Source organism: Paenibacillus sp. Marseille-Q4541 (genome assembly GCF_018310695.1).
GTDB lineage: Bacteria > Bacillota > Bacilli > Paenibacillales > Paenibacillaceae > Paenibacillus.
Genome location: NZ_JAGXCY010000005.1, coordinates 115,343 through 173,013 on the forward strand (window position 1 = coordinate 115,343; position 57,671 = coordinate 173,013).

Consider the following 57,671-nt stretch of genomic DNA (forward strand, 5'->3'; position numbering starts at 1 on the left):
GTTAACGGAATTGGTGAACGGGCTGGGAATACGGCGATTGAAGAGATTGCTATGGCTCTAGAGACAAGACAAGAGTTCTTTGGTGCCAAAACGACTCTCCAGTTATCTGAGATTGCCCGGACCAGCCGACTTGTCAGCAGATTAACAGGCATGGTTGTTCCTGGAAACAAGGCGATTGTTGGAGCTAATGCATTTGCGCATGAGTCAGGTATACATCAAGACGGTATGCTTAAGGAAAAGACGACTTATGAAATTATGACACCTGAAACGATTGGTCTTAAAGAGAGCAAGCTTGTTCTCGGAAAACATTCAGGCCGTCACGCTTTCCGTGAGAGACTAATTGAGCTCGGGTTTGAACTCAATGAGGAAGAAGTAAACCGTGCTTTTGCACAGTTTAAAGACCTTGCGGATAAGAAAAAAGAAGTGTCGGATGAAGATCTGATCGCTTTGTTAGAAGAAAAACTAATCGATACTCCTGAGGTATTCCACCTTGAAGAAATGTTTGTGACTTACGGTGATGCTTCCACTCCTACAGCCAAAATCAGTCTTCGCTTGGAATCAGGTAAGCTTGTGACCTCGGAAGCAGAAGGAAACGGCTCTGTAGATGCCATTTACAATGCGATTGATAAGGCGAGTGGAGAAGAGGTAACTCTTGCAGATTATTCGATCAAGTCCGTTACTCACGGCAAAGATGCACTTGGTGAAGTTCACGTGGTATTAAAGCAGGATAAGGTTACGGTACAAGGGCGGGGAGTTAGCACCGATATTCTTGGAGCTAGTGCTCGTGCTTATGTGGATGCCCTAAATCATCTTGTTGAGAAACGTAAAACATTTACAGAACGCGTGAATGTCAGTCTATAGTTCATAGTTATTTTAATAAAAGAAGCCCCTTTAGGAATCTTTCTCAGCGGAGAGGAGGTTCTTAAAGGGGACTTTTTGTATATCACTTTATATATGACTATTGTTATTTATAACTGCAAAGTTTATTTGTTTACCAAGCGTATGCGTTGGGAGCTTGTCCTCCAGGGCCGGGGAAAATTTCGTCAAGACGCTTCATAACCGATTCACCCAGCTTCACTTCGAGAGCATCCAGCGTGCTTTCAAATTGCTCTAGCGTACGTGGCCCAATGATCGGGGCAGTAACTGCTGGATTTGCAAGAAGCCATGCTAATGCGACATTGTCTTGAGGTTCCCCGAGCTCTCGGCAGAGGTCAGAGAATTGTTCAAGCTGTTCCCGGTGTTGATCGATACGTGCGGTATTCCCACCACTTCTGCTACCTTCTAGTTTCTTAAGGGCATTACGACCAAGCAATCCTCCATCAAGAGGACTCCATGGAATGATACCAAGACCAAGATTTTTCGCTGCAGGAAGTACCTCGAGTTCAGGTAAACGACAATTCAAGCTGTATTTATGTTGTTCAGAGATAAGTCCAAGAAAATGCCGGTTTTTCGCTGCACTTTGGGCCAGCGCAATTTGCCAGGCTGCAAAGTTACTTGAGCCAACATAACCGATTTTCCCTTGGGAAATGCCCACTTCAAATGCACCCCAGAGTTCTTCCCATGAAATAGCAGGATCTACGTGGTGCATTTGATAAAGTTCAATATGATCGGTTTGAAGGCGCTGCAAGGATCCCTCTAGGTGACGACGAATTTTATAGGCGGATAAACCGGATTCATCGTTTGGCCCATCAGTTTGATCGTGCATGGAACCATAAACTTTCGTGGCAAGGACCACTTTTTCGCGGCGACCTCCACCTTGTTGAAACCATTTACCGATAATTTTTTCCGTTAATCCGGAATTTTCGCCCCATCCGTAAATATTTGCTGTATCAAAAAAATTGATGCCTGCATCAAGAGCTGCATCCATAATCCGGAATGCTTCTTTTTCATCTGTTTCAGGTCCGAAATTCATCGTTCCAAGACATAATTTACTTACCTTCAGACCTGATTTCCCTAAGTAATCATATTGCATAATACACTCATCCTCCCTCATGGGAATGCAATTTATTTTTCACTATTATTGTAAACGGTTAAATAAGCTTCAATCAACTTATTTTAGTTATAGTCTAAACCTATTAAAGCAATAGATTCTATATCTTGGTCAAATCTACCTTAGGTATGTTACAAAGATATATAGAAGTTTATGACGAGAAAAAATTGAAAATTTATATTCTACATATGGAAACGGAGCGTGTTGTCATGTCAGAAGTGAAAAAGATAGCGGTCATTTCAGGAGATGGTATTGGGCCTGAGGTTGTGGCAGAAGCTGAGAAAGTGTTGAAACGGACTGAAGAAATATTCGGTTATACTTTTGAAACAAGCCATGCCTTGTTCGGTGGAATTGCCATTGATCAAAAGGGAACACCGCTTCCAGAAGAAACGCTCGAAGTATGTCAGAGTGCAGATGCCGTATTGCTTGGAGCAGTAGGTGGCCCTCAGTGGGACAACAATCCAAAAGAACTTAGACCAGAAACAGGATTGCTTGGGATCCGTAAGGCACTCGGACTTTTTTCTAACCTGCGTCCTGCTGTTGTTTTTGACTGTTTGAAAGATGCTTCTACTCTGAAGCCTGAAGTTCTGGAAGGCACTGATTTGATGGTTGTTAGAGAACTGACTGGTGGGATTTATTTCGGCGAGAAGCTCCGCAGACAAGGGGAGCAAGGAGAAGAAGCAGTTGATACTTGTGTATACAACGTCACTGAAGTAGAGCGTATCGTTAGACAGGCATTTGAAATCGCTCAAAAACGGAAGAAGAGACTTGCTTCCGTTGATAAGGCAAATGTTTTGGAAACATCAAGACTGTGGCGTGAAGTTGTAAATCGTGTAGCGCCAGACTATCCCGATGTGGAAGTAGAACATGTCCTTGTTGATAACTGTGCGATGCAGCTTCTTCGCAGACCAGCAAGCTTTGATGTTATTGTAACAGAGAATATGTTTGGCGATATTCTGAGTGATGAAGCGGCTATGCTGACGGGTTCCATTGGTATGCTAGCATCTGCATCGCTGGGAGAAGGCAGCTTTGGATTGTACGAACCAGTCCATGGTTCGGCGCCAGATATTGCTGGACAGGGAGCAGCGAATCCAATCGCTACGATCTTGTCTGTTGCATTAATGTTCCGAATGACTTTTGGGTATGAGGATGCTGCTGATGCAATCGAAAAAGCGGTAGCAAAAGTACTGGATGATGGTCATCGTACTAGCGATATTGCTGTAGATAAGAGCAAAGCGATCAGTACTTCAGAAATGGGAGATTTAATCGTAAAATATATCGTAAAATAGATAAGTTGAACCGAGTTTCTTCCTTATAATATAGTGATCCATAGAGAGCAGTTTATACCTCTTCACTCAGCATAAGTAACTGAGAAAGAGAATATTCTGCTCTTTATATTTTAATAATTACTTCAACGATATGATTGTTCTTATTGTAATAAAGAAATTATGATAATATCTTGATTTTAAAAGAGTGGAATGATAGGATTTAATAGGCAACTCCTGATTTTGTAATGGAAACAGTGTCGGATGATGATTAAGAGTTGGGTAAAGTTCAACTTTCTGACTACCGCAATAAATGGCTAGTATTTTTCTTTTATCCACTAGATTCCACTTTTTGCCCTACTGAAGTTACAGTAATCAGTGGAGTAAGTGCGGACTCTATCCACAGTCACATAATATAGATCAATGCTCCACGTGACATCTGTGCAATGACTGGAAACCAAGCGATAGCAACTTGTAAATTCAGCATTTTTTACCGATATTAGACAGGCCCTTACAGTATTTTTAATGCTGTGGGGGCTTTTTTCGCCAAATAAGACAGTATTTCTTGAAATTTACAAAAAACGCGTTTAAGTACTCGTAAATACGTGTTATAACGAGTATAGAATCATTTTTTCTTTATAAAGAGGAAAACGAACAGACATAACGAATAGGGTAAAAGAATACGCTATTGAACATAATGTAAACAATGCATCCGGTGCGTGTCTACAAGGAGGGTGAACAAATGAGTTTTTGTTGTGGAGCAAGTATGATTGGAACGAAGGGAACATTAAAACATTACCGTACGCAGGTCCACAATGTTCCCCTGCTCTTTTGTCCGGTATGTCATCGGGTAGAAGTCCATTACAAAGTAGAAAATGAATATGAAATATTGGCAGAGTATGCACATGGTGATGGGGCATCGGAGATTGATTTCCAGGACTATGTGATGGAAGATGAAGACACGATTTATGAGAATTGTGTAAATCGTGAAAACGAGGATCCATTGGAAGTTGTCCAAAGACAAATCGATACTTCTCTTGACTTGCTATCCATTGCCAAAAATATAAATGATGAGAAATGGGAGAGCGAGTTGAAACGCAGACTGGCTGTCATGAGCAAAAAACGGTCAAAGTTGAAACATAATCAAACAGGAAGATAACCCCGTTTGCACAAAAATGTAGCCTCTGCCTAAGGGCGGGGGCTTTTTATTAAAGGAGTTTATAGTTCTTCTAACTTATCGAAAAGGGTTTAGCACACTATTTTCTGTTTATTCGACAGTATCTCTGATTGACTAGGCTTGGCAATCTTGTCTATGATAAAATAGACTTCCTTAAAAGGTGCAATAAACTCCTAGATATACATTCACACCATTGTATAACCCCCACACTTCTGCAATTCCGTATTGTATGATCTCTTTCATATTCTTGTTTACATTATAAACGTTTCGTAAAGAAGGATTGTAAATTCTGGGCTAACGCTTCATCTCATTCCATTTCGTCTTTTGAAAGACCAAAGGTGTCTTTCTGATGGAAGACACTACACTTCACGGTAGACGGTCTCACTGTTCAGTGACAATTGCTAGTCCGATCGGCAAGTTCCATTTACGTGAAAAAGGGGGAACCTGAGTATGATCAGTGAGTTTCAGGACACTTTGATTTCTGCGAATGACGCTTTTCCACTAAGGCATCTTGATAATAGTAACTATGAGAACATTCTGGAACATTTGGACAGTGGAATCATGCTGTTTGATAGCGAAGGTTTTCTTACTTTTATCAATGTACAGATGGCAAAATTGCTGGAGCTGCCAAGGCATCAGTTACTTGGGTGTGATGTCCTTCAGTTAGTTCAACATCCTTACATCAGCCGGTTTAAAAAGAAGAAGATTCTCAGGATATACAGAGAGACCATCTTCCAGCGTAAGCGCTATCATGAGCTTCTCGATGAGTATGGAAAACATTGGCTGATTACGATTACCTATGGAGATCAGATGGATGGGAATTTTCTACTGAGTGTGAAAGACGTTTCGGACTTCAAACAAATTGAACAAACCGCCTACCAAAATGACAAGCTTGCGATGCTTGGACAAATCTCTGCTTCCATTGCTCATGAGATTCGCAACCCGCTCACGGCTATTCGTGGCTTTATTCAATTGCTCCGCCCTCATCTTATCCAACTGGGCAAAGACGAATATGCAAAAATTATTCTGACGGAGATTGACCGAGCGAACGATATTATTTATGAATTTTTAAACTCGTCTAAGCCTTCAGCACCTCAGAAAACAGTAATTCCTGTCCAGTCTTTACTGAAGGAGATCGTTCTCCTGACGGAGAGCGAGGGTCTGATGAAAGGTTGTGAGATCCAGCTGAACAACGATCTGACCCCTCTTTATGTCTCCATTGATGTGAAGCAGATCAAGCAGGTGATGCTAAACATGGTGAAAAATGCGATGGATGCGATTGAGAATGTAGGAGAAGAACATTCAGGAATGATCCAGATCAATACACATCAGGAAGGTAAACAAGTTGTAATCTCAATAAGAGATAACGGTCAAGGGATGGACCATAACACGCTCGTTCGGTTGTTTGATCCATTTTTTACAACCAAAGAAACGGGAACGGGCCTTGGTCTGTCTGTCAGCTATCGAATCATCAAAAATCATGGTGGGACGATAGCAGTGGATAGCAAAGCAGGAGAAGGAACAAAGTTTAGAATTTTACTTCCCTTGGTATAAAATGCAAACCGTTATCTGTTATAGATGAAAATAGATCAGGAGCTCTGCCAGCTTCTGGTCTATTTTTGTTTTTATATAGGTAATGACGGGTATATTATTGGAGTAGTATGGATTAGAACGGTATATACAATATGAAATGAATTCTAGTTTACATAGATTGGAGATGGACAAATTGACTCGCTACTCATTAGAAACCATATGGAAAACAGAAGTACCTGTAGAATCAATCGAAGCACATGCCGTCATATGTTTGGTGTCTGAGGCAGAATGGATCACAGGTCATTTTCCTGAATCATGGAAGCAAGCGATAACTTCGGTCAAGGAAAGAGGGCTTTTTAACGGTTCGGAGAATCAGATGTTTACGATACCTGTAAAGCAGGGGAATTCTGCTGCAACATTAGTATTGGTTGGGACAGGTGAGCATCCAATGAGTGCGGAAGAACTCCGTAATCTAGCTGCTAAGGCTGCCAAAGCCTCAATGCAAGTTAGTGCTGATCAAGTTGTATTTGCTATGCCATCTTCACTCGTTTCTTATTCTGCTACTCAGGATGTAGCAACAGTAGCGCACGCATTAACCGAAGGTTTTATTCTAGGAACTTACCGGAGGAAAAATTATAAGCAGAATCAAAAAGCATATATAGGGCCAGGGAAAGTTATTTTTCATCAAGAAAAAATAACAATTCCTAATTTTCAAAAAGAATGGGAGAAAGGTATGTCGGATGGAAAGGCTTATGCTGAAGGAACAATCTATGCCAGAGATATTACGAATCTTCCTGGAAATATGCTGGTACCTGAAGATCTCGCCCGAGCTGCAGAGGACCTGGCAAATAAACATGGGCTTGAGTATTCCATTATGGATGAAAAAAAATTGGAGAAGAAGGGGATGGGTGGACTCTTTTCTGTAGGTAAAGGCAGTATTCATCCCCCTAGAATGATTGTGATCAAGTATCAGGGGAAGGAGTCCTGGGACGGAGAAATTGTTGGTCTAGTGGGCAAAGGAATTACATTTGATACCGGAGGTATTTCACTAAAGCCACGTGTTGGCATGGAAGAGATGATTAGTGATATGGGCGGTGCAGCGACTGTCCTTGGAGTACTCGAAGCACTTTGTATCACTCGTCCTAAACGTAACGTACTGGTCGTCATTCCAACGGCTGAAAATATGCCTTCGGGAGGTGCCTTCAAGCCAGGGGATGTCATTACAACACTTAGCGGCAGAACCGTTGAAATTCTGAACACAGATGCGGAAGGAAGAGTGGTGCTTGCTGACGGAATGACTTATGCTAAGGAGTTGGGAGCGACCCGCCTTATTGATGTGGCAACATTAACGGGAGCAGTCGTTTCAGCACTCGGTGATGTGGCTACCGGCGCTGTATCTAATGACGAAACTTTCTTGAACAGTTTTATTTCTGCTTCCCGACGAACAGGTGAGAAAGTTTGGCCACTTCCAGCATATCCCGAGTTTCAAGAAATGCTCAGAAGCGACGTTGCTGACTTACGTAACAGTACAGGAAGAAATGCAGCTTCCAGTACGGCTGGATTATTCATTGGAACTTTTGCTGATGGAATGCCTTGGATTCATCTAGATATTGCAGGTACAGCTTTTCTTACCAAAGAACGTGGGGTGAATCCAAAAGGAGCAACCGGTGTAATGGTCCGCACGATCGTAGAGTGGATATTAAGTGATGAACGTGTAGTATAACAGTAGGTCAGACGGGGGTAGCTTTTTTGAAACAATGGTCAAGCGAAATCGAGATAAATAGTTCCATTGAGCATGTATGGTCTTACTTGGATGGTCCTTTGGAACAGATGCAGAAGATTATGCCTCAAGTGGTAGAGCAAAGGCCAATTAAGCTCACAGATGAAGTTGTAGGCAGTGTATATTGTCAAAAGTATAAAGAAGGCAATCGCATCCAAGAATATGATGTTCATGTGTTAGAGTACACCAATCATCAAAATGACAAGAAGTTGAAAATTGGATTCACGTTGGCGAATAGCTTTGAGATCACAGCTTTATATGAGCTGCACCGTGTTGATACTCATAAGACGAGGCTTAAATACACAGCTACCAATAAAGCATTGAAGTGGTATATCAAGCTGTTCATGATATTCGCAACAGATAAGGTCGTGGTACAATTTTTGGAGAATGTAAAAAAAGTTGCGGAATCTGAAGCTAATTGAGAAAAGGCATTCCCTTTAAGGGAGTGCCTTTTTTTTGTACAAAAATGTTCATTCCGTTCTCTATCACTATCTTTAGTCTCTTCTGTGAAGTTATCTCTTAATCGATAGAGCTAATAAGTCAGACATGATATAGTAGATATAAATACTCTATAAGATAATGTAAAGGGATGCTGGAGAATGAAATATAAAATGATTGTGTTAGATTTGGATGATACACTCCTTCAAGATGATGGAACGATCTCCGTACGTAATAAGCAGGCACTGATGGAAGCGCAAGAAGCAGGCGTTAAAGTGGTTCTCGCATCAGGACGGCCAACGTATGCCATGAGGGAACTTGCAGAAGAGCTGGAACTAGTGCGTTTTGGAAGCTATATCCTGTCGTTCAACGGGGCCAAGATTATAAATTGGAAGTCCAAAGAAGAACCTTTCAGCAGCACATTGACACCTCAGATGGCACATACCCTATATGAACTGAGTGTAGAGGAAGGTGTATCTGCGCTCACCTATGTAGGGGATGAGATTGTGACGGCATCAGCGAATGAATATACTATGATTGAATCGAACATTACTGGGATGAAGGTTGTGGAAGTGTCCAGCTTCGTGGAAGCTGTGCAGGTACCTGTCGTTAAGGTGCTCATGGTAGCAGACCCGGATAGACTTATTGAAGTTGAGAAGAAGTTAAAAACGAAAATGGCAGGTCAGCTAAACGTTATGCGCTCGAAGCCCTTTTTTCTGGAGTTTACGGAAGATGGTGTTAATAAAGGAACTAGTTTAAATCATCTGATCCAGCAGCTTGGTATCGAGCAATCTGAAGTCATTGCGATGGGTGATGGATACAATGATGTTGCTATGATCGAATTCGCAGGTCTTGGTGTCGCGATGGGCAATGCACCGGACGAAATAAAACAACTGGCCGACTATGTTACGGATACGAATATGAATGATGGTGTAGCCAAGGTAGTCGAGGAGTTTATTCTAAAAAACCTAGCTCTGACAACGTAACGCTCTTTTCGAAAAAAGGATCCAAGAAACGCCTATCTGGGCGTTTTTTTATTATCGTAAAGAAGCAAGCCTCTTTCTGCATTCATTATGATAGACCGTTCAGGCTATAATGAAATAGATGTAGAACATTCAAATCCATTGTAGAGGATGAAGCATATTTGTCTAAATCAATCGTAGAGAAGCTGAAGCTTCACAAATATAAGCAAGTGGCCATACTGAATCAGCCGGAAGGAACGGACTATTTTGCAGAGCTGACAAGCTATGATACGGTGCTTAAGGAGCCGTCGTATGATCTTATATTCGCTTTTGTACTCGATATGGAGTCATTAAAAGAACTTGTCGACCGTGTCATTACCAGCGAGCACCTGAACCCGAGTGGATACCTCTTTGCGGCCTATCCGAAAAAGGGAAATAAAGTGTACGACACGTTCATTCATCGCGATGATCTGTTATCTGGGATAGGAAGTGATGAGGAAGGGTATGTTGGATCAAGTGATATTAAATTTGCGCGTATGGTCGGACTGGATGATGTCTTTACTGTAGTAGGGTTTAAAGAGGATGCAAAGGGGAAAAACATGACTTCTTCGAAGGCTAGTCAATGTGTAGACGATTATATTGAATTCATTCCAAGCGTGGAGAAAGACTTGGAGGATACGCCAGATCTGTTGGCATTATACCAAACGCTGACCCCGGGGTATCGCAAGGACTGGGCTCGTTATGTGTATAGTGTGAAACAAGAGGCAACCAAAGCCAAACGCCGAGAAGAAATGAAGATGATTCTGAAAGCAGGTTATAAGAGCCGCGAACTTTACCGTAGAGACCAGCCATAAGTAATGAAGTTGTAGTATATACATGGATAGGTACAGCCCTCCTTTAAGCGAGGGGTGTACCTTTTTTATTCCAAATAAATGCATGGTTTCCTGTATTGTGATAAAATACTTTACATTAATGAAAACGTTTCCGAGGGATGAAAACAAAGGAGGTTTTTCTATGGTCGAAGCTGGAATCAATGAGATTGCTCAAATGGCTGAGGAAATGAAAGTCAATATTGCAAAATATATAATTGGAAAAGAGGAAGCGGTGGATCTACTGCTGACAGCCCTTATTGCTTCCGGACATATTTTGTTAGAAGACGTTCCGGGTACAGGTAAAACGATGCTAGCCAAAACAGTAGCTGCTTCTATGGAATGTTCTTTTCGCCGAATTCAGTTTACCCCTGATCTGCTCCCGTCGGATTTGACGGGTATCCATTTTTATAATCAAAAAGAGGGGGAGTTCGAATTTCGCCCTGGTCCACTATTTGCGAATATTGTGCTTGCAGATGAAATTAACAGAGCGACTCCTAGAACGCAGTCCAGTTTGCTTGAGTGTATGGAGGAGCGGCAAATTAGTGTAGATGGACAAACTCACGTTCTATCGAAGCCATTTATCGTTATAGCGACACAGAATCCGGTTGATAATCAGGGTACTTTTCCTTTACCAGAAGCGCAAATGGATCGATTTATGCTCAAAATGAAACTCGGTTATCCGGCCCATTTGGAAGGTGTTGAAATATTAAAACGTACCTTAGAAGGCGGATTCCAAACGTCCGTATCTCCTGTTATCACACAGGATAAAATCATTTCCGCTCAACAAGCGTTTCAATCCGTTCAAGTACAAGAGGATCTTCTCCAGTATATGATTGCCATAGCAGAGGCTACAAGACGTCATCCTGACATTGCGCTTGGTGTTAGCCCGCGGGGAACACAGGCACTGCTGAGAGCCTCACAAGCACGCGCAGCCATCCGGAACAGGGATTATGTGTTGCCTGATGATATCAAGGCGCTTGCTCTGCCTGTTTTATCCCATAGACTTGTGTTTCACCAAAGATCCAGACAACAGGAAGGAAAGGCTGAGGCTTTACTTCAAAGTATAATTGAGCAGATTCCTGTGCCCAGTGAGAACATGAGTTCAGAAAGCAGTATAGGCTAGCTGATGGATCTCTTATGGTTTATCGTTGTCGGGTTTCTGCTTATTTTGCTGGAAGTGGCTATTCTTGGGGTTTCTGTCCTGAAGCGCGTCACGTATACCAGAGAGTTTGAAAAAGAACGGTGTTATGCGGGCGATCAATTGGTCATGACAGAAAAGATTGCTAATGAAAAAAGACTTTCAATTCCTTGGCTTCGTCTGGAGGCGATGATGCCTGCTTCATTTTCATTTCAGACCGGTGAAGAATTGGGAATCAGTAAAGGAAATATTTATCAAAATCATCAAAGTTTATTCACGATGAAGCCCTTTACGAAAATTTCCCGTAGACATTTTGTAATATGCCAGAATCGGGGAATCTTTCAAATGGAGTCGGTTACGATGACCGGCGGAGACCTTTTAAATTTATTTTCTACTAGCCGTAAATTACCGGTAACGATTTCACTCATCGTTTATCCATCCATCCTAGCCGATCATGAGATGCCTTCCAACTTTGAAGTATGGCAGGGAGAACTGGAAGTATCCCGTTGGATCGTGGAAGATCCGTTCTTAATCGTAGGGGTTCGGCCCTATGGTGCGAGTGATCCTATGAATCGTATTCACTGGAGTGCTACAGCTAGAACCGGTGAGCTCCAGGTGTTCAAACAAGGATTTAGTTCAGATCCACAGACCATGATTCTTTATAACATTCAGGAATCGGAAGACATGTGGAGTGTTGTAACAAGACCAGAACTCGCTGAGAAGGGATTATCCTATGCAGCTACAGCTGTCAGTTATGCAGCGGGAAGAGGTCTTAAGACGGGATTTGCGCACAATGCCTATTCTGAAAAATCAGATGCGAATATTCGAATTGATGCCGATTATGGTTCTATTCATGCAGAGTATATATTGCAGGCGATGGCTGAAGTTCAACTGAAGTGTCTCATGCCGATGGAGCAAATGCTTCGAAATGAGGCAGACCGGCAAGAGGCTGAAGAAGTTCAGCTGGATTATCTGTTGATTACCGCCTACGTGTCTTCCGCGATGGAAGTGCAGTTAACAAGACTTAGATCAACCGGGAACCGAGTTACTGTCCTTTTCATAGAGAATGAGGGGGGAGAAAATGAGTAACAAACATCAACCTTTTTCTTTACCTGTTCAAGCGTTATGGCAAGGGATTGCTGAATTAATGTATGCTTATGCACTTATTGTCGTATTCTCTGTTTTTGTTCTTCACCTTCCCCCCTTAATTGTACTGAGTATTTATTTTATCGCGATAAGTGCGGGGATATTGGGAGGGAAGGCTCTTTTCAATAATCGCATTCGGATTGCTTCTTTTGTGTCTACTCTCACGGGAATGCTAATTACGGTTGGTGGCTTTATGTTATGGCCAATGGATGATAGCCTCATCTTAATAATAGCAGGTTCTATTACGGGTGCAGTTGCAGGATATCGCGGATTTTATTTACAAAAGTATATCCAGGATTCAGTCTCGATCTCTGTAAAATACCAGCTGTTTGGACTTCTCACCTTAGTTATCCTTAGCCTAATATCAAGCAATGTACCCCAGCTGACCGAAGCTAGACTGAGTGTTTATATCTGTGGACTGGCTGGATTCATTCTGTTTATTTGGACTCGTCATACGCAAGAAATGCGTAAGGTTTCGCTTGATCCAGTAGGTCATAAACCTCTCGTACGAAGCTTTATAAAGCATAATCAACATCGGATTCTGATCTTTCTTGCTGTGGTTCTAATACTAGGAACGCTTCAGCGTTTGTCCGAATTGGCTAGTTATCTATGGAGTATGTTTACCACTTGGCTAAGCAGACAATTCGGGGGAGAGCCTCCGCAGGAACAGATGCCTGTATCTCCAGACCTCCCACAAGCTCCGCCCTTACTATTTCCGGAGGATGATAAGATTTATAAAGAGACAGCTCCTTTCTGGGAGTGGATAATGAAAGGCATCGCTGTGTTAGCAGTCATGGTTTTCTTAGGTTTTATTCTTTTTAAGGTCTGGAAAATGTTTCAGAAACTACTTCGATATCTTGATGCCCGCAAAGGGAAAATAGCTCCGGCTACACCTCCCAAACCTGCGTACGTTGACATTGAGGAAACCATTGAAGAACGGCCTAAGAAGAATTGGTTTCGTTTCTTTCAAAAAGGTTCCGTGCCTTCCGATCCGCAGCAGCGTATTCGATATTATTATCGGGATTACGTCATGCGAGCAAAAGGCCAAGGATATGAGCTTCCTTCACATCTTACTCCGTTTGAAATTAAGCACGAACTGGAGAAGATAAATGCTGAGGCTGCTATGGCTGCTGCGGCAGAAAAAAACAGCAAAAGACGAAAGGATAGCAAAAGTAATGTTCCTAGCGACCTAATTCCTCTCTACAACGAAGTAAGGTATGGAGAGCGAAAAGTAAGTCCGGAAGCGCTTCTTAAAATAGATAAGGATTGGAAGACGCATCAATAGGTCAACCTTCCCTTTACTTTTCCTTCCACGTTCAAGTATCATGGTAGAAATACACAAGGCTAACTAAAGGAGCTTATGCATGAAGACAATGACGAATACAAGCAAAATTGTAGATTGCACCATTAGGGACGGAGGTCTCGTAAACAACTGGGATTTCAGCGTAGAGTTTGTACAAGGACTTTATGAAGGGCTCAATGAAGCAGGCGTAGAGTACATGGAGATTGGATATAAAAACTCACCCAAGTTACTTAAGGGAGCAGATAAAGCAGGACCTTGGCGTTTCTTGAATGATGATTTCCTACGTAAAGTAATCCCGCAAAAAGGGAATACAAAACTATCTGCTCTCGTTGATATTGGCAGAGTGGATGAAGCAGACATCCTGCCTCGTAGTGAAAGTATGCTTGATCTCATCCGTGTGGCTTGTTATATAAAGGATGTGGATAAAGGTCTAGAACTCGTACAGACATTCCATGATCGTGGTTATGAGACTACCTTGAACATTATGGCCCTCTCTAATGTAATGGAAAATGAGCTTCTGGAAGCTTTCGAAATGATTAATGAAAGTGTTGTTGATGTAGTTTATATTGTAGACTCGTACGGAAGTCTAGATCATAGCGACATCAAATACCTCGTTGAGAAATTTAAAAAGCATCTTCCGAATAAACGTTTAGGTGTACATACCCATAACAATATGCAGCTTGCTTTCTCTAATACCTTGGTTGCTTCTGAACTCGGTGTAGAGCTCCTAGATGCATCCGTATATGGCATGGGACGTGCTGCCGGCAATTGTCCGACAGAACTGCTGATAGCTCACCTGAAAGGTACAAAGTACAAATTGCGTCCTGTACTCAATGTGCTAGAAAACTGGTTAGTTCCTTTGCGCGAAAAAGAAGAATGGGGTTACCTTCTTCCTTATATGGTGACAGGTCATCTTGACGAACATCCGCGTTCTGCAATGGCGCTTCGAGCTTCTGAAGATAAAGACCGGGTTGTAGAATTCTACGACACGCTGACAACTCCTGAAGTTAGCTTCGAAAAATAATAAGCAACAGTTTCTGTGCTAATTATGGACCCGATTAAAAAACGCTCTCCGTTAATCTTACGAGGAGCGTTTTTTTTCGTCTATTATAGATGTTTGTGATTCTTTAGACCTTGTGTTTGCGTTCCTATGTACCTATATTCATAAAAAAAGATACACGTTTTCCTATATAAATGGTATTATAGTCCAGTAAATATGAGAGAATATTGTAGAAACATGTCATATTAAATCAAATATATGGTAGTTCAATGAGTTCTATCATGTGGATAGATGAATTGGGAGGCAATGAAAATGTTATGAACTTAAAAAATGGATATCTCAGATCCATCAAAATTGCGGGTGCGGGTATTCTTATATGTCTGCTGACTCCATGGATACCAAGTTCATTATCATCAAGAGTAAGTCAAGAATTCTTTCATCTATTAAGTCTGTTGATTTCCTTAATTTCTATGATTATTTGTTTTTCTGCTTATAATCAAGGGCGAATGCTCGCAAAAGGAGATCGAAACCGGAACGGACAATACATTTCATTTGTTTTCTTCGCCGGGGGAATGCTCGAACTGCTTCTGTTTCTTCACTACAGTAGAATCACAATTGGCTATGAACTAATGGTCGACTCCACAGATGTGCTACTGGTCATTTTTATGGCTCGTCTGATCTGTGTTCTAGGAATGTTGTTTTTAGGATTTATGCCACCTAAGCCAGAGCAGAAACCGATTCCAAAATGGACGTGTCTGACTTTAGGTGTGTTGTATCTTAGTTTTCTTATGTTTGTTCTTCAGAATAATGGTACTACGGAGTACTTCTTCAGCAGGGTGAATCCTTGGTCCAAAATGATAAATCCTATCCATTATGTTGTTCATAGCTCGCTGCTGTTGTTTTTCTTGCTCGCTTTAGCCGGACTTTTCATATCCAGGAAGAAGAGGACAAAGGCAGTTAACTTTCAGCTGATGCTAGGGGTATACTTTTGTATTATCAGCCAATGTTTTTTACTCCAAGTCCATTTTGTATCCGACGTGTCCTTTGTAATTTCTATGGTCTTTCAGCTGATCGCCTACATTGTTTTTCAAAATGTTTATTTTAACGTTTATATTGTGAGTCCATTGGAACTGCAAAAGGAAACGAGAGAGCAGCTAAATTATTTGGCTCATTATGATGAGACTACGGGGCTTAGAAATCGTAGATCACTGCTGCGTTATGTAAGCGGATGTATCGCGGATGCACAGGCAAAGGATGAACAGCTTGGTGTGCTCGTTATTAACATTAACCGATTTAAGACTATCAACGATTCTCTTGGCTATAGACTTGGAGACCAACTTTTGAAGCAGACGGGAGAACGGTTGCTGCAATATAAAGGATGTAAAAGCGAAGTATTTTCTCTCGGGGGAGACAGATATGCCATTGTTATGACCGATTTTGAAAATATTGAGATATTACATAAACGAATTTATGAGCTTCTGAAGCATGTGAAAGAACCGATGAGCATTAAAGAACGCGAACTTTACATTACTCCTTCGGCCGGTCTTAGTTTATTTCCATATGACGGTGTATTGCCAGATGAGTTACTTCGAAACGCAAATACGGCATTACATTTTGCTAAGGACCAAGGACAAGATTTAAATCGCTATACTTCATCTATGAAAAGTGAAGCGCAAGAGAGTCTGCAGTTGGAGCACGACATTCGAAAAGGACTTGAACGCGAAGAATTCTATCTTGAATATCAGCCGCAAATTGATCTCAGTACAAGTGAAGTAGTCGGAGTAGAGGCTCTTGTTCGGTGGAATCATCCCGAGAGAGGCAGGATCTCTCCCATCGATTTTATACCTATTGCTGAAGAAAGCGGACTGATCGTCCCCTTAGGAGAATGGGTGCTGAAAGAAGCTTGTTTACAAAACCAGGTGTGGCAAAAGCAAGGGTATAAACCGCTGTCTGTCTCTGTAAACTTGTCTATCCAGCAATTTCAGGAGGTGCAACTCGCTGAACGAATTCAGCGGGTCTTAATGGATACTGGACTTGATCCGCGTTATTTAGAACTTGAGATTACTGAAAGTACGATGTTTGATATCACCCAAGGAATGAAAGTACTCGAAAGTATTAAGTTGCTTGGAGTACAGATCAGTATCGATGATTTTGGAACAGGGTACAGCTCACTTCATTATCTAAAAAATTTACCTATAGACCGACTTAAGATTGATCAATCCTTTGTTCGAGAACTGATGGAAGATCGTAATAATAAAGCCATCGTGTCTACGATTACTTCTATGGCTAAGCATCTACAACTAAAAGTGACTGCGGAAGGTGTAGAGAACGAAGACCAACTTCTTTTTTTGCAGGAACAGCACTGTCATGAAGCACAGGGGTATTTTTTTAGTAAGCCTTTGAAATCAACTGATTTTGAGTTGAAGTTTCTAAAAGCTACAGCGTAGCTAAAAAATCAGACAAAATTAATAAACAGCACATGCATTAATCTCTGATATCTGCTATTGCATGTGCTTTGGATTTATAAGAAAATCAAAATTAAAAATAAGGTATTGCATGGTATGTAAAATCGTGATATATTAATTCTTGTCACTAATGAATGGCGTACATTCATTTGACGGGATGTAGCTCAGCTTGGTAGAGCACCTGGTTTGGGACCAGGGGGTCGCATGTTCAAATCGTGTCATCCCGATATTTATACGCGGGTGTAGTTCAATGGTAGAACTTCAGCCTTCCAAGCTGATAGCGTGGGTTCGATTCCCATCACCCGCTTCATAATGAAACCCTTGCCTCTGGCAAGGGTTTTTTATTTTGTTTAGTAGGCCTTGGTCAGTAAATCAATTTATATTGATTATAAATAAAGCTTTAGTATAATGATGGAGGGTTTTCCAAGTCTTTACGTAATAGATAAGAGGGTGGATGAAACATGTTAGGCGAATATGTATCGGCAACCGTCGTCTCAACGGCTACAAATTTTATTATGGAGCAGGAAACTGCGTTCACACGTACATATCGAACGTATATTAAACTCAGGGAAACAGGCCTGCTTGAATTGAAATTTTGGCACAGCAATGGAGTAGACTCGACTTGGGATGGCGGGAAGGTAGCTAGGGGAAGTATGCCAGGTGGCAATTGGAAGATTGAAAGCGCTTATGTGGCGGTCGGTGGAATGAACCGAGATGGCAGCATCATACCGGGCACGGCATCTAAAGTGAGTTTTGACGGAAAAGATAGTAAAGAGGTGGTTCCTGCAGAACAGTTTTGGAGTGATCCAGTGCTCCTGGATCTTCCACCTGGGCAGGAATTGGTGTTTAGTTGGACGATCTCGACTGATGGTGGGAGATCTTTCCCTTACAATACCGAAGGGATACTCGTTTCTGCCTTTGAAGCGGACGGTCATAAGGCGCATGAGGTACAGGCTGACTCGTTTACAGCATCAGAAAATCGTCTGGTAATGCCTGCTTTTATAGGCTACAAAAAACAGGTGAAGGAAAGAGTTGTTTTTGTGGGAGATTCCATTACCCAGGGAGTAAGAACGCTACAAGACGGTTACGAATACTGGGTAGCTCGTATCGCGGATGGGCTTGGTGCCGACTACGGGATATGGAATGTAGGTTCCGGATGGGCCAGAGCTTATGATGCGGCAGCGGACGGTTCGTGGCTTGCAAAATCAAAACAGGGCGATATCGTAGCGGTAGCTCTCGGCGTCAATGATATCGATATCGGAAATCGAAGTGCCCAAGAATTGATCGATGACTTATCGACCATCATAAGAAAGTTGAAGCAAAATTCTGAACAAGACGGGGTTCGGGTTATCTTGTTTACAGTGCCTCCATTCAATTTTATAGAGACGAGAGAAGCGGTCTGGCGAACTGTAAATGAAACGATTCGGACCAGCCCCCCTGAAGGAACAGATTATGTGTTTGATATAGCCGAAGTGCTGTCATGTCCGGTTCCGGAAGAACATCGGATTGATTCGAAGTACATGAGCTCCGAATTTGATCCACATCCAAACGGAGAAGCAGGTAAACAGGTAGCCGATGCTTTTCTGAAGTGGTTTCGAGCACAGTCTCTTTAATCATTTCAATTTATAATTTTTGAGAATTCCGTAATGAGTAAAGAATACATAGTTATTCATCGCTTGGGATAAATTAAAAAAATAATGTCAAGAATAAAAAATAGCTGTTCTTCCTATGGGGAGGGCTGCTTTTTTTTGAAAAATAGTCACTTGCATATTTTGTATCTTGTGAAATCATGTTATACTAAATAACAATTAATGATGAATGAGAGGTAACCATACGTCCCATGAAGTAAGACACTGAATTTCTACAGGGTAACTGCAAACCGACGGTGAAGCAGGCAGCTGCATGCGGCTGACTAACCCAGGATTCGTGTGTCTATTTTCAGTAGTGGGGTTCGTATGGTTATTTGTGCTGTGAAAAAGAAGAAAGAAGACTGTCTGCATCATTTGTGATTACGCAGTTGATCCGTCTTTAGCAGCCACAAACGAGCACCAGCTGTTTTTATATGCCACGTTATCCCTTTGGGGTTGTCAGCCGCAGGTTATTCTACCTGCGGTGTTTTATTTTTGACAAAGAAAGAGGGTATAGAGATGGCGACAACACTTATTCATATGCGAAATATAGCAAAAGAGTGGAATGGGAAACCGTTGTTTGAAAATGTGAATCTTGAAGTTATAGAGCAAGAGCGTGTGGCCTTATTCGGCCTTAACGGCTCAGGCAAAACCACATTGCTCCGCATCCTGACGGGTAGTGAAGGAGCGACAGAAGGCCAAATATCAATCCGGCTCGCGCCAGAGGAAATAGGCTTTCTGCGTCAGAATTTTGAAGTGAAGCCGAATCAAACGGTCAAAGAAGTTGCTTTTCTTGAAGGTGGAGTATGGGGAGAACGTAAGCTAGCGCTTTTGGACATGGAAGAGCAAATGAGAAATGCGGAAGATATGGAATGGCTGGCGCGCTATGGAGAATGTATAGAGCAATTCGAAGATAGTGGAGGTTACGGACGAGAAGCAGAACTTGAGAAAATGATGACAAACCTGCGAATACCGGAACGAGTATGGGATTTACCGTTTGAATCTCTCAGCGGGGGACAAAAAACGAGGCTGCGTCTTGCTGCACTCCTGACGAGACAACCGAAACTACTTATTCTGGATGAGCCGACAAATCATCTGGACCAGCAAAGTTTGATTTGGCTGGAAGAATGGCTGCTATCTTACCAAGGAACGCTAATTTTTGTATCGCATGACCGAACTTTCCTAGATCATGTAGCAACTGCAATATGGGAGCTCACTCCCTCGGGTACCCAGAAATATGTAGGTGGATATGAAGATTATCTAAACCATAAACAGCGGGAACGTAAGGAACAAGAAGTGAAATACCGCAAACAAGAACTAGCTAAAAAAGCGCTGGAAGAATCGATCCGAAAATATCAAGAGTGGTTCAATAAAGCACACAAGGGGGCAGGGGAAGTAACGGAATCTAAGATAGCAGCCAGTTACTACAAGGCGAGAGCGAATAAGAATATTTCCAGATATCATGCCAAGCAGAAGCAGCTGGAGCGACTGGACAATGACCGTGTAGAACGTCCAAAAGACGGCCCCAAAGTGAATATGGAACTAAAGGAAGGCAGTTTTGAAGCAAGGACGTTTGTACAGCTGGAACATGTGGATTTTAGCTACGCTGTAGAAGATACTGTACCCTTGTTGAAGGATATCAATCTATCGGTTCAGCGTGGAAAGAGGCTTACTTTACAAGGGCCCAATGGGGTTGGTAAAACGACATTGTTAAAGCTGATTATTGGAGAGTTATCCCCTCACATAGGAACCGTTACCGTGCATCCGAAGACAAGTATCGGTTATTTTTCGCAAGAGTTAGAAGGACTTTCACCACACATGACGGTGCTGGATAGTTTGTTATCCAATCCTTACATGACACAGACAGAAGCACGAACCGTACTTGGGAATTTCCTTTTCTCAAAAGATGATGTCTACAAGCGGATAGAGGATCTCAGTAAGGGAGAACAATGTAGAGTTGCCTTTATTCGTTTATATTTCAGCGGTGCCAATTTACTTGTACTGGATGAACCGACGAACTATCTCGATATTGAGACCCGGGAAGTCATGGAAGAGGCCCTTTTAAACTATAACGGAGCGATGGTATTTGTGTCCCATGACCGTACTCTTGTTAGGAAGCTGGCAAATCAGGTGCTGGACATGAGTAAAGGAAAAGAGATGAGAATCTACGACGGAACGATGGCAGAATATGAGCAAAGCAGGGCAAGCCAGCCGCTAACTGGCGCTGAACAGGATGATGAGAATGATCGTTTGCAGCTGCTTCATCGTCTTGACGAATTGCTATCCCGGCCAAGCGAACAGAACGGGCAAGAAAAAGACATGAACTCTTATTCTTTGGACACGAAAACCATGGGAGAAATTCGTGAGATTCGAGCTGCTCTTGCTCTTTTGGATCGTAAAAGGGAATCAAAGTATGAATAGCGGTGAAAAGTAACGCCAAATAGGCGGTGAGACTTGCGAGAGCGTAAGGATTTTCGTATAATGATGTAGCAAACATCAGGAATTAAGTGATTTTTGCTTTACTGCAGATGATAAATGCATCGATGGAGAAGAGTAAGCAGTGCTTTTATACAGGGAAGAAGCGCCAGTGATTGAGAGCGTTTCTATAAAATCAGGCTGTCTGAAGTTCGCTCCGGAGCAGTTCCTTGAACGTACGGTAGAGTTCTATAAGACTGTACTTAGACCAGTAGAGGATACCGGTTCACGACCGTTACAAACGTGCTAAAGTGAGATTGATATCGTACAGACTAGCGGGTTTTATCATAAACCCTTGGGCTTATCTTAGTCGTACATGAATCTAACAAGGGTGGTACCACGGTCTTTTCGTCCCTTTTTTGGGGGAGAAAAGGCCTTTTTTATTGGTCAAAATTTGAGAATTGCGAAGGGAGTATCCGCATCATGAAAGAAAGATTGGAAGCACTACAAGGCGAAGCTCTTGCCGAGCTCGCAAGCGTAGTCGATGATAAGGCACTTGGTGAAATACGTGTTAAATACTTGGGTAAAAAAGGAGCACTTACTGAAATTTTGCGCGGTATGGGTGCACTCAGTGCAGAAGAACGTCCGGTCATTGGTCAAGTGGCTAATGAAGTGCGTGGTGCAATTGAGACCGTTATTGAGGAAAAACAGGCAGCTTTCCAGAAGGAAGAGACAGCTAGACGTCTTGCGAAAGAAAAGATCGATATTAGTTTACCAGGACGCCGTATGCCTGAGGGTGGACTTCATCCTTTGACGAAAGTCATTCAAGATTTGGAAGACATCTTCGTTGGACTTGGTTATAAAGTGGCCGAAGGACCCGAAGTGGAAACAGATTATTTTAACTTTGAAGCGCTCAACTTGCCGAAAAACCATCCAGCCCGCGATATGCAGGATTCTTTCTACATTACGGAAGATCTCCTCATGAGAACTCATACTTCTCCGGTTCAGGTTCGTACCATGCAAGCGATGCAAGGGGAATCTCCGGTAAAAGTAATTGTACCCGGTAAAGTATACCGTCGTGACGATGATGACGCGACGCATTCCTTCCAGTTCCATCAAGTAGAGGGTATCGTTGTTGGTAAAAATATTCGTATGAGTGACCTGAAAGGTACACTGCTGCAATTTGTTCGCGAAATGTTTGGTGCTCATACGGAGATTAGACTTCGCCCAAGTTTCTTCCCTTTTACAGAACCGAGTGTAGAAGTTGATGTAACTTGTATCAAGTGCGGCGGTGACGGATGCCGACTGTGTAAGCAAACGGGTTGGATTGAAATTCTAGGAGCTGGAATGGTTCATCCGAAAGTACTTGAGATGGGCGGATACGATCCGGCTGAATACAGTGGTTTTGCATTTGGTATGGGTGTTGAGCGTATAGCAATGCTGAAATATGGCGTAGATGATATCCGTCATTTTTATAACAGTGATATGACTTTCTTGAAGCAATTTGCAAGATTATAGATTACACGAAGTAATGGAAAAAACCTATTTTTATAGAAGGAAGTGAACGTCCGTGAGAGTATCTACAGAGTGGTTGTCTGATTATATATCTCTTGAAAATGTAGCTCCGGAAGATTTAGCAGAGCGTATTACAAGAGCGGGTATTGAAATTGATGTTGTGGAGAACCGCAACCAAGGCGTAAATAAAGTAGTTGTTGGCTACGTAATAAGCAAAGAGAAACATCCGGATGCAGATAAACTAAATATCTGTAAGGTGGATGCGGGTCTTGAAGAAGAACTGCAAATCGTATGTGGAGCCAAAAACGTAGACGCGGGCCAAAAAGTGCCAGTCGCTCTTGTTGGAGCGAAGCTCCCGGGTGGTCTGGATATTAAAAAGGCGAAGCTGCGCGGCGTGTTGTCCCAAGGGATGATTTGCTCCGCGAAAGAGCTTGGCTTAAATGACAAGATGCTTCCAAAAGAACAGCAAGAAGGGATTCTTGTTCTTCCTTCTGAGCTTGAAGCAGGTACGCCGATTGAACAAGTACTGGGTCTTAACGATCATGTACTTGAGCTTGATTTGACACCAAACCGTTCGGATGCATTGTCCATGATTGGTGCAGCTTATGAAGTAAGCGCGATTCTTGGCAGAGAGATTACTTTACCGAAGCCGGAAGAACAACTGAATGAATCGGGTACCCCAGCAGCGGAACATATTTCGGTAACCGTAAATTCGCCGGAATTGTGTACGCACTATGCTGCTCGTTATATTACAGGAGTTCAAATTGCTCCTTCTCCGCAGTGGATGCAAAACCGCCTTATGGCAGCTGGCATTCGTCCAATTAACAATATTGTTGATATTACGAATTACGTGATGCTTGAATACGGCCAACCGCTACATGCATTTGATGCAGATCAGCTTGCAGGGGGTAATATTGTAGTACGTACGGCAGTAGAAGGCGAGAAGATGGTGACACTTGACGGTCAAGAGCGCAAGTTGAAAGAAACGATGCTGCTCATTACCGATGGAGAAAAACCAGCTGCGATCGCAGGAGTTATGGGTGGAGAGAACTCCGAAGTAACGAGTGATACAGTGAACCTTTTGCTCGAATCAGCTAAATTCGACGGAACTACGGTACGTAAAACGTCTCGTGATCTTGGACTTCGTTCCGAATCGAGTCTTCGTTTTGAGAAAAACGTGGATCCGAATGCAGTCATCCCCGCACTTAATCGTGCAGCATCTCTGATGGCTCAGTATGCAGGGGGTACAGTACACCCTGGTATTGTGGAATCTACACCGGCTCAAGTAGAAGAACTTGCAATATCTTTATCAACAGATAAAGTGAATAATTATTTGGGAACAGCTTTATCAACGGAAGAAATCAAAGCGATTTTCGACCGTCTTCATTTTGCATATGAAGTATTGTCAGGAGATGAACTGAAAGTAACGGTTCCTACGCGTCGCGGTGATATTACACGTGATGTAGATCTGATTGAAGAAGTAGCACGTCTATACGGCTATGATCTCATTCCTACTACGGTCATTGAAGGCCCTACAACACCGGGATCATTCACGAAAGCACAAACGATTCGTCGTGCGCTTCGCGGTCTTCTTTCAAACGGAGGATATCATGAAGTTGTTAGTTATTCTTTCGTAAATCCAGTGCGTGGTTCACTATTCTCAGAACTTACGAAAGGAAATCATTCCGTTAAACTGGCTATGCCGATGAGTGAAGAGCAAAGTGTTCTTAGAACGAGTATCTTGCCACAGATGCTAACGGCAGCAGAGTATAATCGGAATCGAAAACAGGATAGCCTGGCACTGTTCGAGATCGGAAATGTTTTTTACACAGAGGAAAAAGAAAGCATGACGAAGCAGCCTCGTGAAATTCCTGCGCTGTCTTTGCTTCTCAGTGGTAATCGTGTAGAAAAGCAGTGGAATACAACGGTACAAAAAGTGGATTTCTTTGACCTTAAAGGCGCGCTTGAGTCCATTTTTGCATACCTTGGTCTTGATAAAAACGTGACTTTCACTGCAAATGAGCCGAAGGATTTCCATCCAGGACGTTCTGCTTCTATGTATTTGAATGTTGAAGGCAAGGATGCAATCTTCCTTGGAACAATGGGTCAAGTTCACCCAGAAATTCAAAATAGTTATGATCTAGCAGATACGTATGTTGCCGAATTATCGCTTGAAGCTATTTATGAATATGCTAGACCGACACTTGTATATCGTGAACTTCCTCGTTTCCCTGCGGTTGAGCGTGATATCGCAGTAGTGGTTGAGGAAAATGTAGAAGCAGGGGCGATGCTTTCCTCCATTCGCGAATCGGCAGGAGACTTGTTGCAATCTGTTCAGGTGTTCGATATCTTTACAGGTGAAAAACTCGGTCTTGGCAAGAAAAGTGTTGCTCTTGCACTGACTTATCGTCATCAAGAACATACGTTGACAGAAGAAGAAATTACAGCCGTTCATAGTAAAGTGGTAGAAGATCTTGCTACCCGTTTTGGAGCTGAACTCCGGAAATAGGGATATGATGGGCTTAGTATTTATGGTTTCCAAGTTTCTCCTTTATTTTCGATAAAATAATTGAAGGAATTGCTCTAAGTCACATCGAATCCTTAAAGATAAAGGTTTCGATGTGACTTTTTGTTTAGGGATCTTTATACTTAAACTGTATAACGAAGCTCTATACCTAATAGGGTTACATCATCAAGAATCAACATACAGACATGAAGGAGGGCACAACTGTGACTACACCTGATCGTACACGCGTCACCGTAGAAATCTACGGGACTTCCTATAAATTGGTCGGCAGCAGTGCCGAATATATGAAACAAGTGGCCAATATGGTCGATGAAAGAATGAACACCATCTCTAAAAATCATTCCAGACTGGATACTCCGAGGCTGGCAGTTCTCACTGCAGTACATATGGCAGAAGAGTCACTCCAAGTTCAGCAAGTAAAGAATGAACTGAAAATGGTGACTGGTGAACGTACTCAGCTCGGATCTGAGCTGAACAAACTTAAAAATACGTATGAAGAGCAAACGGAACGATTACAACAGCTAGAGGCTGCAGTAAAAGATACCGAGAAAGAAAAACAAACGGCTCAGCAGGCACTGGCCCAACTTGAAAATGTACGGAATCAAGAACAGAAGACAATGAAAGCGCAGCTTGAAGATGCGCTTGCGAAGGCATCACTTCGTGAGGAAGAACTGAAACAGGCTAAGCTTAATAATACGGATCTTACTGCTCGTCTAGAGCAGAACGAGAAAAAGTGGCAGCAACAGCTTTCTCAGAAGCAAAAAGAGTATACAGAGGGACTGGAAGCGCGGCGGAAAGAACTGCTTGCTCAGGCAGAACAGAAGCAAAAGAAACTGCAGGATGAAGCAGATGCCAAAATGAAAGATTTGAATGTTCAGCTTAGTCAGCGTTCTGCTGAACTGAATAAAGTAATTCAAGAGCGTAAAGCACTTGAGACCAAATTCCAGGCGGATAAACAAAACTTTGAGAAGCAGCTTCAAACAGAAAAAGAAAACTGGGATAAACGACTCCAGACAGATAAACAAAATTGGGATAAACAACTTCAAGCGAAAGTGCAAGATCTCACTGAACAGCAGAAACGTAAGCAGCTGGAGCTGGAGAGCAACTGGCATCAGTTGAAGAAGGACTTGGAATCGAAGCTGGAATTGAAGGAACAGGAACGTGCAGCGGCAGCAAAGGCACTTCAGGACTATAAACAACAAGCAGCTGAAGAATTACGTACGATGCAGGAATTGGTTGAATCTGAAACTCATGAGGTTCAGGCTGCGGCTAGTGAGCAGATTCGTCAAGCTGAGGAACAGTTGCGAGTGAAGCTTGAGCAGATGAAAGAGCAACAAGTCTCTGATATCGAAGCAGTTAAAGCGGAGGCTCAGGCAGAAGCGGAGAAGAGTATCAATGAAGTCATGGATATGCTCACCGAAGCCGAGGAGAAGCACGCGAAAGCATTAGAATCTATTAAATCTGATTCTGTGGAGCGTACGAAACAATTAGAACAACGACTTCAACAAGCAAATAATGATCTTGAGTCTGAACGCGAAAGATCGGAAGAACAGTTGCAAGAATTGAAGAGAGAAATGGAATCGCAGGTGCAAGAGGCTGAACGCATTGCTTTGGAAGAAGCAGAGAAGGCAGAGACCGAAGCTTATGAGTTATACAGAACCGAGCTGAACGAAACGAAACAAAAATTGATGGATGAACACAATAAGAAAGAGCAAAAGCTGCTTCAAGAGCTCGCTGATTTGCAGGAGAGCCTGGAGATAGAAAGAGCAGAAGCAAGCACACAGCTTGAGGAAGCGATTAACCATCTTTCCGGGGAAGAAGAACAACGCAAACAATTAGCGGCTAAATTAGAGCAGGAACAGTCTCGAGTTCAGGAGCTTGAGTCTCTCGCTACAACAGCGGAAGAAAAAATCTCCAAATATACTCGCCGAATTCAAGAGCTTGAGCAACAGATTTCGGAAATTAAAGAAAGCAGTACCGCGCTGCAGATAAAACTCCGTACAGCAGAACAGGATGGAGTTAAAGCTCAAGAAAGAACAGAAGAGCTTAAAAAGAAAGTACAGGAAGCTGTTGATCGTGAATCAGCAAGTACTGCACAACTTCGTAAATTACAAGAACAACAAGCTGCAAGTCAGCAGGAAATGAACAAAATGAAACAAGCGGGAGCAAGAGCAGAAGAAGAACAGCGTAGATTACAAAAAGTGCTTGAACAAGCTCATGCAGCAACCCGTAAATTGCAAAGTGAAATTGCAGCACTGTCTGAAAGCGAAAAAAGCTGGAGAACGATTGCTGAACAAAGACAGCAAGACATCAGTGAGCTGGAGACGAATGTTCTGGAGGCTGCTGATCAATTGGAAGGAACGGAAGCACGTCTGCGTGACTTGCAGGATCAGTTGAGTGCAGCACAAGGTGAATCACAGAAATCGATAACGATCGCAGATGAGCTAAGGATACAACTATCTACACTTGAGAAGCAGCATACTGAACTGCAAACTAAATACGATGAAGCTGTGCTTGAGGCCCAAAATACTCTTCAAGTCGCTCAGCAGTACGAGCACGAGCAATCCCAAACTCGTAAACAGTTGGATGCTCTTGAAGTAGAGTTGAAAGTAGCGAAAGAAGAAGTGAACAAACGACAGGCCTCACTTGATAAAGCAGAGGAAGAAGCGATTGAATGGCAATTAAGGTTTGAGGAACTTGCAGAAGCTGAATCCAAACTGCGCAAGGAACGTGGACGCTTTGAAGATGAGGAGAAGCAACTTCGGAACCAACTTAAGGGCTGGGAAGTCAAAGAACAAGAGTGGACAAGTCTGCAGGAAGAACTATACCAAGAGAATGAAGAACTTCAACGTCGTTATCAAGAGCTTGTTAATCAGCAAGCTGATTGGGAAGCGAACCGCCAGCATTTAGAGAATGAAGTGAAGAGTTGGCAGCAGCAAATTGCCGCTGGCAATGACAGAGTGCTTGAATTGTCTTACGAGAAAAATGAGGCCATCTCCCGTTATTCGTCTCTAGAAAGTGAAAAACAAGCGCTTGAAACCGAACTTCAAGATGTAATGGAGCGTTATGAAGTAACAGCTCATCAGCTGAGGCTTCTTGAGGTGGAGCGCGAGATGCATCAAGACAAATCAGAGGATTTGGCAGATGACTATCGTAAATTACAAGAAGAGTACGCTAAACTTCAGACAGAATATAATGAATGGATCGAACTTATTGAGCAGGATCAAAGCTAGAATAGATGAATACAACGTGAAAAGACCCTCGTTTCAGGCTACTTATACCGTGAGCGAGGGTCTTTCTTTGCTTCCATTATTCTTCTACAATAATTTTAGAGACCATAGACGAGTGTCCACTTCCACAAAAAACGGAACAAGCGATTTCGAATTCGCCAGCTTCTTCAGGTGTTACGACAGCAGAATTTTTTTTGCTATCCAGTTGCAGATTGAGACCGGGAACGATAATTCCGTGGTTTCCTTCTTCGTTTTCATAAACGACACGTACAGGAACGCCTTTTTTTACATGATATTCTGGTTGATCAAATTCGTAGTTCGTAGCTTTAATAACGATTTCATCACTTGCTGCGACTTCTGGATCGGTAATTGCGCTTCCTGATCCGGATTCAGAGTCTTGACCGCAAGCTGCAAGCACAAGTAGTAGCATCGCGCTCAGTAGCAGAACGATTGTTTTCTTCATGAATGAGGCCCCCTAGATATGAATTTATTGTTAGATGCATGTCTTCTAATGATACCGTAGTTGAACTAGGGATGTACATTCTTCCTAAGTCATATTTTTGAATTTTATAACAAAAAAACAATAAATAAAAGCCTTCCTCATAAGAAGAAGGCTTTTATTGTACTCATTTCATTATTTACGTTTGGTTTTTGCAGCATCGAATGGAGTGGGTACAAAAATATCAATGATCCCAATCACAAGTGCCGCCAAAAGCGCACCGAGAATACTTGCGGATACGTTAGAAACGATGTATTGGGATACCCAAATGACAAGAGCACTAACGAGGAATCCAACAATCCCGCGTCCAAATGGGGATACTCTTTTACCGAAAATACTTTCGACCACCCATCCAAGCAGTGCAATGACCAGTGCTAGCAGAATGGCGCTACCGAAACCGCTCACGGAGAAGCCAGGTACGATCCAACTTACGAGCAGCAATACGACTGCAGCCACGATAAAACGAACAATTGCCCCTAAAATTGACATAAAATATATCCTCCTTAAATTTGATGTATTCCTTGGTATGCTAATCCTATTATGTAGCAATTCAACACAAATTATGTGCGGAATTGATTTCTCAAATGGCGCAATTCCTGCTCTTTCGCTATAATGAATATAGAGCCTGAGAGGAGTTGTCACATTGGATTCGAAAATTTTGCATACGTTAGAATATCGTAAAATTTTAAATACAATATCTCTATACACACAAACAGAGATTGGTAAACATAAAGCAGAAAATCTGATGCCCGTTAGTGATCTGGAAGAAGTGAAATCTTTACTTACGGGAACGGATCAAGCAGTGGCTGTGGATCGTTTGAAAGGGATCCCTTCTTTTACCGGAGTGACTGATATTACTGCTGCGGTGAAAAGAGCTCGGATCGGAGGTACATTAAGTCCTCATGAACTACTTGCGATCTTCAATACGGTTCATACGGCACGTCGACTGAAACGAATTCTGCACAGTATGGAAGATGAGCTAGCAATAGACAAGTTACTGTTCTTGAGTGAACAACTTTCTGAGCAAAAACCACTGGAAGATGCAATTAAGTCCTGTATCGATGATTCCGCAGAAGTGATGGATTCGGCAAGTGCTGCGTTGTCTCAAATTCGACGAGAGCTGCGGTCGGGAGAATCACGGATTAGAGAAAAACTTGATTCCATGATTCGTTCTTCCAGTGTTTCTAAAATGCTGCAAGATCAACTCATTACCATTCGCGGAGATCGATTTGTTATTCCCGTAAAAGCGGAATATCGTGCTCACTTTGGAGGCATTGTTCACGATCAATCTGGTTCAGGAGCTACTTTATTTATAGAACCGGAATCCATTGTAGCGATGAACAACAAACTGCGAGAGACACGTTTACGTGAAGAGCGCGAAATAGAAGTGATTTTGCAAAAATTGACGGCTCTTGTTGGCGAGCAATCCGATTGGTTGATCGAAGATGTCGAATTGCTTGGAACATTGGATTTCATCTTTGCGAAAGCACGTGTTGCCAGAGAGATGAAAGCTACATTGCCAAAGATGAACGATCGAGGATTCATGAAGATCAAAAAAGGACGTCACCCATTGATTCCGCTTGATAAAGTTGTGCCTACTGATCTTGAACTTGGGAACTCTTACAGTTCGATTATTGTAACGGGTCCTAACACAGGTGGTAAAACGGTAACGCTTAAAACAGTTGGATTACTTAGCCTCATGGCGATGTCCGGCTTATTCGTACCGGCGGAAGACGGAAGTCAGCTTTGTGTTTTTGACGCTATTTATGCTGATATTGGCGATGAACAAAGTATTGAGCAAAGTCTTAGTACTTTCTCAAGTCACATGACCAACATCATTCGTATTCTGTCACAAATGACTCCGAAAAGTTTGGTGCTTCTGGATGAGCTGGGAGCAGGAACAGACCCTGCAGAAGGTTCCGCTCTTGCCATCTCCATACTTGAGCATATTCACGCTACAGGTTGTCGTATGATAGCGACTACTCATTACAGTGAACTGAAAGCTTATGCTTATGAACGTAAAGGAATCATCAACGCTAGTATGGAGTTTGATGTAGCCTCACTTAGTCCAACGTATCGTCTTCTAATTGGCGTGCCAGGTCGTAGTAACGCATTTGCTATTGCAGAACGCCTTGGTCTGCAGTCTGATATTTTGAATTATGCACGCGGTGAAGTGAAGGAAGAAGATCAGCGTGTAGAGAATATGATCGCTTCGCTCGAAGATAACCGTCTTAAAGCGGAACAGGAACATGAAAAAGCTCTGAAAATTCGTGCTGAGCTCGAACAACTTCGGAATCAGCATGAACAAGAGATTACGAAGCTCGAAGAACAACGTGAAAAGTGGATGCAAAAGGCAGAACAAGAAGCTAGGGATGTTGTAGCTAAAGCGCGTCAAGAATCCGAAAAGATCATACATGATCTGAGAAAGATGGCACTTGAAGAAGGGGCTTCTGTCAAAGAACATAAACTGATTGCCGCTCGTAAAGGTCTAGAAGAAGCTGAGCCTGCTGAGCGTAAGAAAAAAGTGAAAAAAGCGGCAGGGACGACAAAAACCATTGGTCTCGGTGATGAAGTCAAAGTAACAAGCCTTAATCAGAAAGGGCATGTAGTTGAGTTGTCGGGTAAAGAAGCGCTTGTTCAACTAGGGATTATGAAAATGAAAGTGGCTGTTTCGGATTTGGAACTAATAGAAACAGCACAAAAAGCGTCAGGGCAAATACAGCGTCATGTCACAGCTGTGAAACGAACTCGGGACGATAACGTGAAATCAGAACTTGATTTGCGGGGAGCTAATCTTGAGGAAGCACTGGTTGATGCAGATCGCTTTATTGATGAAGCATTTTTATCAAACCTCGGACAAGTTTATTTGATTCACGGTAAAGGAACAGGTGTACTCCGTACTGGAATTCAAGATTATTTAAGAAAACATAAAAACGTCAAAAGTTATCGTCTTGGAAATTATGGAGAAGGCGGTTCCGGTGTGACCGTTGTTGAATTGAAATAATAAGGTTCTATTGTAACAGGAGGATCTATGAAAAATTTGACCCGGATTTTGTTTGCTGCGGCCATCATTTTTTTTGCAGCTGGAATCGTGTATATGTTGAACGGGTAATGGGCTAAGATGAAATGGGATAGTATGAAAGGATGAATAAAATGGAAACAACAGTATGTCCATGGTGTCAAACAGAAATCGTATGGGATGAGGAACTGGGCCCTGAAGAAGAATGCCCTTATTGTCATAATCCTCTTTCCGCAGTACAGGACCAGGAAGAATCTGAAATCACTGCCGATTTGCCACATCGTGAGAGTGAAGCAGCGGAACAGACCAAAGTGAATTTAGAAGGGTATCGAACTGTGAATCTTACTCTTACAGAAGAAGAAGAACTTTTAAAAGAAGAAACGATAAGTACTGAAGAGGACGAAGAAGATTATAGTAATCTGTGGGAGGATGAAACGGATACGATTCTTCCTACCGCTAGGGTTCTTGATCAATATGAAGACTCTGGCATTGATATGGCTAAGTATTCTTCGGCTGTACAATCCATTCTCGATGTACAAGAAGAGGCTCCAGAATGTCCAAACTGCCGAGAGTTCATGCTTCATACGGGAGTGCAGACGGTTACAAGAGACAGCTTCACCAAAATTCAGTCTTTAATGCCTCCTTTAGAAGCTCCTTTTGGTTTAAATATTTATGTATGTCCATCTTGTTTTCAAACAACACAAAGTTTGGCATCCGAAGATAGATTACGTATGGTAAAACGATTGAGTCAAAGTAAATAATTGGAATTATTTTCATATGAGAACACATGCAGCTTCACTGCATGTGTTCTTTTTTTGTTTTTCCAATTTTGCGTAATTAGTAAAGAGAGACAAGTTTTAAGCCAAGAGGGGACATATTAGTTTTGACTACTTATGGTAGTCCGACATCCTAATAGTAAGAAGCACGTAAGGAGGAAACGACGTGAAAAAAGCTTTACTGGACCAACAATCCAGGCTGCTTCTCTTCGTGAACGGTTTGTTTGTGCTTGCGAGTGCCCTATCTGGTACATTTATCAATGTGTTTTTGTGGAAAAGCCGTCAGGACTTCACGATGATTGGCTGGTTTACAATTAGTCAACAGATCGGACTCATCCTAACCTTCTGGCTGGCCGGAAAATGGGTCAAAGAACATAACAAAATGAATGTGATCAGAATCGGTATTTTATTATCAGCAGTCTTTTATCTAGTCGTGTTACAACTGGATCAGCAAGCGGTATTTTATATCTGGCCTTTAGGACTATTGCTAGGTGCTTCGCTTGGACTTTTCTGGATCTCATTTAATGTCGTTTATTTTGAAGTAACGGATCGAGATAACCGCGATTTGTTTAATGGATGGGTTGGGCTCATTGGTTCATTGGTAGGAATTATAGGACCTTGGGCATCTGGACTTGTGATCTCTTTGTCAACTGCGAATCAAGGGTACAGAATCATATTTATGATTTCGATGATTATTTTTGGTGTGGGTGTCGTTGTCAGCTTCTTCCTCAAAAAAAGAAAGACAGAAGGAACTTACTCCTGGGCTGAGCCTGTACGTCAACTTCAGGATACAAATAGTCCATGGCGCCATGCGGCTCCCGCGCTTGCTGCGCAAGGAGTAAGGGAAGGTGTGTTTTCTTTTCTTGTGAACCTCCTTGTATATATTGCAACCACTCAAGAGGTTAAACTGGGTCAGTTCTATCTCATTACTTCTGTTGTTGCGCTTGTAAGTTACCACTTCGTTGGAAAATGGTACAAGCCTTCTCATCGGTATTATGGTTCTTTAGTGGGGGCTATGCTGCTCTTTTTGTTAAGTTTACCTTTGTTATGGGCTGTTAATTATAGCACTTTGCTAGTACTCGGCATTGGCTCGGCACTATTTATGCCTTTTTATGTGCTACCAATGATCTCCTCTGTTTTTGATCTGATGGGAACGAGTGAAGAAACAGTGTCAAAAAGAGTCGAACTTGTCGTTTTGCGTGAAATTTGTCTAACTGCAGGGAGAATTGCAGGAATTCTTGTCTTTATCCTGGTCCTATCTATTCATGACTCAAGCAAAACCATGACTTGGCTCATGATTATCCTTGGTTTTTCTCCGGTTATCAGCTGGGTTTATATTCGTAAGCTCTTGCGTGTCTAGCTGTACATAAAAGTTCCATGATAGGGGAAAGCTATCAAACGTACAAAATTGGAGATTATGACCAGAGGAGGTAACACCAATGCAATCCCATCAAATGCAACCCATAAGTTCAAAAGAATTGGATTACATCGCAGACAGCCTATCAAATGAAGACTTGTTGATTAAACAATGTGCTGCGACTGCATCCAGTACACAAAATCCTATGCTTAAGCAAGTTTTACAACAGCAGATTCAGTTGCATCAGCAAAACGCGAACATGCTTATTGGAGCTTTACAGCAGCATCAATCGCTTGCTCCCACACAACCTTCCAATTAAAGAACATTATAAAAAGTGGAGATAAGGAGGCAATAAATTATGAATACACCATCTAACAGTTCATTCATGCCCGAGGCAGATTTGGCATATACAATCTTGTCAGATCTAAAAAGAACAGTGCGTGAATATACAACGGCAACAACAGAATCTAACTGTCCAGTGGTTCGCCAAATGTTCACTAGCCTGACGAATAACACGCTTAAATTACAAGGGGATCTTTACAGCGTTATGCAGCAAAACAATATGTATCCACCTCCAGGTAAAGCCCTGAAAATGGATATCGATAAACAAATCCAAATGGCAAATCAGACGAAGCAGAAATGCGAACAATTTTTACAGCAAAAGAATATCCATAGTGCTTCGAATTCCCCAATAGGTCAACCCTATGGAACACCTACAAGTGCCTATGACCAGCAGCATCAACACGGTAATCCATATTACAGCTAATTGAACTCTGATTTAACAAAAGGAAACCAACGCGCTTAAGAAATGTAAAGTAGCGTTGGTTTTTTTATTTGCAGTAATACCAAATTCATGTCATATTATATTTAATCTGCTTAACGAAAAGCAGTTGCATGGCCCGTAAGACGGACCCGTAAAAGATGCTCTCTGGAGGGAAATGCATGACAGAACTTAATGATTTGAAATTAAAAGTGCTCGATTTATTGAAGGAAGATGCCAGAAGAACACCGGCTCTCCTAGCTACATTGCTTGGAACTTCGGAAGAAGAGATCAAAAAAGCGGTAGCCGAACTTGAAAAAGAAAACGTAATCGTAAAGTACGCGACCGTTGTTAACTGGGAAAAAGTTGATGATGAAAAAGTAACAGCTTTGATTGAAGTTCAGATAAGTCCTGAACGTGGCCGTGGATTTGAAGGGATTGCAGAACGCATTTATTTGTATCCACAAGTGAAATCGGTTTACTTAATGTCTGGAGCATACGATCTTCTTGTTGAGATTGAAGGCCGCAATTTACGTGAAGTAGCCAATTTTGTATCAGAAAGACTGTCTACGATTGATTCGGTATTATCGACCAAGACAAATTTTATTCTTAAAAAATATAAACAAGACGGCATCATTTTTGAGCCACATCAGGAAGACAAACGGCTCCCTATTTCGCCGTAAAAGGAAGTATGAGAGATGATAGTTAATCAAGATCAGCAAAAAGACAATAAGTCTGGTTCGAAAAGTATGAGTTCGTATCTTAATCCAGGTGTTCAGCAAATACCGCCATCAGGTATTCGTAAGTTTTTTGATCTCGTTGGTCCGAACAAAGGGGTCATATCACTTGGTGTAGGGGAACCAGATTTTATCACACCATGGCATATGCGAGAAGCCTCCGTCTATTCCCTCGAGCGTGGTTTTACAAGCTACACTTCCAATGCGGGAATGATAGAACTGAGAGAAGCAATCAGCGAGTACTTGGAACGAGGATTTCATACTCCATACGATCCGGCAGATGAAATCATTGTTACTGTAGGTGGAAGTGAAGCGATTGATTTGGCGCTACGTGCTCTCATCGTTGCTGGAGATGAAATTTTGGTGCCTGAACCTTGTTATGTTGCCTATTCGCCTATTATTTCTCTTGGCGGGGGTGTACCCGTAGGGGTTGAAACGGTAGCAGAAAATGACTTCAAACTTACAGCGGAAGCGCTAGAAGCTCAAATTACGCCTAAATCAAAAGTACTTATTCTGTGTTATCCGAGCAATCCTACAGGCGCAACAATGACGTATGAAGACTGGCTCCCTATTGCCGAAGTTGTTGAAAGACATGATTTAATCGTAATAGCTGATGAAATTTATGCAGAACTTACTTATAACCAAAAACATGTTAGTTTTCCTTCTATACCGGGTATGCGCGACCGCACGATCCTCGTGAGTGGGTTCTCTAAGGCATTTGCGATGACTGGCTGGAGAATTGGTTATGTGTGCGGGAATTCGGAACTGATATCAGCTATGCTTAAAATTCATCAGTATACGGTAATGTGTGCTCCTTCGATGGGACAAATCGCAGCATTAGAAGCTTTGCGAAATGGTATCGAGGAGAAGGATCGTATGGTGGAATCCTATAATCAGCGCCGTCGATTAATCGTTCAGGGATTCAGAGACATCGGGCTAGATTGCCATGAGCCGCAGGGTGCATTTTATGCATTCCCTAGCATACGCAAAACGGGACTATCTTCTGAAGAATTTGCTCATAGGTTATTAACCGAAGGCAAGGTAGCAGCTGTACCTGGCACTGTATTTGGATCAGGTGGAGAAGGTTTCTTACGATGTTCCTATGCGACATCTCTTGCACAATTAAACGAAGCTCTAGAAAGAATCGGGAATTTTGTTTATAAAATAGAACAAGAGGGTAATAGGAAATAGATATTTCTATTGTCAACAGATAGAATAATCTTTAAAATGAAAACAAATCAACTTTTTCCGAAAAATGTCACTTTTAGTACATCGGTCTATTTGTTTTTATGCTATAATCTGTAAGGATATAGATTTCTAGGGAGGGATTTACCTTGTTTTGTGCCGAATATGATTTGCCGACATACCGGGGTCAATATGCTGTTGATAGCGAAAGCAGCACCTCTTGGCTTACAAACTCGGAGAAAGCATCTTCACGCAATCTTTCCTTGGAAGACGAAATCCATATCCTGCGCAGCAAGATGGAACGAATCTTTTTGGAAGAGAAGTCCTTTACTTCAGATGTGGTGATCGAAATCAGCAGCTTGCTAGATTTAAAGATCAATGAATATATGAAGGCTTACCCTAAGAAAGCATAAATGCGTGAGTTGTTTTCGAGAAGAAGACCCTTTTTAGGGTCTTCTTTTTTTGTGAAGCATTATTGTGATATGATGTGAAATAAGGGGAAAAGGAGGAGTTACTCACGTGTCTAGAAGAAGCAGTTATACTATCATTGTACTATTATTAATGGTTATATTGACGGCATGCGGCAAAGATGAGGAAGCTACATTTCAGATTTTTATGACAGATGATCAGGGGAATATTGCTGATATTGAAGCAGTGTTGGAATCTAAGCTACAGGCGAAGTTCGGGGATAAAGTTACTGTAAAAGTTACTACTAGTCCGATCTATAACCAGCAAAAACTTCTGCTTGAATACGTTGGAAGGTCCAATGATATCATTATTATGCCTGAAAATGACATGAAATCATTTGGTTCGCAAGGATCCCATATTGCGCTTGAGGATACCTTTGATCAGCAAAAGTATAGCCGTGGTTTTTTTGAAGGCGGTACATACAGTGTGGATGAGAATGGAAAAATGTCACAAGATATGATAATGGGCGATCATTTGTTTGGAATCCCTGTTGAAGAAATGGCTCTGTTTAAAGAATTGAACTATCCTGCCCAAAACTTATTTGCGACCATTCCGGTATCTGCATCCAATGAAGCATTAGCAAAAGAAGTTTTGAAGTATATGGTTGAATTGAAATAATACAAATGAACCGAAAGCACAGAATATCAGAAGGCAGGGGGTAGAGGGATGCTCATTATGGTAACAGGCGGAGTATGTAGCGGCAAAACCCAGTTTGCCCTTTCCCATGCCTCGACACTTGCACGGGAAGGGATTTATATAACAGATCAATATGCAAAACCTTTGCCCGAGAAGATGAGAGCCCCGTCCAGACTGCGCAAGATACATATGTCTTCCCATCAATCGCTTCCAGATACACTTGACCATATTAACAAGGAATCCAATTTTTTTTTGGCAGATCGTCGTATTGTTATTATTGATAGTTTGACCTGCTGGATGATAAGCGAGATCAAAAATTGTTGGAACAGTGCAGATCAGCTTCGTGTTAAAGCGAGGGTGGAACAGTTAAAAGAAGTGATATGTTCTTATCAAGGGTTATTGCTGATTATTACAAATGAGATGTATGGAAGTTTTCATCCCTCGGAGGAGGAAAAATTATTTACTTCCTCCATGGCTGAAATGAACCGTTTGATTGCTACGGGAAGTGATCAGGTATTTACGCTTACTTCCGGCATTGCATCAGAAATTAGCAGGAATAAAATCAGATTTTAAATGGAGGTCAGTGATGAAGATTTATACAAAATCAGGGGATAAAGGACAGACATCCGTAATAGGTGCGAGAGTTCCAAAAGATGACGACCGGATTGAGGCCTACGGTACCATTGATGAATTGAATAGTTTTGTTGGACAGGCCATCAGTATCATCATTCAGGATGAAAAGTATGCAGATTTGAAAGAAGAACTTGAAACCATTCAGCAAGAGTTATTTGATTGTGGTTCAGATCTTGCTTTTGTCAAACTGGAAGAAGGAAATTACAAAGTATCCGGCGAGATGGCAGAGCGTTTGGAACAGTGGATCGATCTTCATCAAGCAGAGAATCCACAAATCGAACGTTTTATTATTCCAGGGGGCTGTGCGTTCTCCTCTGCACTTCATGTATGCCGGACGGTAGGACGAAGAGCAGAACGCCGTGTAGTAACGTTAGGTTCTCATACTGAAATTAATCCTGCAGTTAGACTCTATATGAATCGTCTGTCTGATTATTTCTTTGTCATTGCCCGTACAGCGAATGTTCGTTCAGGAGTTCCTGATGTAGAATATATTCGTAGCAAAAAGGTGTTTCGCAGCAAATGACATCCTATTATGAACCGATAGTATATGATGTTCTTCCTCAAGATGAAGGGATGCTCTTAAAAACAGTCTTGCAAAAAAGGCTAGGGGTCTCACGCAAGTTAATGTCAAGACTCAAACTGACGGAGTGCGGTATTCATTTAAACGGTAAGCGAGTTTACATCAGTGAAAAAGTTAAGGGTGGAGACCGTATCGAATTGAGAATGGAAAAAGAGACTTCGGATGATATTTTGCCGGAGTTTATTCCATTCGATATTCTATTTGAAGACGAGCATCTCTTGATCGTCAACAAACCCGCAGGATTGATCGTTCATCCGACACATGGTCACTATACAGGAACGCTTGCCAATGGAGTCGTGCATTACTGGCATGAAAAAGGGGAACAGGTCCGTTTCCGGCCTGTTCATAGGTTAGATCAGGACACATCAGGCGTATTGTGTGTTGCCAAAAACCCGTATGTCCATCAGCATATTTCCGAACAAATGATACAAGGCACAGTGGACAAGTATTATATAGCGATGGTGCATGGTCATCCGAGTCCTTCTGAAGGAGTCATTGAAGGACCCATCGACCGAGATCCGCTTGAGCCTCACCGGCGTATTGTCACACCGGATGGTTATCCTGCTCGCACACTGTACAATATGTTGGAACGTTACGTACGGGGAAGCATGGTACAGATCAAACTAGAAAGCGGTCGAACTCATCAAATAAGAGTACACATGAGCTCGATTGGCTGTCCATTAATCGGGGATACTTTTTATGGTGTAGATCGGTTGATAACGGCAGAGTTTGATCTCAATCAGGCAATAGAGGTGAATGATTGGATGAGCAGACAGGCACTACATGCAAGTAAACTTTCTTTTACTCATCCGATTACAGGAGAAAGAGTGACGTATATAGCACCACTTCCTAAAGATTTGGCACAATTAAAGCAACAGCTTGAATCAGAGAAAGAAAAAGAAGTAGAGTAACAAAATGATATGGTTTCAGGAGGTTAAATGGCATGAGTAAACTAAAAGTATATCAATATTCTAAATGCGGTACTTGCCGCAAAGCTGTGAAATGGTTGGAACAAGCGGGACATGAGCTAACGCTGATCCCGATTTTTGAAGAGCCGCCTACTGCAGATGAATTAGCATCTCTGGTCCAAAATAGTGGTCTTGAACTGAAAAAGTTCTTTAACACAAGTGGAGAAGTTTATAAGGAAATGAACCTAAAGGACAAACTGAAACAAATGAGTTCAGAGGAACAACTGAAGCTACTGTCTTCGAATGGCAGGTTGATTAAACGCCCGATTGTGACGGATGAAAGCACAGTGACCGTTGGTTTTAAGGAAGAACAATTTCAGCAAACTTGGTCTTAACGAGATTTCAGATCTTCATCAATAACGATCGTAGTGTTTCCATTGTTTTACCCCCAAACCTGCGCTAGCCTGTGCTATAATACAGGTAGTTTAAATATAGGTATGGAATAGAACAGGAGCGTTATCATAAGTGAGTAATGAAACAAAAGATCAATCGGTATTGATAGTTGACGGAATGGCCGTATTATTTCGTGCGTATTTTGCAACAGCTTCAGGTGGATATATTCGTCGAACCAAAGATGGCCTAGCTACCAACGCAGTATACGGTTTTATTCGTTATTTTTGGGATGCAGTTCAGACCTTTAATCCGACACATGTAGTATGCTGTTGGGATTTGGGCGGAGGTACATTCCGAGGCGAGCACTATGCTGCATATAAAGGTAATCGTCCGGAGGCTCCAGATGATCTGATTCCACAATTTACGATGATCAAAGAAGTTATGGACAGTCTCGGAATCCCTAATATTAGTGCTTCTGGATTTGAAGCAGACGACTGCATCGGTACATTAAGTCGTTCATATAACGAAGAATTGGATATGAACGTGATGATTTTATCTGGAGATCACGATCTTCTCCAGCTCGTTAATGACCGCACCAGTGTTATTATTATGAAAAAAGGACATGGCAATTACAAAGTGTACACACCTGATTCCTTGTATGAGGAGAAAGGACTACGTCCTCGTCAAATCATTGATATGAAGGGACTTATGGGTGATGCGAGTGATAATTATCCTGGTGTGAGGGGCATTGGTGAGAAGACAGCCATGAAGCTCGTTCAGGAATATGAATCCATCGAAGGAATTCTCGAGCATATGGATGAACTTAGTCCTTCCATTCGTAAGAAGATTGAGAATGACATGGAAATGTTACATCTCTCGCGAAAACTGGCTGAGATTCATTTGGAAGTTCCTGTTGCTTGCTCGCTGGAAAGTTGCATTCTAAGTCTGGACCACCATCAGGTCATTGCTAAATTCGAAGAACTTGAAATGAAAAGTCTATGCTCCCTTATCGGAGTTGCCACTAGCTAGAAACTTTGCATAGGATACGGGTAATTTCTTATCCGTATCCTTTTTTTGTGAATTTAGGCATTGACCTAAAAGTAATTTCGGGTGATTATTATATAAAGCCTGTGCCAATATAGTAAAGCGATTACAGGACTTCTTGGTTATTTATAAGAAGTGGGGGCGTAAAATTTTGAGTAATATACAGTCGGTTTCATATCAGCTTGTGTCTCTAAATATTGGAATTAAGACTCGGATGGAGAATGGCAAACAGGATTTTTACTCAGCAATATATAAACATCCTGTACCAGGAAGTACATACTTATCGAAAACCGGATTTGTAGGGGACGAGCAAGCGGATCAGGTACACCATGGCGGTGTAGATAAAGCAGTATGCGTGTTTAATTATCTTGCCTATCCTGATTACGAAACTTTTCTTGAACAAACCTTGAAGCCTGGGGCATTCGGTGAGAATATTACCGTATCCGGATGCAATGAGCAGGACATACATATCGGTGATATATTGAAACTCGGTGAGTCAACGGTTCAGGTGAGTCAACCCCGTGTTCCATGTTTTAAGCTAGGTGTGAAATACAACTGTAAAGAGCTTCCCTTGCAGTTTCAGACTACAGGAATTACAGGATATTATTTTCGTGTTCTTGAAGAAGGTCATGTATCTGCTGAGGATGAACTTGTTCTTACTTCCAGAGAAAGTGGAAGCGTAAGTGTGATGGAAGCCAATCGCATCATGCATCATAGCAAACAAGATATTCAGGCGATAGAGAGGCTTCTTTCTGTGGATACGCTAGCAGATAGCTGGAAATCTACGCTGAATAAGAGATTGGCAAAATTGATCTCAACTTAGAACGATACGGAGGGTGTTAATGTGCGTGTATTAGGAGCTATTGAAGCTGGAGGAACAAAATTTGTATGTGGGATCGGAAATGAACAGGGTGAAGTGATTGAACGAGTAAGTTTTCCAACGACAACCCCTGAAGAAACGATGGCCCAAGTCATTGCATTTTTTGAAGGAAAACAATTTGACGCACTTGGTGTAGGTTCATTTGGACCGATTGATCCAATTAAAAATAGTCCTACTTATGGACATATTACCACTACACCTAAACCGTTTTGGGGCGGGTATGATATCATTGGGAAGCTCAAAGAGCATTTTGATGTGCCAATGCAATTCGATACGGATGTAAATGGAGCCGCACTAGGTGAATACACTTGGGGTGCTGCAAAGGGTCTGGACAGCTGTATTTACATTACGGTAGGTACAGGTATCGGTGCTGGAGCCGTTGTTGATGGACAGATGGTTCATGGACTATCACATCCTGAAATGGGACATATTAGTGTAAGACGTCATCCGAATGATACGTTTGAAGGTTTCTGTCCATTCCATGGCGATTGCCTGGAAGGAATTGCAGCAGGACCTGCGATCCTTAAACGTTGGGGAAAACAAGGTGTAGAATTACCTGTTGATCACCCTGCTTGGGAGATGGAAGCTTATTATCTAGCTCAAGCTTTGGTCAACTATGTACTTATCCTTTCCCCGCAAAAGATTATTATGGGCGGCGGTGTTATGAAGCAGGAGCAATTATTCCCTGAGGTAAGACGTCAATTGAAGTCCCTCTTGGCGGGTTATGTACAGCACCCTAGCATCATCGAAAACATTGACGAATATGTAGTCTATCCGGAGCTTGGGGACAATGCTGGTATTTGCGGTTCACTCGCCCTGGCTAAGCTGGCTTTGGAAGAAGCGTAAAATTATTATTGTAATATATACCATTTATGGTATAGTGATTGATAACAGAACAGTACGGAATTACTTGAGGAAGCACCTCTCTCACATGGATATGTGGGAGGGGTGCTTTTTTGTGTTTATTCTAGATGCTGAACTGATTTTGAAAGGAGGCAAGCATGAAAATGAAAATTGTATTTATGAACCAATTGTCTGCTACATCGGAGACGAGTGGAGCAAAGTATGCACAATTATGGATTGGTGAAGAAGAAGATTTGTGGCAGCTTGGATGGAGTAGCAACACGATGGGTGAGGATCAGGTCGATATTTGGTATGAAGGCGATTCTTGGAATGAGATGATGCATATTTATCGTTTTCAGCTAGCAATTAAGATGAGCGAGGGTTATAGACCACTCATTGAAGGCATTTTTCATGAAACAGAAGAATACAAACAGAGGAGTCTGAATACACAGAAGCTGCAATGTTATAGTGAATTATATGGCCGAGAGGAATTATATCAAGCTTTATGTGCTTGGAGGAGAAAAAAGGCATCAACGGAACGTAAAGCTCCTTATTTTATTGCAAGCAATCGCTTGCTACGAATGATTAGTGCCTTTGTACCTTTCACCCTGGAGGAGTTGCGAGAATTACCTGGGGTAGGTGAGAACAAAACGGCTGAATATGGTCAGGAAATACTCGACATGACGACAAAAGAAACGAGAGCACACGGCTTTCCACTAGACTGGGTATATACTGAGCTTAAGGAAGAGGAATATGAGTCTTGGAATTATAAACAAAAAGAGCAGAAGTATAAACAGGAACTTGAGAAGTTCAATCTCAAGAAATCGGTCTTAACAGGAATAACCAGTGGACAGTCCCTTGATGAGATCAGTACTATTTCTGGGCTTGGACGCAGAGAGCTGGTTGATTTTTTGGAAGAACTTGAGAAGAGTGGGTATGATACAGAAATTCTAATCGCTAAAGAACTCGTTTGGATGACAGATGATGAGCAGGAACTGATCTGGAATGCATATGATGAGCTTGGGACAAGTTTCTTAAAACCGATACTACACAAGGTATATGGTGAAGATCCTACAGGAATGGGCCCTCTTGATCAACTATATGAGCGACTTAGAATGGTTCGTATTCGATATCGAAGACAGACGGAATCCAGCAGGCAGGTAGGATAAGGAAAGGGGAGTTACAATACATAATTGGACATCTTTTTTTGAGTTCAAGGTGAGAAAGTGTAATATCATCATTACATATAAAAAAGGTCCTTCAAAGTAAATGAGGGACCTTTTTTATGGTTTTCACATGAAGAGAAGATGAAGATTTGATGAACTGAAGGTGGAGATGTTAAATCCAATCCTTCTTGCGGAAAATTAGATACATTGTGATCCCAAGTGCCGCTATAATACCAATGACAATAAAATAAGCATATTTATAATCAAGCTCTGGCATATTCGTAAAGTTCATCCCATAAATCCCGGTAATGAGCGTCAGCGGCATAAACACGGTTGTTATCGCCGTAAACACACGCATAATTTCATTGGCCCGGTTGGAGATACTAGACTGGTAGGCTTCTCGTAAGTTCCCCATCAGATCTCTGTACGTGTCAAAGGTTTCAGATATTTTTACTGCATTCTCATAGATATCGCTAAAATACTTCTGTAGCTGATCATCAATCAGGCGTAGATCCTTTTTATTGAGTGTATTGATTACTTCTTTTTGAGGTCCAAGTCCCTTTTTAAGCCATAAAATCTCACTTCGCAGACCTATAATTTCACTCAAATGACTTTTCTTAGTGTGCATGAGAATATCTTCTTCCAGCTTCTCAATCCGTGCTTCGAGCCGATCACCTACTGTAAAATAGTTGTCTACGATGGAGTCAATAAGCAGATATAAAAATCGGTCTGGAGAATTAACCTCTTGTTCCCAAAGAATAGGTTTCAGCGTTCGCAGCTCATTCACTTTTTGCTTCGTTACCGTAATGATATAATGTCTTCCAAGGAAAACATTGACCGCACGCAAAAATATTTCCTCATCGTCAAAACGAATACTGTTTACAACAATAAAATAGTGACTTTCATAGATTTCTAACTTCGGACGTTGCTCTTCATCACTCAAACAGTCTTCTACAGCAAGATCATGCATGTGGAATAACGGTTGAAGGATCGCAAGATCGTCTACATCAGCATCGATCCAGTAAAAACCTTCTTCAGGTGGAGTAAGTGTATCTTCAATATTATCAAGTGGAGTAAAAACTCCTTGGTTAACAAATCTAATTTTCATTCGAACCACTCCTTAAGTAAACTCCCGGAATTTAAGCGGGACAAGCTGAATAACTAAGGAATGTGAACATCAGTGCCGGTAACGAATACGAAAAAAAGGTAGACATCAGGAATTACGCGTCCCGTTAGCCGGCAAGCTGATGGTACATCCTATGCTGTTATTATCATTCGGCTGCCAGTCAGGCCTCGGGTCGCCTTCCATTTTCGTCACCCCATTATGTTTAAATTGACATTGATTCTTAGTATAACGTGGTCTTTTTCAGCAATCAAGCTATAAATGTGGATGGCTTATCTTATGTCCGAATTTTCATAGATGTACCTTGTTTCCAAAGATTCATTATAAATCCAGATCTTGACGAATAGATGCTTCATGCTATACAGTATTGTTTAACAATTATTATTTACAAATTGAATAAAGCGAAATCTTATCAAGAGTAGGTGGAGGGACTAGCCCGATGAAACCCGGCAACCGGCGTGTGAACGCACGGTGCTAATTCTTGCGGTCGTTTTATGCCATATTAGGCATGGAACGCAACTGAGAGATGAGAGAGGCGCATTATCGTATACGGATAGACGACCTTTCTCGATATAATGAGATAGGTCGTTTTTGTTTATCTTCCGTGGATGAATGAATTCGCTTCCTTAATAACCTCTCACTCTATTCTGACAAAATGTTCTTAAGGAGGAATACCCATGCCCATTAAAATTCCTGATGCTTTACCAGCCAAAGAAATTCTCGCGAGCGAGAATATATTCGTAATGGATGAAACTCATGCATACAGACAGGATATACGGCCTTTACGTATTGGTATACTGAACCTCATGCCTACGAAAGAGACGACCGAGACTCAATTACTTAGACTTATCGGAAATACTCCTATTCAAGTGGATGTAGTGTTAATTCATCCGAAATCGCATGTTTCCAAAAATACATCACAGGAATATCTCGATATGTTCTACAAAACCTTTGATGAAGTAAAGGATTTGCGATTTGACGGATTGATTATTACGGGTGCTCCTGTAGAACAGATGGAATTTGAGGAAGTGACTTATTGGGAAGAAATCCAGCAGATTTTTAACTGGTCCCAAACGCATGTCACCTCTACTATGCATATCTGTTGGGCTTCCCAAGCAGGGCTGTATCACCATTTTAACGTACCTAAAGTGGCACTTCCCGAAAAATGTTTCGGTGTGTTTCCACACACACTGAGTAAATCGCATGTGAAATTGCTCCGGGGATTCGACGAGTTATTCCTTGCTCCGCATTCCCGTCATACCGAAGTACGCCGAGAAGATATAGAGAAAGTAGCAGGACTCGATATTTTATCAGAGTCGGAAGAAGCGGGCGTATATATTGTTGCAAGCGAAGATGGCAGACAGATTTTTGTGACTGGGCATTCCGAATATGATCCTTTATCATTAAAGTGGGAATATGATCGCGATAAGGAAAAAGGGTTAGATGTGAAATTGCCTAACAATTACTTCCCGAATGATGATCCTAACAAGGTACCGTTATCCGGCTGGAGAGCACATGCGAATCTTTTGTTCTCGAACTGGCTCAACTATTATGTTTACCAAGCAACGCCTTACGACAACATTGGACCACAAATCTAGTCTTTATCTATGAGGGGGACATCACGCTATGGAAGTGAACAAACTGAGATTAGAAAGCAAACTAGCACAAATCGGATCAGTCAAGGAACCGGTGACAGGGGCCGTAAATTTTCCTATTTATCAATCGACTGCATTTAGACATCCACAGCTTGGACAAAGCACGGGTTTTGATTACATTCGTACAACAAACCCAACTCGGAAAGTACTCGAGGAAGCTGCGGCGGAATTGGAATCGGGGGATGCAGGTTTTGCGTGCAGCTCAGGTATGGCAGCAATCATGACGATTTTTGCCAAGTTCGGGCAGGGAGATCATCTGATTATTTCACTTGACCTATACGGTGGGACCTATCGTCTTGTAGAACGGATCTTGTCCAAGAATGGAGTAACGGCAAGCTACGTGGATACGAATGATCTAGATGCACTGGAGAAAGTACGGCAAGACAATACGAAAGCGATCTTTATTGAAACACCAACCAATCCGCTTATGATGATTACGGATATTGAAAAAGTCTGTACATGGGCTAAACAACATGGAATTTTGTCCATTGTAGACAATACGTTGCTTACTCCTTTCTTTCAGCGGCCGCTTGAACTTGGTGCAGACATTGTTATGCATAGTGCCACCAAATATCTCGGGGGACATAACGATGTATTGGCAGGGCTTATTGTTACGAAAGGAAAAGAAATTTCTGAAGAAATCGCATTTTTACACAATTCCATCGGCGCCGTATTATCTCCAAGCGACAGCTATCAGCTCATGCGTGGAATGAAGACGCTTGCTCTTCGTATGGAACGCCATGAATATAATGCAACAAAAGTAGCAGAGTTTCTGCTTTCTCATGAACTCATTACTGACGTATATTACCCAGCCTTGCCAGATCACCCTTCCTATGAGGTTCAGAATCGCCAGTCCAGCGGAAATACAGGTATCCTTTCCTTTAAAGTGAAAGAAGGCCGATATGTAGAGCCGATTTTGAGACATATCAAACTCATTGCTTTTGCAGAAAGCTTGGGCGGTGTAGAGTCGCTTATGACATATCCTGCTGTGCAGACTCATGCTGATATTCCTGAAGAAATTCGTAATGCAGTAGGACTTGATGATAGATTACTTCGTTTCTCGGTAGGAATTGAACATATTGATGATATCATTCAGGACTTGGACAATGCATTTAACTTGGCGATCGTAGAATTGGAAGGAAGTGCGGTACATGGCTAAGAAAGAAAATAATAATAACACCTATAAATTTGACACCAAACTACTGCATTTTGGAGCAGAGATTGATGAAACAACCGGCGCTTCGAGCGTCCCTATTTATCAAGCATCAACGTTTCACCACCATGATATTTTTTCACCTCCAACCCATGATTACAGCCGTTCGGGAAATCCAACGCGGCAGGCACTAGAAGACTATATTGCTCTTTTAGAAGGTGGAGTGCGCGGCTTTGCTTATTCTTCTGGAATGGCTGCGATTTCAAGTTCACTCATGATTTTGTCTGCAGGGGATCATGTGATCGCGACAGAAGACGTATATGGAGGAACGTATCGGTTACTAAGCAGTATTTTAACACGGATGAATATTGAGACTACATTTGTAGATATGACAGATCTGGAAAAAGTAAAAGCCGCTTATCGTCCGAATACCAAAGCGGTTTATATGGAAACTCCTTCGAATCCGACTTTACGTATTACAGATGTGGCTGGGATTACCGCATGGGCGAAGGAAAAAGGACTACTCACGCTGCTTGATAATACGTTCATGACACCTTATTATCAAAAGCCGATAGAGCAGGGAGTAGATATCGTTCTACATAGTGCAACTAAATTTCTCGGTGGACATAGTGATGTACTTGCTGGTCTCGCTGTTGCAAGAACGGAAGCCATTGGTACGCAGTTAAAACAACTTCAAAATGGACTAGGAACCGTACTTGGGGCACAAGAATCTTGGTTATTGATGAGAGGGATGAAGACACTCGGAGCACGTATGGCTCATTCTGAGATCAGTGCTGCGAAACTTGCGGCATGGCTAACGAATCGTTCTGATAACCCTGCTGTTTATTATCCTGGACTACTGGATCATCCGGGACGAGAAATTCATGAGAAACAGTCTACCGGCTACGGTGCGGTTGTGTCATTTGATGTAGGCTCTGGAGACCGAGCGAAAGCTGTTCTGAATAAAGTTCGTCTTCCGCTTGTTGCCGTAAGTCTAGGTGCGGTAGAGAGTATATTATCTTACCCGGCAATGATGTCTCATGCTGCAATGCCAAAAGACTTCAGACTAGAGAGAGGAATAACGGATGGTCTGCTTCGTTTTTCCGTTGGACTTGAAGATATTGATGATTTAATTGCTGACTTGGACCAGGCGTTATCTTCTTCCTAATAACGAAATGGGGTTGTGAAAAGAAGCATGCTAAGATTAGGTGCTTCTTTTCACATGGATCATATGTTACGATAGACAAGACAATATTCATATTATTGTTACATTCCTAACGATAAGGGAGGCTGCCGTATGAGCGCGGTGAACCATATCTTAAATAAAGCGTTGAATGGTGAGCGTCTAAATGTAGAAGACGCAATTGCTTTGTTTGAATCTGATGAAGTTGAAAAAATAGGTGAAGCAGCCCATGTCATTACGAAACGGATGCATCCCGAACCAATCACCACCTTTGTTATAGGCAGAAATATTAACTACACCAACGTGTGTGACGTATACTGCCGTTTTTGTGCGTTTTATCGTAGACCCGGTTCTGATGAAGGGTATGTATTACCGGACGAGCTGATTTTTCAAAAAATCAAGGAAACCGAAGAGGTTGACGGAACTGAAATTCTAATGCAGGGTGGTACCAATCCGAATTTACCTTTCAGTTACTACACCGATTTGCTTCGTGGTATTAAGGAACGATTCCCTAATATTACAATGCATTCCTTCTCGCCAGCCGAGATCATGAAAATGAAAGAAGTATCGGACGGGCTTTCTCTTGAGGAAGTTGTTCGCCAAATTCATGAAGCAGGTCTTGATTCTCTTCCCGGCGGAGGAGCGGAGATTTTGGATGACCGAACTCGCCGAAAAATTAGTCGTCTAAAAGGATCTTGGCGTGACTGGATGGACGTAATGCAAACCGCACATAAGATTGGAATGAACACTACAGCTACTATGGTAATTGGCCTCGGTGAAACAATGGAAGAACGGGCACTACATTTACAACGTGTTCGTGATGCTCAGGACGAGTGTATTCAGAATGGATATGATTCAGAGGGGTTCCTTGCCTTTATTCCATGGACATTCCAGCCAGATAACACAAATCTCAAATTAGAGCGTCAAACACCTGAAGCTTATCTAAAAACGGTAGCGATCAGTCGTTTGTTCCTCGATAACATTAAAAATATTCAGTCTTCTTGGGTAACAATGGGGCCTGAAGTCGGTAAACTTTCCTTGAGATATGGTTGTAACGATTTCGGTAGCACAATGATCGAAGAGAATGTCGTATCTGCTGCCGGTGCAACACATAAAGTAAATATCCAATCGATTCTGGAACTGATTCGTGAGACAGGGAATATACCTGCTCAACGAAATACGAAATACGAAATACTTCGTGTTTTTGATGGTCCGGATAGCTTAGTAGAGAATGATTTTGTCATGCAGAACTAATTATTTTATTTTTGGTTATAAAAATAAAGCGCACAGCATTTTAGAAATGTTGTGCGCTCTATAAGAAAGCCCCCGGAACTTTTGATCCGGGGGCTTTTTTTAATCTGATGTGTGTTCTACAACGGTATCCATATCTGTATCGAACAAAATACTAGCGTGAGGATCGACAGAGCGTACAATCGATTTGACTCGGCGAGACTCAAACAGGTGTATTTTGTAATAAAGCACAGGTAGTTGTTCTATTTCATCTGTGCTTTGACCTGGTATTTCCATGATTTGATGATGGGATTCTGGTTCTCGGTATAAACGAGTCTTGATCGATTGTTCAATCCGCTGCTTTTCCACGCTGACAATGCATATTTTACGATTAAAGGTAAAGCCCCTTAATGAAAAATGAACACCTTCAAAAGCGATAAGATAGGCAACGATAGAATACATCGCTTGTTCTGCTCCGAAAGTAATACCTGCTGCGGTAAGCACTAGTAAGTTCACAACCATAATTATTCGTTCAAGCCGATATTTATTGCGACTTCCATTTACTTTCGCATGATCTACCGGTCTTATCGCCAAAGTATCGAGCGTTCCTCCTTCATAGAGGACCATCCCGATCCCAATCCCAAGGAACAATCCACCGCCAGCCGCTGCTAGCAGTGGGTGTTCAATGAGAGCAGGTAAAGAATGGAGCATAAGGGAGCTGAGCGATAGGACAACCAGCCCAAGAACGGTCAGGATGGCATATTGTCTTTGTACCCTTCGGTAAGAAAGAAGTATAAAAGGCAGATTAAAAAGAAATAAAAACAATCCTAATCTCATCTCAGTTTGATAGGCGAACATGGCAGAGATTCCTGTCACACCACCAACAATTAATTGATTTGGATGCAAAAATAATTCGAGCCCAATGGAAGCAAGAATTCCCCCAAGTATCACAAGTAGCAATTTTTTCATCCATATTTTTATGGATGGTTTGACAGAAGGGGATTGAATTGAGTGTGGAGGCTGGTTCATCTTGGTTCCTCCTTGTAACTCATACTTTTGATTCAATATTTATTCGATTGTTTTTTCTTTTAACATTTCAGATCTTGGTTTCTTCTTTGAATCTTTGAACTTGAATACTTTATCGAGTGCACGATAGATGTGTTTCGATTCTTTTGTAAGCAGTGGCCCTAAAATGGCAAGGATCAATACATAGATTGCAGCAAACGGCTGGATAATCGCCATGAGTCCTCCCGCTTGAGCCATGTTAGCCAAAATGATGGAAAACTCACCACGGGATACGATAGTAAGCCCGATATTAGATGAAGCTTTAGTAGAAAGTCCCGCACTTCGTCCAGCAAGCATTCCGGCCACGAAATTACCAATAAGTGTAATGATAACGGCGATAAGGGCTAGCCACACTGCTTCTCCACCCAGTGCCAACGGATCAATTGATAATCCGAAACTAAAGAAGAAAATGGCACCGAAGAAATCTTTGAATGGCATAATCAAATGTTCGATACGCTTCGCGTGAGTTGTTTCCGCAAGAACCAGTCCCACGAGAAGGGCACCGATGGCTTCCGCAACGTGAATGGTTTCAGAGAAACCTGCAACGAGGAATAATGAACCAAAGATAACGAGGCCAAATAATTCATTATTACGGATGTTAAGCAATTTATTAAGCAAAGGAACGAGTTTTCGTCCAACAATGATAACGACGAGCATATAACCAAGCGCAATCAGGGCACTTACAATGACTCCGCCGATCGAAGAGGAATCACTGAGAACAAGTCCTGAAAGAATGGAAATGTATACGGCGAGGAATACATCTTCAAACATAATAATTCCAAGAATCATCTCGGTTTCCGGATTCGCTGTTCGCTTCAGATCAACGAGTACTTTGGCGACAATTGCACTGGAGGAGATCGTGGTAATCCCTGCAATAATCAGCGCTTCTGCTACTGGGAAACCTGACATGAAGCCTAAGATGAGTCCAAGCGTAAAGTTAATTCCTATATATATACTTCCGCCAATCGCAATGGATTTTCCTGATTTAATGAGTCGTCCCACTGAGAATTCGAGTCCTAGATAGAAAAGCAGGAAGAGAACACCAATACGTCCGAGGAATGATATTAAAGGTTCACTTTCAATAAAACGAAAATCAAGATGCCATATCTGTGCGGCGTGCGGTCCTACCGCCATACCAATTAAAATATAGAAGGGTATGACGGAAAACCGCAGTTTCGAGGAAATCAGTCCGGCAGCCGCGATAAGTGCAATTGCCAAACCGACTTCAAGTACTAAATGATCCATCGGTTCACCAACTTCCGTCCTTTAAGATTTGTTTTAGTTTTTGTTGTTGATGTCTTTCTCCAACAGCTACTAACGTGGAATCTGCTGGAATGCGGACATCTGGTCCGGGGCTTACGTGTTTGTTGTGACTATTTTTATCAATTACAGCAATAATGGTTGCACCTGAGTTCTGACGAATGTCTAGTTCGCCAATGGATTTACCAACACAACTGTAATTAGCGTCAATTTTGTACCATTCGATGATGAGATCATCAAGGGTCATCTCCATACGCTCAAGCTGTTTTGGTTTGTAAGTCATTCCGCCTACAATGGCAGCGAGCTGTCTTGCTTCATAGTCCTCTAGTGTAATCATGGAAATACTTTGATCGGGATCTTCATATTCAAAGTGATACATCTCACGTCTGCCGTCATCATGAATCACTACAATGATTTTGTCGCCACTGCTTGTTGTGGCTTGAAATTTACGCCCGATACCGGGCAGGTCTGTCTCACGAATTTCCATATAGGGTGAATCCTCCTATTGTTTGTTTAGGGTTATGAAAAAATCATAGCGCAAGTACATAAAGGATCTGTTTAGAGTTCTTTCTTTATGCAGCAACAAACATGGAAGTGAATTTAATGGGCATAAGATAAAGCCTGCGTTTTATATTGTCATAAAACACCTTGAAAGGCGGCTCTATAATGGGAACCCGGAATATCATAAAAATAGACAGTATCGTAAATAGAAGTTGCAAAGGGTGTACAGCAGACATTTTATGCGAGGGTACAGATTCCCGTATCATAGCTTTGGGGTGACTGTCTCCTGGTAGGTCCATGGGTTCCATAGTTGATTCGTTCATCATATTGGAATGTGACCCAACTGCTGATTTTTCGAGGATGGGGATTTGATAGGAAATAAGCAAAAATAAACATAGAACGACGAATAATAAACGTTTAATAAAATCTACTTTTTTCATCCCATCCCCCTCTCTGCAAGATACTGTTATAAAAATAATAACACAAATTTGTTTCGACTCCAAATTCGTTTTTCTTTTCGCTATCCTGAGAAAACATGACATTCTTTCCATAAAGCCGCTTCGTATATCCCATTCTAACGGACCATATAATATTTAAAGAACGAGAAGGGAGTGAGTCTTGTGGAATTGTTCGCGGTATGGACGGAAGTGAAAGGACAAGTGGCGGAAGATTGTTTTTATCATTTCATTAAAAATAAAACAAGAGGATTACATATAAGCAAACAAGGTTTTCGATTTGCTTTTCGCAAGGTTGAGGGCAAGGCTGCCTGGATTTGTAAAGGAACGGAGAGTCACCCCGGTTTCAAGGAAGGATTACCTCGTATGTATGAGATAATGGCATCCGGCCTTGCTGATTATATTATTGATCAAAAAGAAAAAGAGCAGTTGGAACGGATTTTAGCCAGGGAATGTGTAAATATGGACTCTGATGAACTAGAACGGGTTAAATTAATATGTGAGCCCCTCCTCAAATCGAGATTTGAGAGCGATCAGGGAACAAGGGAACGGAGACATGATAAATTAACAGAGGGACTCATTGAGGGATTAAAGGAAATTCCTGTTATACATCTGGAAGGAACTCTTCGTTTCCGACTGCAGAATTACAAAAATGAACTTCATGAAATCGTTGAGTATGCATTGGATGAATTTTATATGGATCGGCAGTACGAGGAATTTATGAGCCTTTTGAAATATTTTGTTTATTTTCAGGAAACGAAAGTTCCGCTAATCCATGTCGTTCACAGAGATAAACATGAGTTTGTTTTGTTTGATGAGTATAAGAGACCTATGGCACTCCCTCCAGATGATAGCGTCATAATGGAAATGCCAGGTATAGAACTTGAAATGGAAGTAGAAGATATGATTATCAGCAGGCTCATCTCCATCTCGCCTAAAAAAATGAAACTTCATACCCGGACGCCAGACTTTCCGGTTATTCGGTCCATCACACAAATTTTCGAAGATCGAGTGGAAATTTGCCAGAACTGCAAACTTTGCCGCGGGATGAAGGAAACAGGGCAGCTGCCGCTTGACGAAGAGGAAACTTTGGAATTATAATAACTGGTATTAAAAGCATTGACAAAGATATGATTCCCAGAAACCGGACCGTACAGAGAGAAGAAACTTGGCTGTAATTTCTTCCGGATACCGACTGTGTCTTACCCCTTTGTAGCTGCGGTTTAGAACGTTGCATTTATGCATACTAGTAAGAATCGCCGGATTCATGCCCGTTATCATGCATGCTTCAATGAGGGTTGTCCTATAATGTACGAATGTACAGCATATGAGATAACTGAATTAGGGTGGAACCACGAGTATATAACACTCGTCCCTTTGCCGGGACGGGTGTTTTTTGCGTTTGCAATAAACATAAGCATCGTTCCCTGGCATCCAAAAGGATAAAGGAGGAAGAACAAAATGTCAGTAAGTATTAAACTACCGGATGGTTCTGTTCGTGAGTATGAGAACGGAGCTAACATTCTTGATGTTGCTGCTTCCATTAGCAGTGGACTTAAGAAAAATGCACTAGCAGGAAAACAAGATGGAATTGTTGTTGATCTCGCTACACCACTTCGTGATGGGGCACTTGTGGAAATTGTAACTTATGATTCTCCAGAAGGACTTGAGGTACTTCGTCACAGTACTGCACATTTACTTGCGCAAGCAGTAAAACGACTTTTTGGCAGTAAGGAAGTATTTTTAGGAGTAGGTCCTGTTATTGAAGATGGATTCTATTATGACATGGACTTGGAGCATGCTCTGAACCCAGAAGATCTGCAGAAGATCGAAAAAGAAATGGAAAGAATCGTAAACGAGAATCTTCCCATTGTGCGAAAAGAAGTGAGCCGCGAAGAAGCTCTTCGTATTTTTGAAGAAGTTCAAGATCCGTATAAGCTGGAGCTCATTCGTGACTTGCCTGAAGAGAGTGTTATCTCCATCTATGAACAAGGTGAATTCTTCGATCTTTGCCGCGGGCCTCATGTTCCTTCCACTGGTAAGATCAAAGTATTTAAGCTGATGAATGTGGCGGGTGCCTACTGGCGTGGAGACAGCAAGAATAAAATGCTCCAACGGGTATACGGAACTGCTTTTGCTAAAAAAGCACAGCTTGAAGAACATCTCCACTACTTGGAAGAAGCGAAAAAACGCGATCACCGTAAGCTCGGAAAAGAACTCAACATGTTTACTTTCTCTCAGCTTGTAGGTCAAGGACTTCCAATCTGGTTACCTAATGGAGCGAAACTTCGTCGTACTTTGGAACGCTATATTGTAGACCTGGAAGAAAGCCTCGGCTACAAGCACGTATACACTCCTGTTCTGGGAAATGTAGAGCTATACAAAACATCTGGTCATTTGGAGCACTATGAGGAAGATATGTTCCCGAGAATGGTACTGGATAATGAGGAACTTGTTCTTCGTCCAATGAACTGCCCTCATCATATGATGGTGTATAAGAGTGAAATGCACAGTTACCGTGATCTGCCAGTTCGTATTGCAGAGCTTGGAATGCAACATCGCTATGAAATGTCAGGAGCCCTCACTGGCTTACACCGTGTACGTGCCATGACATTGAATGACTCTCATATTTTCTGTCGTCCAGATCAGATTAAAGAAGAATTTGCTCGTGTAATTGAGCTGATCATGATTGCATACAAAGACTTTGGAATTCACGACTATCGTTTCCGTTTGTCCTATCGTGATCCTCAGGATACTGAGAAATATTTCCCGAATGATGCAATGTGGGAAATGTCGCAACGTATGTTGAAAGAAGTAGTTGAAGGTTTGGATATGCCATTCTACGAAGCAGAAGGAGAAGCTGCCTTCTACGGTCCTAAACTGGATGTTCAAGTTAAAACTGCGCTTGGTAAAGAAGAAACATTGTCCACTGTACAACTGGACTTCTTGCTTCCTGAACGTTTTGAGCTTGAATATGTAGGAGACGATGGTCAAAAACACCGTCCGGTTGTTATTCACCGCGGTATTTTGGGTACTATGGAACGTTTCACTGCATTCTTGCTTGAGAATTATGCAGGAAATCTGCCGCTTTGGTTGTCCCCGGTACAGGCAAAAGTTATTCCGGTATCTGTTCATTTTGAGAAATATGCTCGTGAAGTAGAAGAACAATTTAGACGTGGTGGAATTACTGTAGAAGCGGATCTTCGCAATGAGAAACTCGGCTATAAAATCCGTGAAGCTCAGCTGGAGAAAATTCCTTACATGTTTATTGTTGGTGAAAATGAAATGAACGATGGCAGTGTCTCCATCCGTAAACGTGGAGAAGGGGATTTGGGAGCAAAACCGCTTGCGGAAGTCGTTCAAATGCTAAAAGAAGAAATTAGTTCTCACCAAGTCTAGAAATTGTGACTTTGCAATTATAGAACGGAAGAATATTTTATGTACCATATGGGGACCCTCTGCTAGAGAAAGGGAGGAATTGAACCTATGGTACACCCTATGATTCGGCGATGTTCAGCTTTCTTGCTGATCCTGCTGATTTGTTTTTCAAGCTATGACTTTGCCAGCGCCTTTATTGCACAAGGGAGAGAGCCGGATAAAGCAAAAGAAGTACTGGCTCCACGAAATGAACAGGTGCTTGATACAGTAAGTGTGACGGCAACAGGTTATACTGCGGGATATGAATCAACTGGAAAAGGCCCGAATCATCCGCTATATGGCATTACTTTCTCTGGTGTCAAAGTACATCGAGACAAACAGGGGGTTTCAACAATTGCTG

General features: G+C 42.0%; 50 protein-coding genes, 2 tRNA genes, 1 pseudogene and 1 riboswitch (2 of these 54 running past the window's edge). Of the genes and pseudogenes, 45 read left to right on the forward strand and 8 right to left on the reverse strand.

Features of this window, described 5'->3' with window-relative positions; translation table 11 throughout:
• Positions 1–861 carry the 3' portion of a 2-isopropylmalate synthase gene (locus KFT32_RS08435; protein WP_211746704.1) on the forward strand. It extends 681 nt beyond the left edge of the window, so the window shows 861 of its 1,542 coding nt (coding positions 682–1,542); its start codon lies beyond the left edge, outside the window; it ends in the stop codon at positions 859–861.
• Between the two features lie 130 nt (positions 862–991).
• Here KFT32_RS08435 and KFT32_RS08440 read toward each other — a convergent pair whose 3' ends face one another.
• The gene (locus tag KFT32_RS08440) at positions 992–1,972 is read right to left on the reverse strand and encodes an aldo/keto reductase (RefSeq protein WP_211746705.1); all 981 of its coding nucleotides are present in this window, start codon (positions 1,970–1,972) and stop codon (positions 992–994) included.
• Positions 1,973–2,199: 227 nt separating this feature from the next.
• On the opposite strand from KFT32_RS08440, the gene leuB reads away from it, so the two are divergent.
• From leuB to KFT32_RS08540, 20 genes and pseudogenes are all read left to right on the forward strand, one after another.
• Positions 2,200–3,279, forward strand: a complete 1,080-nt coding sequence (leuB, locus tag KFT32_RS08445) for a 3-isopropylmalate dehydrogenase (protein WP_211746706.1) — start codon at positions 2,200–2,202, stop codon at positions 3,277–3,279.
• A 224-nt stretch (positions 3,280–3,503) separates the two neighbouring features.
• Positions 3,504–3,665, forward strand: a pseudogene (locus KFT32_RS27430) (redoxin domain-containing protein); the annotation flags it as partial.
• Between the two features lie 332 nt (positions 3,666–3,997).
• A complete protein-coding gene (locus tag KFT32_RS08455; RefSeq protein WP_211746708.1) occupies positions 3,998–4,414 on the forward strand; it encodes a hypothetical protein in 417 nt (138 codons plus the stop codon).
• 468 nt (positions 4,415–4,882) lie between these two features.
• Positions 4,883–5,986 (forward strand): ATP-binding protein, encoded by a 1,104-nt coding sequence (locus KFT32_RS08460; protein WP_211746709.1) that lies wholly within the window; start codon positions 4,883–4,885, stop codon positions 5,984–5,986.
• Between the two features lie 172 nt (positions 5,987–6,158).
• On the forward strand, positions 6,159–7,688 hold the full coding sequence (locus KFT32_RS08465; RefSeq protein ID WP_481856316.1) for a leucyl aminopeptidase: 1,530 nt from the start codon (positions 6,159–6,161) through the stop codon (positions 7,686–7,688).
• Positions 7,689–7,714: 26 nt separating this feature from the next.
• A complete protein-coding gene (locus KFT32_RS08470) occupies positions 7,715–8,167 on the forward strand; it encodes an SRPBCC family protein (protein ID WP_211746711.1) in 453 nt (150 codons plus the stop codon).
• A gap of 177 nt (positions 8,168–8,344) precedes the next feature.
• Positions 8,345–9,169 (forward strand): Cof-type HAD-IIB family hydrolase, encoded by an 825-nt coding sequence (locus KFT32_RS08475; RefSeq protein ID WP_211746712.1) that lies wholly within the window; start codon positions 8,345–8,347, stop codon positions 9,167–9,169.
• Positions 9,170–9,327: 158 nt separating this feature from the next.
• A complete protein-coding gene (locus KFT32_RS08480) occupies positions 9,328–9,999 on the forward strand; it encodes a YdeI/OmpD-associated family protein (RefSeq protein ID WP_211746713.1) in 672 nt (223 codons plus the stop codon).
• A gap of 160 nt (positions 10,000–10,159) precedes the next feature.
• Positions 10,160–11,140: an AAA family ATPase gene (locus tag KFT32_RS08485; protein ID WP_211746714.1), complete on the forward strand. Its 981-nt coding sequence runs from the start codon at positions 10,160–10,162 to the stop codon at positions 11,138–11,140.
• Between the two features lie 3 nt (positions 11,141–11,143).
• Positions 11,144–12,244, forward strand: a complete 1,101-nt coding sequence (locus tag KFT32_RS08490) for a DUF58 domain-containing protein (protein WP_211746715.1) — start codon at positions 11,144–11,146, stop codon at positions 12,242–12,244.
• Positions 12,237–13,586, forward strand: coding sequence for a hypothetical protein (locus KFT32_RS08495; protein WP_211746716.1), 1,350 nt, complete (start codon positions 12,237–12,239; stop codon positions 13,584–13,586). The genes KFT32_RS08490 and KFT32_RS08495 overlap by 8 nt, the downstream gene beginning before the upstream one ends.
• 79 nt (positions 13,587–13,665) lie before the next feature.
• The gene (locus tag KFT32_RS08500; protein ID WP_481856317.1) at positions 13,666–14,628 is read left to right on the forward strand and encodes an aldolase catalytic domain-containing protein; all 963 of its coding nucleotides are present in this window, start codon (positions 13,666–13,668) and stop codon (positions 14,626–14,628) included.
• A 293-nt stretch (positions 14,629–14,921) separates the two neighbouring features.
• Positions 14,922–17,051, forward strand: coding sequence for a putative bifunctional diguanylate cyclase/phosphodiesterase (locus KFT32_RS08505; protein WP_211746717.1), 2,130 nt, complete (start codon positions 14,922–14,924; stop codon positions 17,049–17,051).
• Positions 17,052–17,222: 171 nt separating this feature from the next.
• Positions 17,223–17,296, forward strand: a tRNA-Pro gene (locus KFT32_RS08510).
• Positions 17,297–17,305: 9 nt separating this feature from the next.
• A tRNA-Gly gene (locus tag KFT32_RS08515) sits at positions 17,306–17,376 on the forward strand.
• A gap of 154 nt (positions 17,377–17,530) precedes the next feature.
• Positions 17,531–18,682 (forward strand): SGNH/GDSL hydrolase family protein, encoded by a 1,152-nt coding sequence (locus tag KFT32_RS08520; protein WP_211746718.1) that lies wholly within the window; start codon positions 17,531–17,533, stop codon positions 18,680–18,682.
• Positions 18,683–19,216: 534 nt separating this feature from the next.
• Entirely contained in the window at positions 19,217–21,118 is a 1,902-nt protein-coding gene (gene abc-f / locus KFT32_RS08525) for a ribosomal protection-like ABC-F family protein (protein WP_211746719.1), read from the forward strand.
• Positions 21,119–21,595: 477 nt separating this feature from the next.
• Positions 21,596–22,630, forward strand: coding sequence for a phenylalanine--tRNA ligase subunit alpha (gene pheS / locus KFT32_RS08530; RefSeq protein WP_211746720.1), 1,035 nt, complete (start codon positions 21,596–21,598; stop codon positions 22,628–22,630).
• Positions 22,631–22,682: 52 nt separating this feature from the next.
• A complete protein-coding gene (gene pheT, locus KFT32_RS08535) occupies positions 22,683–25,136 on the forward strand; it encodes a phenylalanine--tRNA ligase subunit beta (RefSeq protein ID WP_211746721.1) in 2,454 nt (817 codons plus the stop codon).
• Positions 25,137–25,357: 221 nt separating this feature from the next.
• On the forward strand, positions 25,358–28,387 hold the full coding sequence (locus tag KFT32_RS08540) for a cell division protein ZapA (RefSeq protein ID WP_211746722.1): 3,030 nt from the start codon (positions 25,358–25,360) through the stop codon (positions 28,385–28,387).
• Between the two features lie 76 nt (positions 28,388–28,463).
• On the opposite strand, the gene KFT32_RS08545 is transcribed toward KFT32_RS08540, so the two are convergent.
• Together KFT32_RS08545 and KFT32_RS08550 are read right to left on the reverse strand one after the other, a co-directional pair.
• A complete protein-coding gene (locus KFT32_RS08545; protein ID WP_211746723.1) occupies positions 28,464–28,847 on the reverse strand; it encodes a cupredoxin domain-containing protein in 384 nt (127 codons plus the stop codon).
• A gap of 171 nt (positions 28,848–29,018) precedes the next feature.
• Complete coding sequence (locus tag KFT32_RS08550; RefSeq protein ID WP_211746724.1) at positions 29,019–29,372, reverse strand: phage holin family protein; 354 nt, start codon at positions 29,370–29,372, stop codon at positions 29,019–29,021.
• Between the two features lie 154 nt (positions 29,373–29,526).
• Between KFT32_RS08550 and KFT32_RS08555 the strand changes: the two genes are divergently transcribed.
• The 17 genes from KFT32_RS08555 to KFT32_RS08635 all read left to right on the forward strand — a co-directional run bounded on the left by KFT32_RS08555 (position 29,527) and on the right by KFT32_RS08635 (position 44,271).
• Positions 29,527–31,887 carry an endonuclease MutS2 gene (locus tag KFT32_RS08555; RefSeq protein WP_211746725.1) on the forward strand — a complete coding sequence of 787 codons (2,361 nt, stop codon included), beginning with the start codon at positions 29,527–29,529 and terminating at the stop codon, positions 31,885–31,887.
• Positions 31,888–32,036: 149 nt separating this feature from the next.
• Positions 32,037–32,663 carry a hypothetical protein gene (locus KFT32_RS08560; protein ID WP_211746726.1) on the forward strand — a complete coding sequence of 209 codons (627 nt, stop codon included), beginning with the start codon at positions 32,037–32,039 and terminating at the stop codon, positions 32,661–32,663.
• A gap of 181 nt (positions 32,664–32,844) precedes the next feature.
• Positions 32,845–34,038, forward strand: a complete 1,194-nt coding sequence (locus tag KFT32_RS08565) for an MFS transporter (RefSeq protein ID WP_211746727.1) — start codon at positions 32,845–32,847, stop codon at positions 34,036–34,038.
• A 79-nt stretch (positions 34,039–34,117) separates the two neighbouring features.
• The gene (locus KFT32_RS08570) at positions 34,118–34,354 is read left to right on the forward strand and encodes a hypothetical protein (protein ID WP_211746728.1); all 237 of its coding nucleotides are present in this window, start codon (positions 34,118–34,120) and stop codon (positions 34,352–34,354) included.
• A 39-nt stretch (positions 34,355–34,393) separates the two neighbouring features.
• The gene (locus KFT32_RS08575) at positions 34,394–34,801 is read left to right on the forward strand and encodes a spore coat protein (RefSeq protein WP_211746729.1); all 408 of its coding nucleotides are present in this window, start codon (positions 34,394–34,396) and stop codon (positions 34,799–34,801) included.
• A 176-nt stretch (positions 34,802–34,977) separates the two neighbouring features.
• Positions 34,978–35,478, forward strand: coding sequence for an Lrp/AsnC family transcriptional regulator (locus tag KFT32_RS08580; protein WP_211746730.1), 501 nt, complete (start codon positions 34,978–34,980; stop codon positions 35,476–35,478).
• Between the two features lie 15 nt (positions 35,479–35,493).
• On the forward strand, positions 35,494–36,723 hold the full coding sequence (locus KFT32_RS08585; protein WP_211746731.1) for an aminotransferase class I/II-fold pyridoxal phosphate-dependent enzyme: 1,230 nt from the start codon (positions 35,494–35,496) through the stop codon (positions 36,721–36,723).
• Between the two features lie 143 nt (positions 36,724–36,866).
• Positions 36,867–37,130 carry an aspartyl-phosphate phosphatase Spo0E family protein gene (locus KFT32_RS08590; protein WP_211746732.1) on the forward strand — a complete coding sequence of 88 codons (264 nt, stop codon included), beginning with the start codon at positions 36,867–36,869 and terminating at the stop codon, positions 37,128–37,130.
• Between the two features lie 106 nt (positions 37,131–37,236).
• Positions 37,237–37,803, forward strand: a complete 567-nt coding sequence (locus KFT32_RS08595; RefSeq protein ID WP_211746733.1) for a hypothetical protein — start codon at positions 37,237–37,239, stop codon at positions 37,801–37,803.
• 48 nt (positions 37,804–37,851) lie between these two features.
• Positions 37,852–38,394, forward strand: coding sequence for a bifunctional adenosylcobinamide kinase/adenosylcobinamide-phosphate guanylyltransferase (locus tag KFT32_RS08600; RefSeq protein ID WP_211746734.1), 543 nt, complete (start codon positions 37,852–37,854; stop codon positions 38,392–38,394).
• Between the two features lie 13 nt (positions 38,395–38,407).
• Positions 38,408–38,977, forward strand: coding sequence for a cob(I)yrinic acid a,c-diamide adenosyltransferase (locus tag KFT32_RS08605; RefSeq protein WP_211746735.1), 570 nt, complete (start codon positions 38,408–38,410; stop codon positions 38,975–38,977).
• The gene (locus tag KFT32_RS08610; RefSeq protein ID WP_211746736.1) at positions 38,974–39,945 is read left to right on the forward strand and encodes an RluA family pseudouridine synthase; all 972 of its coding nucleotides are present in this window, start codon (positions 38,974–38,976) and stop codon (positions 39,943–39,945) included. Before KFT32_RS08605 ends, KFT32_RS08610 begins: the two co-directional genes overlap by 4 nt.
• 32 nt (positions 39,946–39,977) lie before the next feature.
• Entirely contained in the window at positions 39,978–40,337 is a 360-nt protein-coding gene (locus tag KFT32_RS08615) for an arsenate reductase family protein (protein ID WP_211746737.1), read from the forward strand.
• A 130-nt stretch (positions 40,338–40,467) separates the two neighbouring features.
• Complete coding sequence (locus tag KFT32_RS08620; RefSeq protein WP_349304883.1) at positions 40,468–41,364, forward strand: 5'-3' exonuclease; 897 nt, start codon at positions 40,468–40,470, stop codon at positions 41,362–41,364.
• A 229-nt stretch (positions 41,365–41,593) separates the two neighbouring features.
• Positions 41,594–42,202 (forward strand): MOSC domain-containing protein, encoded by a 609-nt coding sequence (locus KFT32_RS08625; RefSeq protein WP_211746835.1) that lies wholly within the window; start codon positions 41,594–41,596, stop codon positions 42,200–42,202.
• A gap of 21 nt (positions 42,203–42,223) precedes the next feature.
• The gene (locus tag KFT32_RS08630; protein WP_211746738.1) at positions 42,224–43,105 is read left to right on the forward strand and encodes an ROK family protein; all 882 of its coding nucleotides are present in this window, start codon (positions 42,224–42,226) and stop codon (positions 43,103–43,105) included.
• Between the two features lie 161 nt (positions 43,106–43,266).
• Complete coding sequence (locus KFT32_RS08635; protein WP_211746836.1) at positions 43,267–44,271, forward strand: HRDC domain-containing protein; 1,005 nt, start codon at positions 43,267–43,269, stop codon at positions 44,269–44,271.
• 169 nt (positions 44,272–44,440) lie between these two features.
• Here the strand turns inward: KFT32_RS08635 and corA are convergent, their stop codons facing one another.
• Positions 44,441–45,376: a magnesium/cobalt transporter CorA gene (gene corA / locus KFT32_RS08640; protein ID WP_211746739.1), complete on the reverse strand. Its 936-nt coding sequence runs from the start codon at positions 45,374–45,376 to the stop codon at positions 44,441–44,443.
• 421 nt (positions 45,377–45,797) lie between these two features.
• Positions 45,798–45,924, forward strand: a riboswitch (SAM riboswitch).
• Positions 45,925–46,068: 144 nt separating this feature from the next.
• Here corA and metA point away from each other — a divergent pair.
• The 4 genes from metA (at position 46,069) to mqnC (ending at position 50,636) form a co-directional block, all read left to right on the forward strand.
• Positions 46,069–46,989, forward strand: a complete 921-nt coding sequence (gene metA, locus KFT32_RS08645; protein WP_211746740.1) for a homoserine O-acetyltransferase MetA — start codon at positions 46,069–46,071, stop codon at positions 46,987–46,989.
• A 28-nt stretch (positions 46,990–47,017) separates the two neighbouring features.
• Complete coding sequence (locus tag KFT32_RS08650) at positions 47,018–48,205, forward strand: aminotransferase class I/II-fold pyridoxal phosphate-dependent enzyme (protein ID WP_211746741.1); 1,188 nt, start codon at positions 47,018–47,020, stop codon at positions 48,203–48,205.
• Positions 48,198–49,367, forward strand: coding sequence for an aminotransferase class I/II-fold pyridoxal phosphate-dependent enzyme (locus tag KFT32_RS08655; RefSeq protein ID WP_211746742.1), 1,170 nt, complete (start codon positions 48,198–48,200; stop codon positions 49,365–49,367). Before KFT32_RS08650 ends, KFT32_RS08655 begins: the two co-directional genes overlap by 8 nt.
• A 129-nt stretch (positions 49,368–49,496) precedes the next feature.
• Positions 49,497–50,636: a cyclic dehypoxanthinyl futalosine synthase gene (mqnC, locus tag KFT32_RS08660; protein WP_211746743.1), complete on the forward strand. Its 1,140-nt coding sequence runs from the start codon at positions 49,497–49,499 to the stop codon at positions 50,634–50,636.
• A 99-nt stretch (positions 50,637–50,735) separates the two neighbouring features.
• On the opposite strand, the gene KFT32_RS08665 is transcribed toward mqnC, so the two are convergent.
• The 4 genes from KFT32_RS08665 to KFT32_RS08680 all read right to left on the reverse strand — a co-directional run bounded on the left by KFT32_RS08665 (position 50,736) and on the right by KFT32_RS08680 (position 53,878).
• Positions 50,736–51,641 carry a YitT family protein gene (locus tag KFT32_RS08665; RefSeq protein ID WP_211746744.1) on the reverse strand — a complete coding sequence of 302 codons (906 nt, stop codon included), beginning with the start codon at positions 51,639–51,641 and terminating at the stop codon, positions 50,736–50,738.
• Positions 51,642–51,680: 39 nt separating this feature from the next.
• Positions 51,681–52,922 carry a cation:proton antiporter gene (locus tag KFT32_RS08670; protein ID WP_211746745.1) on the reverse strand — a complete coding sequence of 414 codons (1,242 nt, stop codon included), beginning with the start codon at positions 52,920–52,922 and terminating at the stop codon, positions 51,681–51,683.
• Between the two features lie 4 nt (positions 52,923–52,926).
• Positions 52,927–53,424: a cation:proton antiporter regulatory subunit gene (locus tag KFT32_RS08675; RefSeq protein ID WP_211746746.1), complete on the reverse strand. Its 498-nt coding sequence runs from the start codon at positions 53,422–53,424 to the stop codon at positions 52,927–52,929.
• An 85-nt stretch (positions 53,425–53,509) separates the two neighbouring features.
• Positions 53,510–53,878, reverse strand: a complete 369-nt coding sequence (locus tag KFT32_RS08680; RefSeq protein WP_211746747.1) for a hypothetical protein — start codon at positions 53,876–53,878, stop codon at positions 53,510–53,512.
• Between the two features lie 180 nt (positions 53,879–54,058).
• On the opposite strand from KFT32_RS08680, the gene ytxC reads away from it, so the two are divergent.
• From ytxC to KFT32_RS08695, 3 genes are all read left to right on the forward strand, one after another.
• Complete coding sequence (gene ytxC / locus KFT32_RS08685; RefSeq protein ID WP_211746748.1) at positions 54,059–54,994, forward strand: putative sporulation protein YtxC; 936 nt, start codon at positions 54,059–54,061, stop codon at positions 54,992–54,994.
• A gap of 360 nt (positions 54,995–55,354) precedes the next feature.
• The gene (gene thrS / locus KFT32_RS08690; RefSeq protein WP_211746749.1) at positions 55,355–57,292 is read left to right on the forward strand and encodes a threonine--tRNA ligase; all 1,938 of its coding nucleotides are present in this window, start codon (positions 55,355–55,357) and stop codon (positions 57,290–57,292) included.
• A gap of 87 nt (positions 57,293–57,379) precedes the next feature.
• Positions 57,380–57,671: the 5' portion of a 3D domain-containing protein gene (locus KFT32_RS08695; RefSeq protein WP_211746750.1), read on the forward strand. 278 nt of this gene lie beyond the right edge of the window; the window shows 292 of its 570 coding nt (coding positions 1–292); the start codon lies at positions 57,380–57,382; its stop codon lies beyond the right edge, outside the window.

Bases quoted from the DNA above. Each gene is read 5' to 3' on its own strand.
- thrS (WP_211746749.1), top strand. From the start codon at position 55,355: ATGTCAGTAAGTATTAAACTACCGGATGGTTCTGTTCGTGAGTATGAG.
- KFT32_RS08460 (WP_211746709.1), top strand. From the start codon at position 4,883: ATGATCAGTGAGTTTCAGGACACTTTGATTTCTGCGAATGACGCTTTT.
- KFT32_RS08680 (WP_211746747.1), bottom strand. From the start codon at position 53,878: ATGAAAAAAGTAGATTTTATTAAACGTTTATTATTCGTCGTTCTATGT.
- abc-f (WP_211746719.1), top strand. From the start codon at position 19,217: ATGGCGACAACACTTATTCATATGCGAAATATAGCAAAAGAGTGGAAT.
- KFT32_RS08475 (WP_211746712.1), top strand. From the start codon at position 8,345: ATGAAATATAAAATGATTGTGTTAGATTTGGATGATACACTCCTTCAA.
- KFT32_RS08615 (WP_211746737.1), top strand. From the start codon at position 39,978: ATGAGTAAACTAAAAGTATATCAATATTCTAAATGCGGTACTTGCCGC.
- KFT32_RS08580 (WP_211746730.1), top strand. From the start codon at position 34,978: ATGACAGAACTTAATGATTTGAAATTAAAAGTGCTCGATTTATTGAAG.
- KFT32_RS08550 (WP_211746724.1), bottom strand. From the start codon at position 29,372: ATGTCAATTTTAGGGGCAATTGTTCGTTTTATCGTGGCTGCAGTCGTA.
- pheS (WP_211746720.1), top strand. From the start codon at position 21,596: ATGAAAGAAAGATTGGAAGCACTACAAGGCGAAGCTCTTGCCGAGCTC.
- mqnC (WP_211746743.1), top strand. From the start codon at position 49,497: ATGAGCGCGGTGAACCATATCTTAAATAAAGCGTTGAATGGTGAGCGT.
- KFT32_RS08600 (WP_211746734.1), top strand. From the start codon at position 37,852: ATGCTCATTATGGTAACAGGCGGAGTATGTAGCGGCAAAACCCAGTTT.
- KFT32_RS08500 (WP_481856317.1), top strand. From the start codon at position 13,666: ATGAAGACAATGACGAATACAAGCAAAATTGTAGATTGCACCATTAGG.
- KFT32_RS08675 (WP_211746746.1), bottom strand. From the start codon at position 53,424: ATGGAAATTCGTGAGACAGACCTGCCCGGTATCGGGCGTAAATTTCAA.
- KFT32_RS08585 (WP_211746731.1), top strand. From the start codon at position 35,494: ATGATAGTTAATCAAGATCAGCAAAAAGACAATAAGTCTGGTTCGAAA.
- metA (WP_211746740.1), top strand. From the start codon at position 46,069: ATGCCCATTAAAATTCCTGATGCTTTACCAGCCAAAGAAATTCTCGCG.
- KFT32_RS08455 (WP_211746708.1), top strand. From the start codon at position 3,998: ATGAGTTTTTGTTGTGGAGCAAGTATGATTGGAACGAAGGGAACATTA.
- KFT32_RS08505 (WP_211746717.1), top strand. From the start codon at position 14,922: ATGAACTTAAAAAATGGATATCTCAGATCCATCAAAATTGCGGGTGCG.
- corA (WP_211746739.1), bottom strand. From the start codon at position 45,376: ATGAAAATTAGATTTGTTAACCAAGGAGTTTTTACTCCACTTGATAAT.
- KFT32_RS08485 (WP_211746714.1), top strand. From the start codon at position 10,160: ATGGTCGAAGCTGGAATCAATGAGATTGCTCAAATGGCTGAGGAAATG.
- KFT32_RS08655 (WP_211746742.1), top strand. From the start codon at position 48,198: ATGGCTAAGAAAGAAAATAATAATAACACCTATAAATTTGACACCAAA.
- KFT32_RS08520 (WP_211746718.1), top strand. From the start codon at position 17,531: ATGTTAGGCGAATATGTATCGGCAACCGTCGTCTCAACGGCTACAAAT.
- KFT32_RS08625 (WP_211746835.1), top strand. From the start codon at position 41,594: ATGGAGAATGGCAAACAGGATTTTTACTCAGCAATATATAAACATCCT.
- leuB (WP_211746706.1), top strand. From the start codon at position 2,200: ATGTCAGAAGTGAAAAAGATAGCGGTCATTTCAGGAGATGGTATTGGG.
- KFT32_RS08575 (WP_211746729.1), top strand. From the start codon at position 34,394: ATGAATACACCATCTAACAGTTCATTCATGCCCGAGGCAGATTTGGCA.
- KFT32_RS08440 (WP_211746705.1), bottom strand. From the start codon at position 1,972: ATGCAATATGATTACTTAGGGAAATCAGGTCTGAAGGTAAGTAAATTA.
- KFT32_RS08670 (WP_211746745.1), bottom strand. From the start codon at position 52,922: ATGGATCATTTAGTACTTGAAGTCGGTTTGGCAATTGCACTTATCGCG.
- KFT32_RS08635 (WP_211746836.1), top strand. From the start codon at position 43,267: ATGAAAATTGTATTTATGAACCAATTGTCTGCTACATCGGAGACGAGT.
- KFT32_RS08490 (WP_211746715.1), top strand. From the start codon at position 11,144: ATGGATCTCTTATGGTTTATCGTTGTCGGGTTTCTGCTTATTTTGCTG.
- KFT32_RS08570 (WP_211746728.1), top strand. From the start codon at position 34,118: ATGCAATCCCATCAAATGCAACCCATAAGTTCAAAAGAATTGGATTAC.
- KFT32_RS08650 (WP_211746741.1), top strand. From the start codon at position 47,018: ATGGAAGTGAACAAACTGAGATTAGAAAGCAAACTAGCACAAATCGGA.
- KFT32_RS08610 (WP_211746736.1), top strand. From the start codon at position 38,974: ATGACATCCTATTATGAACCGATAGTATATGATGTTCTTCCTCAAGAT.
- KFT32_RS08495 (WP_211746716.1), top strand. From the start codon at position 12,237: ATGAGTAACAAACATCAACCTTTTTCTTTACCTGTTCAAGCGTTATGG.
- KFT32_RS08605 (WP_211746735.1), top strand. From the start codon at position 38,408: ATGAAGATTTATACAAAATCAGGGGATAAAGGACAGACATCCGTAATA.
- KFT32_RS08545 (WP_211746723.1), bottom strand. From the start codon at position 28,847: ATGAAGAAAACAATCGTTCTGCTACTGAGCGCGATGCTACTACTTGTG.
- KFT32_RS08665 (WP_211746744.1), bottom strand. From the start codon at position 51,641: ATGAACCAGCCTCCACACTCAATTCAATCCCCTTCTGTCAAACCATCC.
- KFT32_RS08560 (WP_211746726.1), top strand. From the start codon at position 32,037: ATGGAAACAACAGTATGTCCATGGTGTCAAACAGAAATCGTATGGGAT.